Consider the following 54,166-nt stretch of genomic DNA (forward strand, 5'->3'; position numbering starts at 1 on the left):
CTCGCCGGCATTGGCGGTGATCGTCGAGGCGCTGCGGCACCGGAGCTGAGGGGCAGGAGCGCTTGTTGGCCAAATCAGCCGCTGCCCGCCGTCGATGGTCTCGCCGGTCATGAACTCGCGCGGTCGACCCTTTCGGGTCATTGCCGCTCAGATCCGCGAGCGCACTTCGCCAGGGGACAGGCCGGCGAGGGTCTCCGCCGGTCAGCCGTCGCGGGTCGCCATCAATGCAGAGGCGATCCGCCAAGGTGCGCGCGTTTCGGGACTGGCTGTTAGCGAGATAGCGCCGTAGCGGGAGCGGGGCCGCGGCGATCGGCAGGATATCCGGCCGGAATTGTCGCATATGTCTCGGGCCGCGCTTTTGTTTGCGATTGCACCGCATCCGTGCAAGATTCACACCATGCCGGGAACGCAGACGGTCCCCGCTGGGTGATCCCCGGCCATGCATTTTTGACGGGCGACATGGCCAAAGAACCAAGCAAGAAGCCAGGCAGTTCGGGAAGCGGCACGCGGGCAAACCGAACGCACGCCGCCGAGGAAGACGGCATTGAACGCCGCCCGAACGACGCGATTCCCGTCGTCGGGATCGGCGCCTCGGCAGGCGGCATCGAGGCGCTGGGCAGCTTCTTCGATGCCATGTCGGCCGACAGTGGTTGCGCCTTCGTCGTGGTGCTGCATCTCGACCCAAAGCGCGAAAGCGAGATGGCCCGGATTTTGAGCGGCCGCACCAGGATGCCGGTGGTGCAGGTCGAGGACGGCATGGCGATCGCCCCCGACCATGTCTATGTGATCGCCCCCGATACCGACCTCAAACTGGTGAAGGGCGGTTTGAAGGTATCGAAGCCGTCGCAGCCTCGCGGCCAGCGGCATCCGGTCGATGTCTTGTTTGCCTCGATCGCCACCGAGCAGCGCGAGCGTTCGGTGGCGATCGTGCTTTCCGGCACCGGCAGCAATGGCACGGAAGGATTGAAGGAGATCCGGGCCGAAGGCGGCATGAGCCTGGTCCAGGCGCCGGAGACGGCCAAGTTCGACGGCATGCCACGCAGCGCGATCGCCGCCGGCCTTGCCGACCACGTGCTGGCCCCGGAAAAGATGCCGGCGACGCTGCTCGCCTATGTCCATCATGGCTATGTCTCCGCCCCGGCCGAGGTCGAGCCGGTCGTCCCGAGGGGCGAAGCAACGATCGAGGACGTTCTGGAGATCCTGCGCGCCCGCGACGGACACGATTTCAGCAGCTACAAGCGCAACACGCTCAGGCGGCGCGTCCATCGTCGCATGGGACTGCGGAACATCGAGAAACTTGCCGATTACCTCGACGACCTGCGAACCAGTTCGGAAGAGGTGACCATGGTGGTCGCCGATCTGATGATCAGCGTCACCGGCTTCTTCCGCGACGCCGAGGCATGGAAGGCGCTGGGCGAGCTGGTGATCGCGCCTCTCGTAGCTGAGCGGGCGAGTGGCGAGTCGGTGCGTGTCTGGGTGCCCGCCTGCGCTACGGGCGAGGAAGCCTATTCGGTAGCCATGCTGATTGCCGAGCATGCGGAAGCCGCCGGCAAGCGCTTCGACCTGAAGGTGTTCGCCACGGACGCCCAGGAAGGCAATTTGCGCAAGGCGCGCGACGGCATCTACCCGACGGCGGCGCTGGCGGGTTTTCCGCCAGAGCGGGTCCGCCGCTTCTTCGAAAGGCTCGAAGGGTCCTTTCAGGTCAGCAAGGACCTTCGCGACATGGTGGTGTTCGCCGCGCAGAACCTGCTGCGCGATCCGCCGTTCTCGCGATTGGACATCATTTCGTGCCGCAATTTCCTGATTTACCTGGAACCGGAGGCGCAGCAACGCGTCCTCGGCCAGTTTCATTTCGCCTTGCGTCCCGATGGGCACCTGTTTCTCGGCAATGCCGAGACAATCGGGCGGCATGACGATCTGTTCGAAACAGTTTCGAAGAAGTGGCGGATATACCGCCGGCTCGGGCCTACGCGGCACGACCTCATCGACTATCGGCTGCCGCGCGGAGCGATCGGAACCGGCGCAGGGGCCGCCGCGCCGCCGCCCATGCCAGCGGAAAATGCCTCCGCACCTGTCGTCGACATTGCGCGCCGCGCCTTGCTGGAACGCTACGCTCCGGCCTCGGTGCTGATCGACCAGAAGGGGCGTGTCGTCTACTTCCACGGAACGACGCGCGACTATCTGGAACAGCCATCCGGGGAGCCGACCAGGGACATTCTGGCCATGGCGCGGGACGGGCTGGCGATCAACCTTCGCAGCGCGATACGCGACGCCTTGAAGAGCGACAAGAGCGTCACCGTCCAGGGCCGCCTGCACAGGAGCGGGTCGACGGATGTCGCCATGACAGTGGTGCCGCTGGCGGCTCAACCGCATGGCGGCAGATTCGCCCTGGTGAGCTTCGAGCCGGCTGCGCCAGCTGGCGAGTCCAGGCAGCCGCCCGTTCGCGAAGATGCCAGCGAAACATCCTCCGGCGAGCGCGCGCTCCAGGAGGAGCTGGTTTCGATGCGCGCCGAGTTGCGCAACACCATCGAACATCTGGAGACCGCCAACGAGGAATTGAAGGCCTCGAACGAGGAAGCGACCTCGATGAACGAGGAGCTTCAGTCCACCAACGAAGAACTGGAAACCTCCAAGGAGGAGCTGCAGTCCTTCAACGAGGAACTGAACACCGTCAACAGCCAGCTCCAGCACAAGATCGCGGAGCTGGAGCGCAGTTCGAACGACCTCAACAATCTGCTGGCAGGGTCGGAGACGGCGACGTTGTTCCTCGACAACAAGCTGGCGATCAACTGGTTCGCGCCGGCGACAAAGGAACTTTTCGATCTGGTGACATCGGACGTCGGCCGGCCGATCGCCCACTTCGCCCGGAAATTCTCCGACGACAAGCTTTTGTCGGACGCCGAGACGGTGCTGAGGAAACTCACCACCATCGAGGCCGAGGTCCCGAGCGATGCGGGGCGCTGGTATCTGCGGCGCATGCTTCCCTACCGGACGCGCGACAATCACATCGCCGGCGTCGTGATCACCTTCAACGACATCACCGAACGCAGGGCAGCCGCCGAGGCGGTCAACGAGGCGAGGATCTATGCCGAGGCGATCGTCGGCACGGTGCGGCAGCCCTTGCTGGTCCTGAACGCCGAACTTCACGTCCAGTCGGCCAATGCGGCTTTCTATGAGCTGTTCAGGGTTGCGGCGAAGGACACCCTAGGCAGCCTGCTGTACGGTCTCGGCAATGGACAATGGGACATCCCCGCGCTGCGAACGCTTCTCGACGAGGTGCTGTCGAAAAATCAGGAGGTGACTGACTACGAGGTAGAGCATGAATTTCGCGATATCGGGCGGCGCTCCATGCTGCTCAATGCCCGCAAACTGTCCCAGGCAGCCGGACGCGAGGAGCTTATCCTGCTCGCCATCGAGGACATTACCGAGCGCAGGCAGTCGGAAAGACATCGCAAAACGCTCATGTCCGAACTCAACCACCGCGTCAAAAATACGCTGGCGGTGGTCCAGTCCATCGCTTCCCAGACCCTCGGCCACGCCTCGACGCTGGACGAAGCGCGGGAAGCGTTCGGCGCGCGGCTCATCAATCTCGCAAACGCGCAGAACATCTTGACGCGCGAAAACTGGCAGAGCGCGGATCTCGGCGACATCGTCTCCGATACGGTCAAGCCGCATGCGGGCGGAGAAAACCGCTTCCGGATCGAAGGTCCCCCCGTCCGGCTGGCGCCAGGCGCGGCGCTTGCAGTCTCCATGGCACTGCACGAACTCACCACCAACGCCGCCAAGTACGGCGCATTGTCGTCCGAGGAAGGCGATGTCGTGATCGTGTGGCAGGTAGAAGGCGAGAATGCCGATCGCCGGCTCGTCCTGCATTGGCAAGAGAGCGGCGGCCCTCCGGTTGCCAAACCGAAGAACAAGGGCTTCGGTTCGCGCCTGATAGAACGCGCCCTGGCGTCGGAACTCGGCGGCGAAGTGCGCGTTGACTACGCGTCGACTGGAATTGTGTGTACAATGATTGCCCCGCTACCCGCCGGGCAGATGCTTGGAGCACAGGGTGACCGGGCAGGCGAAACGGGTTCTGATTCTCGAGGATGAATTCCTCGTCGCCATGCTTTTGGAAGATCTTCTGCTCGAAATGGGACACCAGGTGGTAGGATCGCTTGCCCAGGTGGGCGAGGCCATGACGTTCGCCGACCAGGCGGATATCGACCTGGCCATCCTCGACATAAACCTCGCCGGCACAAAGTCGTTTCCCGTGGCTGAAGTCCTGCGTCGGCGCGGCATCCCGTTCGTGTTCGCCACCGGCTACGGCTCCGACGGACTGACGGGCGATTTCGAAAACGAACTCACGCTCCAGAAGCCATACGACCCTGACGAGCTGATGCGGACGATCGAGGAAGCGTCAGCGCGGGCCGGACACCGGCAACACATCGAACCCTAGGGCCGTTCACCGTTTCACGGAAACGGCCGGCCAGTTGCCAGGTCAATCGCCCGCCAGGGGAAACTCATTGGCGATAGTGACATGGTGGTGGATGCGGCCCTCGAAATATCGCGACAGCACCGCTTCGGTCGCGGCGCGCGATTCGGCGCGGGCGGGGCTGGCGAGGGCCGCGTCGACCGCCGCCATGTCGCGGTAGTTGATCGCCAGGATCATCGGGTATTCCGGCGCGCCGTCGTCGCGCTTCTCGGCGAAGGAGACGCGGACATCGAGCGCGCCCGGGAAGGCTTTCCATTTGGGCAGGACGGTCTCGATCACGTCCCTGCGGAACGCTTCCGTCTGGCCGTCCTTCACCTTGCCTTCGAACAGTGCGTAGCGCGTGATCATTTGCCGTCCTCTTTGCGTTGGAAGAATTCCATCAGTGCGGCCTGGTCCTCGCCGCCCAGTCCGGCGGCGGTCAGCAGCCGGTGCACCTCGGCGCAGAGCGCCGTCAGCGGCATCGCCGTATGCGTGCGCCGCGCCAAGTCCTGGGCGGCGTTGAGGTCTTTGACCATGTTGTCGATGCGGCCGGTGCGGCGGTAGTCGCGGGTGGCGAAGCGCGGCAGGTATTCCTGCAGGATGGCGCTGTCGGCGCGACCGCCCTTGAGCGCTTGCGGGATCTTGAGCGCATCCACGCCGGCGTCGAGCGCCAGCCGGGTCGCCTCCGCCACAGCCATGAAATTCAGCGCGCACAGCACCTGGTTGATGAGCTTGGTCGTCTGGCCGGCGCCGGCTGGGCCCATATGCGTGTAATTGGCAGCGACGTCGCGCAGCACGGTATGGGCATCCGCGACATCCTTCTCCTCGCCGCCGGCCATCAGCGTCAATGCGCCGATCAGCGCCTTCGGCGCACCGCCGGAGAGTGGGCTGTCGACCCAGCGCAGACCTCTATCGCTGGCGTCGGCGGCGAGCTGGCGCGTCGCGTCGGGATCGATTGACGACATGTCGATGATCAGCGTGCCGGGCTTCGCGCCGGCGGCCACACCGGCATCGCCGAACACGGCGCGGCGCACGATCGCCGCTGAATTGAGGCTGAGGATGACGTAGTCGGCGGCGCCGGCAGCCTCGGCCGCGCTCGCCATCGCGGTCGCGCCCTTGGCGACCAGCACTTCCACCTTGGTCTTGTCGAGGTCGAACACGGCGAGGCGATTGCCGGTGGCGAGCAGGCGCTCGCCGATCGCTCCACCCATGGCGCCGGCGCCAATCAGTGCCACTTTGTTGGTCATGTCGGTCCTCCCGCGAACCTGGCTGCTATGTCGGCGACGATCTCATCGAGCTCCGCGTCGATTGTCACCGCGATCGCATTCTCGTCCTTGCCCGGCACCTCCAACGTCGCGAACTGGCTGTCGAGCAGGCTGGTGGGCATGAAGTGGCCGGTACGCTCATGCATGCGCTGCGAGATCAGCGCGCGCGACCCGTCGAGATAGATGAACAGCACCGGCGCGCCCGCCTGCTCGGTGATGAAATCGCGATAGGCGCGTTTCAGCGCCGAGCAGCCGACAATGACCGGCGTGGGCCGTTGCCGCAGCGTTGCGCCGACCTTGGCCAACCAGGGCCACCTGTCGGCATCGTCGAGCGGAATGCCGGCGCTCATCTTGGCGATGTTGGCCTGCGGGTGCAGCTTGTCGCCATCCACATATGTCGCCGAGATCGCATCGGCGAGCGCCTCGCCGACCGTCGTCTTGCCGGAACCGGTGACGCCCATGACCACCATGCGCGGTGGGGGATCAGATCGAAGCCGTGATGCCGCCATCGACATAGAGAATGTGTCCGTTGACAAAGGATGACGCCTCGGAGGCCAGGAAGACGCAGGCGCCGACCAGTTCCTCGACCTTGCCCCAGCGGCCGGCCGGCGTGCGTTTTTCGAGCCAGGCGCTGAATGCCGGGTCGGCGACGAGGGCTGCATTGAGCGGCGTGTCGAAATAGCCGGGCGCAATGGCATTGCATTGCAACCCGTGCTTGGCCCAGTCGGTCGCCATGCCCTTGGTCAAATTGCCGACCGCGCCCTTGGTCGCGGTGTAGGGCGCGATGCCGGGGCGGGCGAGCGCGGTCTGGACGCTGGCGATGTTGATGATCTTGCCGCGGCCGCGCCCGATCATGTGCCGCGCCACGGCCTGGCCGACATGGAAGACGCTGGCGACATTGGTCTGCAGCAGGCGCTCGAAGGCGTCGGCGGGAAAGTCCTCGAGCGGCGTGCGGAACTGCATGCCGGCATTGTTGACCAGGATGTCGATCGACCCGCCGGCAAGCTCGAAAGCGTCGATGGCGGCACGGACCGCATCATGGTCGGTCGCGTCGAAGGCGAGCGTCGCGGCGCCCGGAATGTCCGCTGCCGCGGCACGCAGCTTAGCTTCGTCGCGGCCATTGAGGACCACTTTGGCGCCAGCTTCGGCGAGGCCCTTGGCCAAGGCAAAGCCGATGCCTTGCGACGAGCCGGTTACGAGCGCGGTGCGCCCGCTGAGATCGAACAGTTTGGACGACATTTTCCTGATTGCCTCTCGTCGCTGAGCGTCTTATGTTATCGATAACATCATCTGTCAAGTCAAGTGGAGCGAATACGATGCAGCGGCCTCACATCCTTCAGGTTGGACCCTATCCCGCATGGGACGAGGAGCCGCTCAACGAAGCCTTCACGGTGCACCGCTATTTCGCGGCCGACGACAAGCCGGCCTTTCTCGCCGAGGTCGGACCGCTCGTGCGCGGCATTGCCACGCGCGGCGAGCTTGGCGCCAACCGCGCCATGATCGAGGCCTGCCCGTCGCTCGAACTCGTTTCCGTCTATGGCGTCGGTTTCGACGCGGTCGATCTCGTGGCCTGCCGGGAGCGCGGCGTGCGCGTCACCAACACGCCGGACGTGCTGACCAATGACGTCGCCGATCTCGGCATCGCCATGATGCTGTGCCTGTCGCGCGGCATGATCGGCGCGGAGCGCTGGGTGCGCGACGGCAGCTGGGCGGCGAAGGGGCTCTATCCGCTCAAGCGCCGGGTCTGGGGACGGCGGGCCGGCGTGCTCGGCCTCGGCCGCATCGGCTATGAGGTGGCCAAGCGCCTTGCCGGCTTCGGCATGGAGATCGCCTACAGCGACGTGGCGCCAAAGGACTTTGCCGCCGATTGGGAGTTCCTCGCCGATCCCGTCGCGCTGGCCAGGCGTTCGGACTTCCTGTTCGTGACGCTTGCCGCTTCCGCCGCGACGCGCCACATCGTGAACAGCGAGGTGATCGCGGCGCTCGGCGAGGAAGGCATGCTGATCAACATCTCGCGCGCCTCCAACATCGACGAGGACGCGCTGCTCGACGCGCTCGAGAAGAAGGGGCTCGGCTCGGCCGCGCTCGACGTCTTCGAAGGCGAGCCGAAGCTCAATCCACGCTTCCTGGAGCTCGACAACGTGCTTTTGCAGCCGCACCATGCCTCGGGCACGGTCGAAACGCGCAAGGCGATGGGCAGACTGGTGCGCGACAACCTCGCCGCTCATTTCGCCGGCCAGCCACTCATCTCGCCGGTGCTTTAGCTTACGCAATCCCGGACGGAAAACCGTCATCCACTTTTCCTGGTATTGCTCGAGGAGTTCGCCCACCATGAAGTCGATCGTCATCCACGCCGCCAAGGACCTGCGCATCGAGGACCGTCCCGTCGAGGAGCCGGGACCGGGCCAGGTGCTGTTGCGTCTTGCCGCCGGCGGTATCTGCGGCAGCGACCTGCACTACTACAATCATGGCGGCTTCGGAACGGTGCGTCTGAAGGAGCCGATGATCCTCGGCCACGAGGTCTCCGGCGTGATCGAGAAGCTTGGTCCCGGCGTCAGCGGGCTGGAGCCTGGCCAACTGGTCGCTGTCTCGCCGTCGCGGCCCTGCTACAGCTGCCGCTACTGCCGCGAGGGGATGCACAACCAGTGCCTCAACATGCGATTCTACGGCAGCGCCATGCCGTTCCCGCACATCCAGGGCGCGTTCCGCGAAATGCTGGTGGCCGACGCGCCGCAATGCGTGCCGGCCGACGGCTTGAGCGCCGGCGAAGCGGCGATGGCCGAACCGCTGGCGGTCTGCCTCCACGCCACGCGCCGGGCCGGCGAGATGCTGGGCAAGCGCGTGCTGGTGACCGGCTGCGGGCCGATCGGCCTGTTGTCGATCCTCAGTGCCCGGCGCGCGGGCGCGGCCGAGATCGTCGCCGTCGACCTCGCCGATTTCACCCTGTCGATGGCGCTGCGCGCCGGCGCCGACAAAGCGATCAACACGCGGACAGATCCGGAGGGGCTGGCGCCCTATCTCGCCGACAAGGGGACGTTCGACATCCTCTACGAATGCTCGGGCGCGGCGGCGGCGCTGGCGCAAGGCATCGCGGCGACGCGTCCGCGCGGCACGATCGTGCAGCTCGGCCTCGGCGGCGCCGAGATGGCGCTGCCGATGTCGACGGTCACCGCCAAGGAACTGTCGATCAACGGCTCGTTCCGCTTCCATCCGGAATTCGCCGTCGGCGTCGGCCTGATGCGCAAGAGGCTGATCGACGTCAAGCCGCTGATCACCCACACGGTGGCCTTCGACGAGGCGCTTGCCGGCTTCGAGCTTGCCAACGACCGAAGCCGGGCGATGAAGGTCCAGATCGCCTTTGCATAAGCGTCGGCGGCGCGTTGCATTCCGTTGTGATATCGATAACGTACGGCCATGCAGTCCTCGCCCAAACGCCCGACCATGGCCGATGTCGCGCATCGCGCCAACGTCTCGACGATGACCGTCTCGCGCGCCTTCAAGCGCGACGCCTCGGTCAGCGCCGACACGCGAGACCGCATCCTGCAGGCGGCCGAAGAGCTCGGCTATGTCTTCGACAGCATCGCCGCCAACCTTTCCTCGCGGCGCTCCGGCTTCGTCGCGGTGACGATACCATCGATCAACAATGCCAACTTCGCCGACACGGTGCGCGGCATGACCGAGGGCCTGCGCGACAGCGGGCTGGAAATCCTGCTCGGCTTCACCGACTACAATGTCCAGGAGGAAGAGCGCCTGGTCGGGCAGTTGCTGCAGCGGCGGCCGGAAGCGATCATCGTCACCGGCGGCAGGCACACGCCGCGCTGCCGCAAGATGCTGGCCAATGCCGGCGTGCCGGTGGTGGAGACCTGGGATCTGCCGAGCGATCCGATCGGCCACGTCGTCGGCTTCTCCAACGCCGAGGCCGGGCGGCTGATGGTCGATCATCTCGTCGCGCGCGGTTATTCGCGGCTCGGCTTCATCGGCGGCGACACTTCGCGCGACACGCGCGGCCTCGACCGCCGGCGCGGCTTCGTGGCGGCGCTGCAGGACCGCGGCCTCGACGCCTCGCGCGTCATCGCCTCCGGCGTGCCGCCGATCTCGATGCGCGAGGGCGCTGCCGCCATGGTCGAGATGATCTCGCGCTGGCCGGACACCCAGGCGGTGATGTGCGTGTCGGACCTTTCCGCCTTCGGCGCGCTGATGGAATGCCTGCGGCGCGGCATCCGCGTTCCCGACGACGTCGCAATCGCCGGCTTCGGCGCCTATGACCTTGCCGAGCAGTCGGTGCCGTCGATCACCACGATCGACGTCGGCGCGCATGAGATCGGCATCCGCGTCGCGGAACTGGTGCTTGACCTGCTCAATGGGCGGCGGGAACCCGACGACCGGGTCGTGGTCGGCACGACGCCCAAGGTGATCGCACGCCACACGGCTTGATTGGAAAGAGCAACGGCCGGCGGGATCCCGCCGGCCGTTGGCTTTTCCGACAGAGATGCTGGCGAAGCTTATTTGCCCCAGATCTTCTTGTATTCGTCGCGGTAGCCGTTGCCGGGGTCGAAGCGGTTGTCCGGACCGCCGTCGAACTCGACATTGTCCGAGGTCACCACATGCAGCGGCGAGATGTAACCCGACCATTTCTCGCCGGCCATGGCGCGGTTGAGCTCGTCCACCAGCTGCCAGCCCTGCAGGTTCAGCGGCTCGGCCACCGTCACCTTCTGGAACTGGCTGGAGCGGATGCGCTGATAGGCCGATTCCGAGCCATCGCCGGCCGCGACGTTGATCGGCGCGTCGGTGCCCGACTTGCCTGCGGCCGCCAGCGACGGACCCATGAAGTCGAAATAGAGATCGTTGATGGCCAGCGAATGGGTCCAGGCGTCGCCGTATTTCTGCAGCAGCGAGGTGGTGAGCTGCGGCATGCGCTGCGAGGTCTCGGCGATCGGCGTGTCGACATATTCGAGCACCTTGCCGCCGAGATCCTCGATCTCCTTCTTCATCCGATCCGCCTTGGCAATGGCGATCTGGTAGGTGGAATCGGTGAAGATGATGACGCCGGGCTTGCCCTTGGCGTCGACGAAGGCCCAGTCGGCGGCCGCCTTCGACACTTCCATCGGATCGGTCGAGACGTTGGCGATGATGCCGAGGTCGTCGATCGGGCCTACCGTCGGTGCCGCGTGCCATGCCGCCATCGGGATCTTGGCCGCCTTGGCCTGCTCCATCGCCGGCTTCTGCTCGACGGCGTCAAAGCCGTTGATGATGATGCCGTCCGGGTTGAGCGCCAGCGCCTGGCCGAAGGCGGCGGTGCGGCCGCCGATGGAGCCGGCGCCGTCAAGCGTCTTGACCGTCCAGCCGAGCGCCGCCGCAGCCTCTTCGACGCCCTTGGTGACGCCGAGAATGCCGCCGTTCTTCATGTCGGCGCCGAGCACGACGATGGTCTTGCCCGCGGCCCCCTTCGGCCCCGACGTCGGTCCGTCCCATTTCTCGACCTTGCTGGCGTATTTGTCGACGACCGCCTTGGCGTCGGCCATCGGATCGGCGAGCGCGGTCGAGGCGATGCCGAGCGCCAGGCAGGCGACGCCAAGCTGAAGGACTGTTCTGCGATGCATATTGTTTCTCCCATTAAGCATTGTTGGTTGTCTTTGTTGGTTGGCTGGTGGCTGGTTGATTGGTGGCGGGCGGCACGACCGCGCCGCGGCGCCGCTGCGCGTAGCCGGCAATGCCGATCGCGACGAGCAGGGTGACGCCGTTGAACAGCGGCTCGACCCAGAACGAGCCGCCGAACTGCTGGATGCCTGAAATGCCGACAGCGAGGATGACGACGCCGATGATGGTGCCCCACACATTGACGCGGCCGGGCTTGATGGTGGTCGATCCGAGGAAGGCGCCGACCAGCGCCGGCAGCAGATATTCGAGGCCGACGCTGGCCTGGCCGATGCGGAGCTTCGAGGCGAGCAGCACCCCGCCCAGCGCGGTCAGCGCACCGGAGGCGACGAAGGCGCCCATGACGAATTTCTGCACCGGGATGCCGTTGAGCGCAGCGGCCTTCGGATTGGCGCCGATGGCGTAGAGGTAGCGGCCGATCGGCAGGTATTCGAGCACGAGCCACATCGCCAGCGCCAGGACGACCACGTAGTAGCCGGTGATCGGCAAGCCGAACAGCATCGTGCCGTTGAGGGAGAGGAAGCCCTCGGGCAGCACGCCGACGACCTGGCGGCCGCCGGTGTACCACATGGCCAAAGCGTACAGCACGGTGCCGGTGCCGAGCGTGGCGATGAAGGAATCGATGCGCGCCACCTCGACCAGCCAGCCATTGATGAAGCCGGTAAGCACGCCGAGCAGGATGACGATCAGCACCGCGATCGGCCACGGGATGCCGAAGGCCGTCTGCAGGCTGATGGCCAGGATGTGCCACAGCACGATGCCGTAGCCCACCGTCAGGTCGATGCGGCCCGAGGCCATCGGGATCATCGCCGCCAGCGACAGCATCGCGATGATCGCCTTGTCGGAGATGATCGAGCGCAAATTGAGCAGCGTCGGGAACGTCCGCGGCAACAGCAGCGAGAACAGCAGGATGAGCAGCAGCGTCAGGATCGGCAGGCCGTAGACCGGCAGGTAGCGCGAAGCCTTCTGGCCGAGGCTCAGCCCGGAAAGTTCCGACCGGGTCGGCTCAAGCGCCGTCGATTTGATCGAATTCATGGGGTCCTCCTAGAGCATGATGCCGAAAAGTGTGAGGCGGATTTCGGACGACATCATGCTCTATCTCTTTGATTTAGAACCGGATTCAGATTTCAGGTCGATTCGACCTGAAATCATCCGGCTCTAGGCGGCTTCGGACACGGAGGCGGCACGAATGAGCGCAGCCGTCGTCAAGGCATCGCCGGCCAGCTCGCGCACGATGCGGTTATGCGAGAAGACGAGGGCGCGATGGCAGATATGGGCGACCTCCTCGAAATCGGTGGAGACGACGATGACCGCCAGCCCTGCCTCGACGGCCGCCGCGATCAGCCGGTAGATCTCGGCCTTGGCGCCGACATCGACGCCGGCCGTCGGGTCCTCGGCGATCAGAAGCTTGCGGCCCGTCGCCAGCCAGCGGCCGACGACCACCTTCTGCTGGTTGCCGCCTGAAAGCGCTTCGATCGGCAGATGCGGATCGTTGGGCCTCAGCCCCAGCCGCGCGCCGAGTTCCTGCGTGAGCTCGCTCTCGTGCGCCGGCTTCATGAAGGAGAACAGCCCGCGACCGACCGCCGACGGATTGAGATACATGTTCTCGCGCACGGAAAGCGACAGCGCGACCGATTCCTCGGTGCGGTCGCGCGCGATGAGGCCGACGCCGGCGGCAAGGGCGGCGCCGACCGATGACAGGTCGAGGCGCTTGCCGTCGAGCGAGACCGTTCCCTCGAAACGCTCGGCGCCGAACAGCGCGCGGCCTACAGCCTCCTGTCCGGCGCCGCGCAGGCCGACCAGCCCGAGCAATTCGCCGGAGCGCGCCTCGAAGGTGACTGGGCCGACGTTGCCGCAAGTGAGGTTTTCGACCTTGAGCCGCTCCGGCCCGTCCTGCCATTGCGACTTGGCGAACATCTGGTGCGCCGGCCGGCCGACGATCAGGTCGACCAGTTCCTGCGGCGTGGTCTCGACCACCGGCTTCACCGCGACCATGCGGCCGTCGCGCATGACGGCGACGCGATCGGCGATGCGGAACACCTCGTCCAGCCGGTGCGAGACATAGATCATGCCGACGCCGCGCTCGCGCAACGGCCGCAGCGCCTCGAACAGGCGCTCGACCTCGTCCGCCGGCAGGCTCGCCGTCGGCTCGTCGAGCACCAGCACGTCGGCCTCAGTCGCCAGCGCGCGGGCGATCGCCACCAGCGACTTTTCGGTGCGGGAAAGATCCTGGACGCGCGTCGCCGGATCGAAGGCGCAGCCGACCAGCGCCAGCGCGCGCTCGGCGCGGCGCTCGGTGTCGCGCCAGTCGATCAGGCCGGAGCGGCGCGAAAAACCTTGCGCCATGCCGACATTCTCGGCCACCGTCATCCATTCGATGAGGCCGAGGTCCTGATGGATGAAGGCGACCTTCTGCGGCTGGTTGGGACGCGGCGGGCGGTGGTGGTAGTCCTCGCCGCGAAAGCGGATCGTGCCTTGGTCGCGCTTGTGGATGCCGGCGAGCGTCTTGATGAGCGTCGACTTGCCGGCGCCGTTCTCGCCGAGCAGGGCGACGATCTCGCCCTCGTGGATGTCGAGCGACACCGACTTCAGCGCCAGGGTGCCGCCGAAGCGCTTGGAGATGTCGATGAATTCGATGAGCTTGGGCCGCATCTATGGCCCTCCCAAGCCAAGCAAACGGACTGAATTGGCACCGATGTTATCGCTAACATTTTTGCAGGTCAAGTCTTGAAAACAGCTCGCCGCGAAGGCTATCGATAACCCGTTTTCGCGGAGGAAGAAGCATGTTCGGAGACATAGAGGGCGCCGGCTTCGAGGTCCTCGACGAGCGGTTCGAAAGCTGCTTCGTCGGCCATGTGGCGGTCGAGCGGCTGTGGACCGGCGGGCGCTGGCTGGAAGGCCCGGCATGGTTCGCGGCCGGGCGCTATCTGGTCTTCTCCGACATCCCCAACGACCGCATCATGCGCTACGACGAGACCAATGGCGTGGTTTCGGTGTTCCGGGCGCCGGCAAACAATGCCAACGGCAACACGGTCGATACAGAGGGACGGCTGGTCACCTGCGAGCATCGGGCGCGCCGCGTCACGCGCACCGAGCATGACGGATCGATCACGGTGATCGCCGACCGTTTCGACGGCAAGCGCCTGAATTCGCCTAACGACGTCGTGGTGCGCTCGGATGGCACAGTGTGGTTTTCCGATCCGCCCTACGGCATCGCGACCGACTATGAGGGCGACCGCGCCGAACAGGAGATCGAGGGCTGCCACGTCTACCGCGCCGATCCCGCGACCGGCGCGGTGGCGCGGGTCGTCTCGACGATGGCGAAGCCCAACGGTCTCGCCTTCTCGCCGGACGAGAGCGTCCTCTATGTCGGCGACACCGGCATCACGCATCAGAAGGACGGGCCGCGGCACATCCGCAAGTTTGCCGTCGAAGGCAATTCGCTGGGGGAAATCGGCGTTTTCGCAACCTGCACGGCCGGCCTGTTCGACGGCTTCAGGGTGGATACGGCCGGCCGTGTCTGGGCAGGCGCCGGCGACGGCGTGCATTGCTTCGACCCCGACGGCACGCTGATCGGCAAGATCCGCATCCCTGAAACGGTGGCGAACCTCACCTTCGGCGGCGCCAAGCGCAACCGCCTGTTCATCACGGCGCGGCAGTCGCTCTATGCGGTGTTCGTGGTCGCCAACGCGGCCGCAAGAGGCTGAGGTCCGACTTGCATTGCTCGAAAGGCGAGCCGCTCGACAAGCGGCCCGCCTTGTCCATGTCAGGCACCATCCTTTGCCCGATAGGCATCGGGAAGGACGAAGACTTCATCGGCGCGGCCGTAGCCTCCATCAGGAACTTCTTCGATCAGCACCATGGTGTAGGGGCGCACACCCTCGCCGAAATAGTCGACGAACATCTGCGTGGTCTTGTGGACGAGGTCTTCCTTCTGCGCTTTTGTGAGGGCGGCCTCGGGCATCTTGAAGTTGGCAAAGGGCATTTGCAGGTTCCTTTCGGTGGATTCATGGCGTTGCTTGGCGAGGCTGATGACGACGGTCGCGCCGTCATCGGGCGGATATAGATTGCCGCAGAAGTCGGATAATCACCCCGCTGCTGGCAGCACTATTCGGAAAGAGCGAACAATCGAAGCCGACGTCGGCGCCCTATCCGCAGCTCGCTCAGCAGTGCGCGCTTTGCTGGAATGGCATCCAGCATTTCGCGCTGGCAGGGTTGTGAAGATCGGACTGGTGGCGAGCCGGCGTCGTCCGCCTGTGCAACAGGTCAGCTGTTGCGCGTCGCCACGAATGTCGCCGCTTCCTTCAGCAAGGCCGCGCGCTCGCCATAGGGATCCAGCAGCGCATGCGCTTGGCCGACGAGGCCGCTGAGCTGCTTGCGCGCCCAGTCGGCGCCGTGCAGGGCGACCAGCGTCGCCTTGCCGGCGGCGGCGTCCTTGCCGGTCGCCTTGCCCATCTGGTGCGCATCCGCCGTCAGGTCGAGCAAGTCGTCGGCAAGCTGGAAGGCGAGCCCGATCGCCGAGCCGAATTCGGCCAGCCGCTCGCGGTCTTCCGGCGGCGCGCCGGCGACGATGGCGCCGGCCTCGCAGGCAAAGCGGATCAAGGCGCCGGTCTTCATCGCCTGCAGCCGGATGATGCCGGCCTCGTCCGGTGGATTGCGGCCGGCATCGAGATCGAGCATCTGCCCGCCGACCATGCCGCCAACGCCGGCGGCGCGGGCAAGTGCCAGCACCAGCGCTGCCCGGCGTTCCACGGGCAGCACGGTCGCCTCGTCGGCGAGGATGTCGAAGGCAAGCGTCAGCAGCGCGTCGCCGGCGAGGATGGCGGTGGCATCGTCGAAGGCCCGGTGCACGGTCGGCTGGCCGCGGCGCAGATCGTCATTGTCCATGGCCGGCAGATCGTCATGGATCAGCGAATAGCAATGCACGCATTCGAGCGCCGCCGCGACGCGCGATGCCGCCTCGCCATCGGCGGAAAAGAGCGCCGCGCTTTCCATGACCAGAAACGGACGCAGGCGCTTGCCGCCGTTCAACACGCCATGGCGCATGGCCGCCATCAGCCGCTTCGGCCGGGCGATCTCGCCGGACAGCGCGCGCTGGTCGAGAAGCCGCCTGAGCAGCGCCTCGATTGCCGCTGCGCGCATCAGAAGTGCGGTTTCGAACGCGATTTCTTCGTCTTTCGCCATGGCCGGGAGCGGTAGCCGACACTCAGACATTGCGCAAGAAGCCGCGCGCCATTATGCCGGTTGAGCTGATGGCACGGGTGGGGCGGCTTGACGGAACCGATCGTCGATCATGAAATCGAAGGACTGGACATGGCGCGGCCGAGGCGCCTGAACCGCGCCGGCCTCAAGCGCCTGGGCCGGCGCTCCCTGGTCGTTGCCGCCATCCTGGCGGTGATACCGGTGGTGCTGACCTTCCTCTATCTGCCGTCCTTCGTGCATCCGGTGTCGACGCTGATGCTGAAGGACCTCGCGACCTTCTCCGGCTACGACCGGCGCTGGGTTTCCATCGACGACGTGTCACCGGTGTTGGCGCATTCGGTGGTCATGTCGGAGGATGGGCAGTTCTGCTTCCACCGCGGCGTCGATCTCGGCGAATTGCGCGGCGTCGTCGACGACGCGCTGGCCGGCGAGGCAACGCGCGGCGCCTCGACCATCACCATGCAGACGGTGAAGAATCTCTTCCTCTGGTCGCGGCCGCTGGGCACGGTGCGCAAGGTGGTCGAACTGCCGCTCGCCGTCTATTTCGACGCGGTGATGTCGAAGCGGCGGATCATGGAGATCTACCTCAACATCGCCGAATGGGGGCCGGGCATCTATGGCATCGAGGCCGCCGCCCAGCATCATTTCGGCGTCTCGGCAAAGCAGCTGTCGCGTCGGCAGGCGGCGCTGCTTGCCGTCACGCTGCCCAACCCGATCGCCCGCAATCCCGCCAAGCCGGGGCCTGGCCTGCGACGGCTGGCGGCGCTGATCGAGCGACGCGCTGGCAGATCGGGCGCCTATATAGGCTGCCTGGACTGAAGTGCAGCTTCATGCTGCTTTCCTGCTCCGGCAAAAAAATTTGCCGCGGTGCTGGCCAAAACGGCGCAGGGCGTGTATAGGCACCCGACTTTCTCAGATTATGGCCCCAGACATGGCCCTTTCACGAGGGTTGCCGGGGCATTTTGACCATGTAGTGGAGCATATCCGTGGCCGTTCCGAAACGAAAAACCTCTCCGTCGAAGCGCGGCATGCGCCGCTCGGCCGACGCCCTCAAGGCCCCGACCTATGTCGAGGACAAGAATTCCGGCGAAATGCGCCGCCCGCACCATATCGACCTGAAGACCGGCATGTATCGTGGCCGCCAGGTTCTGGAGCCGAAGGAAAGCTGAGAAGCTTCCGGCGGTTTGCGACTTCCAAAAGACCGGCCATTGGCCGGTCTTTTTGCGTTTGGCCTCGCCAATCGCTCCAGCGTCGCGGTTCGATACCGACTCTGCCGACGGACCCTGCGCGCCGGTCTTTGTGGCCTGACAGGCGCGGGAGGAACCCCCGCTAGGGCGGTTCAGCGTTTCATGGAATCGCCGAACCGCCCCAAGTTTTTGTTTTGACGCAATTCCGGACGGAAAACCGCTGCGCACTTTTCCTGGAATTGCTCTGACATGCTTGTTTCGCGCGGTCTTCGAGCGTGTTAGCGGCGACGCATGAAACTTCTTGACGAGGAAGGCCGGCGGGCTGCAACTGAAGGAAGCTCAATCGGAGTCGCCAGATGTTCGGTGCCATCCCCCTGCTGATCGTGCCCTTCGTGCTCTACAATCTCGGGCTGCTCGGGATATTCGGCAGCGGCGACGATCCCTGGGCCAACGAGATGTTCTCGTTCCGCATGATGTCCGGTGGCGTGTTCTCGATGACGCTCGGCGACCTGATGGTGCTGATCGGCCTGTTCTTCCTGTTCGTCGAGATCTCAAAATCGGTGCGCACCACCAACGCCTCGATCCTCGACCATCTGTTGTCGACGCTGGTCTTCATCGCCTTCCTGGTCGAGTTCCTGCTGGTGAAGGGCGCGGCGCATTCGGTCTTCTTCACCCTGATGGTCATCGCGCTGTTCGACGTGCTCGCCGGCTTCTCGGTGTCGATGCGGTCGGCAAGCCGGGATATCAACCTGAACTAGGATGTGCCGATATTCAGTTGAGACCGGTGTGCAAATGCAGGTTTCCTGCGCTTCCGGTGCTCACGTACGCTCCGCTCCGGTTCTCGGAACCAACATTTTCGACTCGGCCTGACTTGAATCTCGACACATCCTCCCGCTGATCCGTCTCAGCCCGGATCGGCAGCGAAGCCGGCGGCTTCGATGCCGGCGATCGCGGCGGCCTCGTCATTGTCCGACGTGTCGCCGGAGATGCCGACCGCGCCGATGACGGCGCCGGCATGATCGCGGATCAGCACGCCGCCGACGACAGGCAGGACACGACCGCCGGAGACGTCGGAGATGCCGGCCATCAGATGCGGCCGTTCCTTGGCGAAGGCTTCGACGCGGCGCGAGCCCATGCCGATGGCGAGCGCGCCATAGGCCTTGCCGGCCGACATTTGCGGACGCAGGAACGAGGCGCCGTCCTGGCGCTGGAAGGCGACTAGGTGGGCGCCGGCATCGAGCACCGATACGCCCAGCGGCCTGAGCTTCAGCTCTGCACCCCTGGCGAAGGCGGCGTCGATGATTTGCTTGGCTTTCTCGAGCGTCAGCGCGGTCATGGCAGTCTCCTGTTGAAAGGCCGCGATCATCGTCGACGAGACGCAGGATACAATCCCGGCGGCGGTTGAAACTGATTTTCAGGAAGTGGCGAAACGCCGCGCCCTGTCTAGCCGGCGGCAGCCTCAGCCTTGCGGGCGACCACTGCCTCGTAGCCGGCCTGCAGGGTTGCCCGAACGGTTGGCCCCTCCTGGTCGATCGCCGCGCCGAGGTGTTCATGGCGCAATTCGTCCATGAAGCGCTCCCATAAGGGTGGGCCGCCGTTTTCCAAAAGCTCGGCGCGGATCGAGAGCTCCTCGCTGACCGGCAGCCAGACACGGCCCCAGGCGCCGAGATGCGCCATGATCGGCACCAGGGTGATGGCCATCTCGGTCAGGCTGTAGATCGCCTTCTGCTTGTGGGAGGGATCGTCGGCCTTTGTCAGCATGCCCAGCTCCATCAGCCGCTTCAGCCGGTCGGCAAGGATGTTGGACGCGATGCCCTCGATCGATCCGTTGAGCATTTCGCGAAAATGGCGCCGGCCGCCGAAGATCATGTCGCGCAGGATGATCAGGCTCCAGCGATCGCCGAACACTTCGAGCGACAGATTGATCGGGCAGCCGGAACGGTGATCGGTGTTCATGTGCAAAGTCTCCAGAAAAACCGGTTGCATTATCGTATCAGTCTGATTATCGTGCAACTGATTGCAAAATGCAATCGGATTGCAGAGGAGGAAGCGACCATGAAGACGAAAGAGCAGCCCCGGATCGTTTCCGAAACTTTCGGCAGTCCCGCCGATCCCGCGGTTCTGCTGATCATGGGCGCCATGGCGTCGATGCTGTGGTGGCCGGAAGCGTTCTGCCGGAAGCTGGCCGGCGAGGGTCTGTTCGTGATCCGCTACGACAATCGCGATACCGGCCACTCGAGCAAATACGTGCCGGGCGAGCCGCCCTACACATTCGATGACATGGCCGACGATGCCATCCGCGTGCTCGACGATCATGAGGTCGTGAGGGCGCATGTGGTCGGCATGTCGATGGGCGGCATGATCGCGCAGCTGGTGGCGCTGAAACACCCGTCGCGCGTCACGGCGCTGACCGGGATCAGCACGTCGCCAGTCGGCATCGACACCTCGCATCTGCCGGGAATGTCCGAGAGCTACAAAGAGCACGCGGCGGCAGGCGAGAAGGTCGATTGGTCGGATCGCGAGCAGGTGATCGACTTCATCGTTAGCGAGGCCCGCGTCATCGCGAGCACCGTGCATCCGTTCGACGAGAAGCTGACAAGGGCGTTCGTCGAGCGGGACTATGACCGGTCGGGAGGCCTGCTCAGCGCGACCAACCACTTCCTGCTCAAGAGCGGCGGAGACTGGAATGACCGTCTTCGGAAGATGCGGATTGCGCTGCTCGTCATCCACGGCACGACGGATCCGATCTTTCCGGTCGAGCATGGCGCAGCGCTCGCCGAGGCGGTTGCCGGTGCGAAGCTGGTGCGTATCGAGGGTGGCGGCCACGAACTGCATCCGGACGACTGGGGCGTCATGATCGCCGCCATCGCGGCGCATGACCGGGCAGCGCGGGCCGCCTGACCCGCCGTCTGCCGTGACATCGCCGCACGGAATGCGCCACTATCGAAATCGGGCCAATCCACGCCGAACGGAAGCGAGCACCCAATGTCCCTGACCATGCACCTCCACCCCCTGGCATCCTTCTGCTGGAAGCCGCTGATCGCGCTCTATGAGAACGGCACGCCTTTCGATGTCGTCATCGTCGATCTCGGCAACGAGCAGTCGCGCGCGGCGTTCCTGAGACTGTCGCCGGCGGGCAAGATGCCGGTGCTGCGCGACGAGGCGCGCGGGCAGACGGTGCCGGAATCGACCATCGTGATCGAGTATCTGGCCGTCCACTATCCTGGCCCGACCGCGCTGATTCCGGACGATGCCGACCTCGCCCGCCAGGTCCGGACCGCCGATCGCTTCTACGATTTCTATGTGCAGGAGCCGATGCAGAAGATCGTCGGCGACCGGCTGCGGCCGCAGGGCCAGACCGATCCGTTCGGTGTCGAGCAGGCGCGGGCGCAGTTGCGTGCCTCCTACGCCATCGTCGAAACCGAAATGCAGTCGAGGATTTGGGCGGTTGGCGAAACCTTCACCATGGCCGACTGCGCGGCGGCGCCGGCGCTGTTCTACGCCAACAAGGTCGAGCCGTTCGGCGACAGGTTCCCCGCGGTCAGGCGTTATCACGATCGACTGGTCGAACGACCGTCCTTCGCCCGCGTGATCGAGGAAGCCCAGCCCTACTTCAAATTCTTCCCCTACAACGACGGCTGACATCAGTACTTAGCGATCGGAGGCGAGCGGTCCTGCTCACCTGGCCTTGCATCGCTGCTATGGCTCGATCACCTTCTTGCGGCCTTCCGGTTCCACCATCTCGAGCCGGGTTTCGGGACCATCCGCCTCGAGCAAAATGTAGCTTGCATCGTCGCCGCCGACGAAACTCAGGCCGGCGCTTGCGGTCGAGGCGCTGATCTTGACCGAAGGCTGGCCATTCTCCGCGATGAGGCGGAACAGAACGGTTTCGGCCTCGCCGGCCGTCGCCGGCAGCACGGAGATGCTGGAGCGCACCCGGCCCTGACTATCGACAATCTGAAGCCCGCTTCCGCGCAGCATGCCTGTGCCGTCCTGCGCCTTCGCCGGCAGGATCTGCATCAGCCCCATGCCAGCGAGCAGAACCAGATTGATCGCCGTCAGAGCGCCAAGTACCGCTTCGCGTCCCATGGGTTCCTCCTCCACAGCCAGAAAAAGCGCAGAACGGAATCGCATGAAGCAAGTGCCGGACCGGTCATGCCGCCCAGAGGTCACTCGCCGGGCAATGCTTCCCAGAACTGGTCGAGCCAGATGTTCAACCGCAGGAAGCCGGCACTGCTGACCGTGTAGACACGCCGCGTGCCTTCCGCCTTGGCGTTGACCAGGCCGGCCTCGAGCAGAACCTTCAGGTGCTGCGAGACGGCTGGGCGTGAAACTGGCAGTCCGGCCGCCAGTTCGTTGACGGTCTTCGGGCCGCGCCGGAGCTCTTCGAGAAGATAGCGCCGGTTGGGATCGGCAATCGCCACAAAGGCATCAGAAAACATCATGCGTCATTTTAGAGGCAAAGTTTCCCAAATCTCAACCATTGGTTTCAGCCTTTCTGCGCGGATCGAGCCGCAAGGCTTCCGGCGTCACCGAACGGTCGGCCGGCTGGGTCTTGAAGGCGTCGCGGTTTTCGATCGGCACCGGGGCGCGGCGGCTGATGCGCAGCAGGGTGTAGCCCGCCAGGCAAAGATGGGCGAGCGCGGTGGCCAGGAACAGGCCCTCGGGACGCAGCGAACCCATCAGGCCGGCAGCGAGCAGGGGCCCGATCATGGTGCCGAAGCCGTAGAGCAGCAGAAGGCCGCCCGAAACCTTGACGAAATCCTCCGCCCGCGCGTGGTCGTTGGCATGCGCCACTGCGATCGAATAGAGCGTGTAGGCGAAGGCGCCATAGGAGGCGGTCAGGACAAGGACGAAGACGCCGGAGCGCGGCTCGAACAGGAAGACGACGATGGCGAACAAGGCCGCGCCGAAGGCGGCGCCCGCCAGCACGAAACGGCGGTCGGTCTTGTCCGAGAGGCGCCCGGCCGGAAGCTGCATGGCCGCGCCGGCGACCACCACCAGGCTCATCATCAGCGCGATCTCGGCCGTGGAAATGCCGATGCGGGCGCCATAGACGGCGCCGAGCGTGCCCCAGGCGCCGTTGGCGATGCCGATCAGCAGGCAGGCAACAGCGGACACCGGCGAATTGGCGTAGAGCCCTTTGACATCCAGCTTGACGTCCTGCAGCGGCTTCGGATGCGACTGCGTCGAGACGGCGGTCGGGAGCAGCGACAGGCAGAACAGGATGCCGGTGATCATGAACAGCGAAGCCGACTTCACGTCGCCGCCGGCGACGATCATCTGGCCGCCCATGATCGATGCATAGGTGACCATCATGTAGAGGCCGAAGACGGTGCCGCGATTCTCGTTGGTCGCCTTCTCGTTCAGCCAGCTTTCGATGACCATGAAGGCGCCGGCCATGGTGAAGCCGGTAAAGGCGCGCAGCAGGATCCAGACATACTCATCGATGATGAGGCCGGTGAGCAAGGCGACGATGGCGCCCGACGCGGCAAAGGCGCCGAAGGCCCGGACATGGCCGGCGCGGCGAACCAGGCGGGGCGCAAAGAAGCAGCCGGTGACGAAGCCGCCCGCCCAGGCCGTGCCCATCAGGCCGAGCGATGCCGTGGAAAAGCCCTCCAACTGGCCACGCAACGGCAAAAGCAGCCCGTGCAGGCCGGACGCCGCGAGCAGGAAGGCGGTGCCGCGAAGCAAGGAGAGGATCGGTCGGTAGGTTGCAAACATTGTCTGATCCGGCTTGGGGTTCGTGGCGCCGGTCTGACAGGCGCATTCGGGCTTTTCGGCGGCAAGCGTTGCCGTCGTCAACGCTAGCCGCGGCGGAACAGCGCCTCGGCTGCCGATTTGGTCGCGCCCTTGGCCTTGAGCTCGGCTTCCAGCCGGGCGATCTCGTCGCGCAGCATGCCGATCCGCTCGGACAATTCGTCGGCCGAAAGCAGGGCCAGATCCTGCCCGATCTCATGCGGGCGCGCTTTCTTTACGGGTTCGTCGTCGAAGCTCGCCATCGTCGCTCCTCCCTGATTTGCCATTTGCCGGATTCGACAATGAGCATACATAGGGCAGGGGCGCTGATGCAAATTGCCGGCCAGACCGGCCGAAGGAGGACGGGACAGTTCATGGCGAGCGGACAGAAGATTCCGGCGAAGATGACGGCGATCGCGATCTCGGAGCCCGGCGGGCCGCGGGTGCTGAAGCCAGAAACGCGCGACGTGCCCGTGCCGGGACCGGGCGAGGTGCTGATCCGGGTGCGTGCCGCCGGCGTCAACCGGCCGGATGTGCTGCAGCGCAAGGGCGCCTATCCGCCGCCGCCCGGCGCGTCCGACCTGCCGGGTCTCGAAGTCTCGGGCGAGGTCGCGGCACTGGGCGACCAGATATCGCGCTGGCGCATCGGCGACCGGGTCTGCGCGCTCACCCCCGGCGGCGGCTATGCCGAATATGTCAAGGTGCATGCCGGCAGCGTGCTGCCGCTGCCGGCCGGCTTCACCCACACCGAAGCGGCGGCGGTGCCGGAAACCTATTTCACCGTCTGGCACAATGTATTCGAGCGCGGCGGCTTGAAGAGCGGCGAAACACTGCTGGTGCATGGCGGCTCGTCCGGCATCGGCACCACGGCGATCCAGCTGGCGGCGGCCTTCGGCGCTTATGTCGTCACCACCGCCGGCAGCAAGGAGAAATGCGACGCCTGCCTGAAGCTCGGCGCCGACCGCGCGATCAACTATCGCGAGGAGGACTTCGTCGCCGCGGTCAAGGACGCGACCGCCGGCCGGGGCGCCAACGTCATCCTCGACATGGTCGCCGGAGACTATGTGACGCGCAATTACGAGGCCGCGGCGGTGGAAGGCCGCATCGTGCAGATCGCCGTGCAGGGCGGGGCGGCGGCGAGTGTCGATTTCTCCAAGCTGATGGTCAAGCGGCTCACCCATACCGGCTCGACGCTGAGGCCGCGCACGGTCGAGTTCAAGGCGGCGATCGCGGCAGCGCTCGAGGCGCAGGTTTGGCCGCTGCTCGGCAGCCGCAAGATTGCGCCGGTGATGGACACGATCCTGCCGCTCAGCGAAGCCTGGCGGGCGCATGAGCGGATGGAGGATGGGGAGCATATCGGCAAGATCGTGCTCGACGTCGGCTAGGATATTCAGGTGAGGCCGGCCTGCAAACCTGCGCTTCCGGGGCTCACGTAGTTTCCTTGCTGCCGCATGTCCTTGTCGGAAAACCGGGAGCACTTTTCCGGGACATGCGGAGGTGCGCTCCGCGCCGGTTCTCGGAAACCACCGTTTTGGTCGCTCCGCGCCCGTCTTCGACTCCGGCTTGGCCTGACCTGAATCTCGACGCGCCCTGGTGCGTAAATCGCCTGCGGAAAACCTGAACGAGAGCTTAATGCTGCAATGCACAAAACGCATTGCCGCCATGCAAAAGCGTCCGTTCAATTCTTAGGCGGCGGTGCCTATTTACACGGCATCGAACAAATCAACCAACGACTGGAGAACCACCATGAACCCGATCCGCGCTTTCCGTAACTGGCGCATGTACAATGAGACCGTGCGCGAGCTGAACAAGCTCAACGCCCGTCAGCTGAGCGACCTCGGCATCAACCGCGCCGACATCGAGCGTATCGCCCGCCAGGCTCTTTGATTGCAAACGCGACCCGGCCGAAAGGCCGGGGCCGCGTCAAGAAGCCAGAGCCGTCGTAGACGCTTGCTCGTCTCCGGTTCCAAACCCGCTGGACCCAGTCCGGCGGGTTTTGTCTTTCCAAGCCGCGCTTGTGCCCGGCCTCTCCCTTCGGGGCCTTCCAAAAACATTGCGAAATGGTGACGGAGCGGTTATACAGACCGCGAATTTCCCATTTTGGTGGCTCTAAAACCACCGCCCGCGCGGGAACGCGGGCGAACGAGAAGGATTTTTGGAAATGGCCAATACGCTGCTGATGCCCAAGGCGACCGCCGTGTGGCTGGTCGACAACACCGCGCTCTCCTTCGAGCAGATCGCGCAGTTCTGCGGGCTGCATCCGCTCGAGGTCAAGGCGATCGCCGACGGCGAATCGGCGCAAGGCATCAAGGGCATGGACCCGATCATGACCGGCCAGCTGACCCGCGACGAGATCGCGCGCGCCGAGAAGGACCAGAACCATCGGCTGAAGCTGTCCGACCCCAAGGTGAGGGTGCCGGAATCCAAGCGCAAGGGCCCGCGCTACACGCCGCTGTCGAAGCGTCAGGACCGGCCGAATGCCATCCTCTGGCTGGTACGCAACCATCCCGAACTGAAGGACGCGCAGATTGCCCGTCTTGTAGGCACCACCAAGTCGACGATCGAGCAGATCCGCGAGCGCAAGCATTGGAATTCGGCCAATCTGCAGCCGATGGATCCGGTGACGCTGGGCCTCGCCTCGCAGATCGACCTCGACCTGGAAGTCAACCGCGCCTCGCGCGGCCGCGAGCAGGCGCCGCCGGTCGGCGACACACTGCTGCCGGCGGCGCTGACGGAACGGCTGGTCCCGGCGCCGGAAAAGCCGAAGGACGAGGACGCCGAGCTCGACGCCAACGCCGTCTTCGCCAAGCTCTCGGCGCTGAAGTCGAAGGACAAGGACACGGACGACGAGGAGTAGAATTCTCGGCATGCCAATAAAAAAGCCCGCTTCGAGCGGGCTTTTTTATTGGCTTTCGAGGCTTCAGTTGCGCGCCGCCCGGTCCGGCGTCATGCCATAGTCCTCGCTGCGCTCCACCGCGCGGTAGAAATCGGCGAGCTGCTTGCCGCGCTCCGGCTTGTAGACGCGGCCGGCGATCACCACCGAGGCAATGCGGTCGATGCGGAAGGCGCGGAAATCGTCGCGCATCTCGCACCAGGCGACCAGTGTCCACACCTTGCCCCAGAACCACAGGCCGAGCGGCCGGATGTCGCGCGCGGTGCCGCGCCCGGCCTCGTCCGAATAGTCGATGGTCAGGACCTGGCGTTTCTCGATCGCGCGCTCGATCAGGTCGATCGCCTCGCGCGCGGCATCGCTCACCACCCACATCGGCGTGTGGATCTCGGTGCGGGCGATGCGGTCCTTCTCGGTATCGGGCAGCACGGCGCCGATCTTGACCAGCGCCTCGTCCGCGGCCCGCGCCATGGCGGCGCCGCCAAAGGCGCGCACCATGCGGGCGCCGGCGACCAGCGCCACGATCTCGTCACGCGTGAACATCAGCGGCGGAAGGTCGAAACCCTCCCTCATCATGTAGCCGACGCCCGCCTCGCCGTCGATCGGCACGCCGGTCGACTGCAGGTCGGCGATGTCGCGATAGATCGTGCGCTCGGAAACCTCGAGCCACGTACCCAGCTTCTGGGCGGTGACCAGACGGCCGCCGCGCAAATGCTGCACGATCTGGAAGAGCCTGTCGGCACGACGCATCGTATGGTTCCTCGATGTTGTTTCTATGCATGTCGTGGCCCCAAAACCGGTTGCCACTTCTGGGCGACATGCACGTTGTTTCTACGCATGTCGTGGTTCCCAAAACCGGTTCCCACTTTTGGGCGACATGCACTATGGCTTCAGCCCTTCGCGCTTGCGCTGCACGGCGACGAACTCCGTGCCGAAGGACGGTTTCCTCGTTGTCGGCGTCCTGGCGTCCAGCACCCGCCAGAACGGCGCGATCTCGCTCAGCGCCATGCCGTGCTCGAGATCCTCGCCGGCCGCCTCGGCCACGGTGCGCAAATGATAGCCGATGGCGACCGGGCATGTCACTTCAGCCCCGTGCTCGATGGCCAGCGCGCTGCGCAGCGCGCGGACGTCCATCTCGACGCCTTCCGGGATCGAGCGGATGAAATCATCGACCTGGCGCGCCGTCGGCACCAGCATCGGCTGGCCTTCGACGACGTCGGCAAAGCTCCGCGGCGACGGCTTGATGCCATTGACGCCCGGCGTGTTCAGCCTGTCGTTCCAGCTCCTCACCATGCGAAGCTCACTCTCTACTCCTGCCACACCATGACACGACCCTCCTGACAGCATACTGTCAGGAGGGTTCAGCATATCCGCCGACGCTTCTAGATCTGGGCACCGCGGTGTCCGCATCCAAGCGCGGCACGCAAAAAAAGCTCATTGGTCGATGTGGCGGCCGTTGGCGTACATATCCGGCCAGCCGATGTCCTTGCGAATGTCCGCCGGCAAGCCATTCATGAAACGCTGGGTGCGGATCTCGTTGCGCATCGTGCGGATCTTGCCGACATAGTGCTGCACACCGCGCAGTATCTGGTAACCGGTCACGGCTAGTCTCCTCTTCTTTGATGAGGACACTATCGCACACCCCTGCTGACAGCAGTCTGTCAGGAGGATGGCAGCCTTTCGAAGGAGATTGCGGTCAGTCTGGCCGGCACACGGAGAAGCGGCTGTCCTGCCCGGTTCCGCCCGGCTTCAAAGCAACGATACCGGCTTTGACAGCCGGCCGCGATGCTGCTCAAAAGCGGCATGTCGAAACTCCTCGCGCTCGTCATCATTGGCATCATGGTCATCCAGCTGATCAAGCCGCTCGGCTGGCCGGGGCTGAGGCGGCGCAGCGATTTCTGGAAGCTGGCGCTGCTTGCCATGGCGGCGATCTCGCTCACCGCGGTGCTCGGGCACTGGGGCTAGAGCCGCGACGTCACCCCATCGGGTGCCTAAGCCTGGGGCTGCTCGCCCAGAACGGGAGCAAGCAGATGCTCCGCCCAGGCGCGGTAGCCGGCTTCCGAGGCATGGAATCCGTCAACGGCAAAGCCGGCCTGCGGATCGAGGATCGGCAGCCGCGACGCAGGCACCGCGCCGCGCTCCAGGCAGAGGCGCTTGCCCATCCGATTCATCTCGGCAGCCCTGATCTCGAGGATCCTGCCAAGCAGGGAGGGCATCGCCGGCGCCCGGGTGAACTCCAGCACCGGCGACCACACCACACGCGCCTCCGGCCATTTGGCGCGCAGTGCGTAAAGCAGGCCGCCGAACTCCTTCTTGAAGCGTGGCACCGAGTGGAAGTTCTTGGTGTCGTTGGTGCCGATGGCGAGCACGATATGCGTCCACGGATCGGCAGACAAATTGGGCAGGACATGGTCGCGCACCTGGCCGGAGGTCGCCGAATTGAAGCCGGCCGCCCGCCAGCGCACGGAGCTGCCCGTTCGCTCTGAAATCAGGATGGCAAGCTGCGCCGCGAGCCCGTTCTCGGAATGGCCGATGCCGACCGAGGCGGCGGAGGAATCGCCCAGCACCAGCAGCGTGATCGCCGGCGCCTTGCCCGGCATCTCATGGATGACCGGACCGCGCGCCGGCAGCATGCGGCTGGTGCGACGGCGCACGCCGAGCCCCTGCCAGACGTAGACGGGAAAGGCGAGCCAGGTGAGGAGGGCGAGCAGGCGCTGCATGGCTCATGCCCTTAGCGCATATTGTTGTGCGGGTGAACGATCTAACTAAAGCGCGTCGCGCCTGAACGGCCTCATGCGACGCGCTTTAGCTCATTGTTTTATGCATGTCGTTTTCCCAAAACCGGGGCCACTTTTGGGCGACATGCATTAGCCGCCGGTTCAGTCGCAACAGGCCGGCGGCGGCTCGGGGCCGTCCTCGTACTCGTCATGCAGCCGCACCCAGTCCATCAGGCCGCCATAGGGGCCGGTCTCGTTGCGGCCCTTCGGCGTCATGTCGAGATAGTGATAGGCGCCGATCAGCGGATCGCCGCCGCGGGCGCGCGACGTGAAGGTGAGGAAGATGTCGCCGGCCCCGTCGCGGTAGAACACGCTGATGCCGGGCAGGTCCTTCGACGTGCGCGCGCGCCTTTCGAAGTTGTAGGTGGTGTCGCCGGCGGCGATCTGCTTGTCGGTGAAGGAAACCTGCATGTCGAAGTTGAAGTCGGACGCATAGGACGACACCCAGTCGAACCGCCAGCCCATGCGCTGCTTGTAGGGCAACAGCTCGGCCAGCGGCGCGCGCGCCACCACGACCAGCGACACGTCGTGGTGCTGGAGATGCAGATTGGCGCCGTCGATATGGTCGGCAAGGAAGGAGCAGCCCTCGCAGCGATGGTTCGAGCCGGGCGCCAGCATGAAGTGATAGACGATCAGCTGGCTGTTTTCGCCAAAGAGCCCGGCCAGCCGCTTCGGGCCTTGCTCGCTCTCGAAGACGTAGTCCTTGCGGATCTTCAGCCAGGGCAATTCGCGGCGCTCGGCGGCGATCTTGTCGCGCAGCCGCGTCAGTTCCTTCTCGCGATCGAGGTGCCTTTTGTGCGCCTCGAACCAGTCTTCCCGCGAAACGACGGCATTGCGATGCATGACGATCTCCTGTCCTCTCCTGCCAAGGACGTTCGATATCGGCGCGATCCGACATGGCCGACGCGCTTTTCCGCGCAGTCCCAGAAGTGGGGATGCCGCCGGCGAAAAACAAAACCCGGGCAGTGAGCCCGGGTTTTTCGTCGCGTCTGAAGAAACGTGTCAGGCGGCCTTTTCCAGCGCCGGCTGCCATTTGCCGAGCGCCGCCAGATGGTTCATGTGGGCGCGATGGACAAAGGCGGCCTGGCCGGCGGCGACGTTCGCCGCCTTGCCGCTCCAGGCCTTCTGCGCGGCGGCCTGCAGGGCACGGCCGTAGGAGAAGGTCAGCTTCCACGGATGCGGGCCGATGGCGTTGATGGCATTGAGGTTGGCGGTCGCCTCCTCGTCCGATTGGCCGCCGGAGAGGAAGGCAATGCCCGCAACCGCCGCCGGCACCGTCTCGCGGAACAGTTTGATCGTCTTTTCGGCGACGATCTCTGGACTATCCAGCTTGCCGGATTTCTTGCCCGATATGACCATGTTCGGCTTCAGGATGGTGCCTTCGAGCACGACGCGCGCGGCATAGAGCTCGTCATAGAGCTTGAGCAGCGTCGCCTTGCTGATCTCGTAGCAGGTGTCGATGCCGTGGGCGCCGTCCATCAGCACCTCCGGCTCGACGATCGGCACGATGCCGGCCTCCTGGCAGAGCGCGGCGTAGCGGGCGAGCGCGTGTGCGTTCGAGCCGATCGAGGTCTGAGACGGCACGCCCTTGGCGATGTCGATATCGATCACCGCGCGCCATTTGGCGAAGCGGGCGCCGAGCTTGTAGTAGTCGGCAAGCCGCTCGCGCAGGCCGTCGAGGCCCTCGGTGACGGTGTCGCCGGGAAAGCCGGCCAGCGGCTTGGCGCCGGCGTCGACCTTGATGCCGGGGATGGCGCCGGATGCCTTGATGATGTCGACCAGCGGCGTGCCGTCAGCAGCCTTCTGGCGGATGGTCTCGTCATAGAGGATGACGCCGGAGATGTAGCGCGTCATCGCGTCCTTGGCGCGGAACATCATCTCGCGATAGTCGCGGCGGCTGTCGGCAGTCGATTCGACGCCGATGACGTCGAAGCGCTTCTTGATGGTGCCGGAGCTTTCATCGGCGGCCAGCAGGCCCTTGCCGTCGGCCACGATCGCGGCGGCAATGTCTTCGAGACGTTCGCTCATTGTGCTTCCTCCTGACAGTGGTTTTCCGCGGTTCACGGAACTCTACCGCCAAAGGAATGATGCCGGAAAGCGCGAAATCGATTGAAAGTCGCGCCGCGGGGCCGGCTCGCCGAGTCTTGATCGGGTCAATCGCTCCGGTCGCATTTCCGCAACGCCAAGCATCGCCGCCTGGATGCAAATGCTTTGCTCCGCCCAGTTCCAGGAATACCGCTGCACGGTTTTCCTGGAATTGCTTCAGCGCTTCAGCACCTCGACGCCGGGCAGCGGCTTGCCTTCCATCCACTCCAGGAAGGCGCCGCCGGCGGTCGAGACATAGGTGAAGTCGTCGGCGACGCCGGCGTGATTGAGCGCGGCCACCGTATCGCCGCCGCCGGCCACCGAGACCAGCTTGCCGGCCTTGGTGCGTTCGGCGGCGTGCTTTGCAGCCGCCACCGTGGCGCGGTCGAAAGGCTCGATCTCGAAGGCGCCGAGCGGGCCGTTCCAGACCAACGTGGCGGCGCGGTCGATCCAGTCGCCGACGGCCTTCACGGTCTTTTCGCCGACGTCGAGGATCATGCCGTCGGCCGGCACGTCCGATATGGCGACGGTCCCGCTGGCGGCGCCGGCCTTGAACTCCTTCGCCACGACGCCGTCGGCCGGCAGGATGATGGCGCAGCCGGCTTCGGCCGCCTCGATCATGATCTGCTTGGCAGTGGCGGCAAGATCATGCTCGCAGAGCGACTTGCCGACGGCGGTGCCGCGCGCGGCCAGGAAGGTGTTGGCCATGCCGCCGCCGATGACCAGCGCGTCGACCTTCTTCACCAGGTTCATCAAGAGGTCGATCTTGGTCGAGACCTTGGCGCCGCCGACGATGGCGACGACCGGGCGGACGGGATTGCCGAGGCCCTTTTCCAGCGCATCGAGCTCGGCCTGCATGGTGCGGCCGGCGAAGGCCGGCAACAGATGCGCCAGGCCTTCGGTCGAGGAATGGGCGCGGTGCGCGGCGGAAAAGGCGTCGTTGACGAAGATGTCGCCGTTGGCGGCGAGCTTCTCGGTGAAGGCCGGGTCGTTCTTCTCCTCGGCCTTGTAGAAGCGGGTGTTTTCCAAAAGCAGCACATCGCCCTTGTCCATGGCGGCGACGGCGCTGCCCGCTACGTCGCCGATGCAGTCGGCGGCGAAGCCGACGGGCCGGCCGAGCACGTGCGCCGTGGCGCCGGCGATCGGCTCCAGCGAGAATTCGGGCGTGGGTCCGTCCTTGGGACGGCCGAAATGGGCAAGCAGGATGACCTTGGCGCCCTTGCCGGACAGTTCGGCGATGGTCGGCGCGATGCGCTCGATGCGGGTGACGTCGGTGACCTTGCCGTCGGCGACGGGAACGTTGAGGTCGACGCGCACCAGCACGCGCTTGCCGGAGATGTTGCCGATGTCGTCCAGTGTCTTGAAGCCGGCCATGCTGGTCCCTTTCCGCGAAAATCGCGGGGACCTTACCCGCCAACGGCGACGATGCAAGGCCCGCGTGGAAGCGCGCGCGCAAAATGATGTAGGCGCGTAAGATCAGCTTTCGCTTGTTGCCTTTTGCGCAGCCGGTTCGGGCGTCGAGGGCTGTTCGGGCGGCGCTTCGACGGCAGGCGCCTGCGCCGGCTTGCGCCAGCCGCGGACGAAGGCGGCGATGCGGTCGCGGATCTCGCCGGCGCTCAGGAACACCGGTACGCGCGCCACCGGCGCGGTCGGCTCGAAGGACAGGCCGAGGCCGATGATCCGCCCCTTGTCGTCGACGTCGCGCACGATGAGCTCGATCGGTCCGATCAGCACCCGGTCGGCATATTCGGGATGGCCGCCGAGCCGCTCCGTCACCAGGGCGCCGACGGTCAGCTTGCGCTCGGCCTCGGTCAGGCCCGGCCCATAGGCAGCCTCCAGTTCCTCGGCCAAGCGCGTCGGATCGAGCGCGAAGGCGCCGAAGAAGTCCGCGTCCTCCGGATCGACCACGGCGCGGCTGGCGAACAGCTTGTCGAGCAGGCGCGGATAGCGGTCCGGCACGAAGATGTAGACCTGGTCGCCGGCGGCCAGCCGGCCCATGTCCTGGAAGCGCATCGAGCGGCCGTCGCGCAGCACCAGCGAGGGCCGCGCCCAGCGCGGGATGCGCTCGCCGCGCGCCACCGGGCTGCCCGGCGCCACGCGATAGGCGAGCAGCTCGTGATGGGCCGAGCCCGGCAGTTCGAGCTCGACCTTGTCGAGCGGCCCGAGCCGCGCCGGCACGATGAGGCCGAGGCGGCGCGCCAGCGGCCCGACGGTCCAGCCCTGCACGACCAGCGATACCAGCACGATGATGAAGGCGGTGTTGAAGATGACGCGGCCGTTTTCCAGGCCGCCGAGCAGCGGCGTGATGGCAAGCAGGATAGAGACCGCGCCGCGCAGTCCGACCCAGGAGACGAAAGCCACCTCGGGCCGCGGCAGGCGGAACGGGACAAGGCAAAGCCAGACGGCGACCGGCCGCGCCACGAAGATCAGGAACAGGCCGAGCAGGACCGCCGGCACCAGGATCGCCGGAAACTGCGAGGGCGTGGCGAACAGGCCGAGGATCAGGAACATGATGATCTGCGCCAGCCATGACATGCCGTCCTGGAAGCGCTTGAGGATGGTGACGGCGCGGATGTCGGAATTGCCCGCTATCAGGCCGGCGAGGTAGACCGCCAGGAAACCGGAGCCGCCAATGGCGCCGGCGGCGGCGAACACCATCAGCGACAGCGTCAGCACGAAGATCGGCAGCAGGCCGTGGTCGAGGTTCAGCCGCTCGACAAGGCGCACGATGGCGAGGCCGCCGAGAATGCCGACGACGGCGCCGACACCCATGTTGAGCAAGAAGCCGAGCGCGAGGTTGGTGACCAGCACATTGGCCTCGGGATTGGCGTGGGCGGCGATGATCTCGACCAGGGTGATGGTGAGGAAGATGGCGATCGGGTCATTGGTGCCCGATTCCACCTCGAGCGTCGCGCGCACGCGCTCGCGCAAATTGATCTCGCCGGCGCGCAGCAGAAAGAACACCGCAGCCGCATCGGTCGAGGCGACGGCGGCGCCGAGCAGGAAGGATTCCAGCCAGGTGAGGTCGAGCAGGTAATAGGCGGCGGCGCCGAACAGGCCGGTGGTCAGGATGACGCCGACGGTCGCCAGCGACAGCGCCGGCCCGGCTGCCTGGCGCAGCGCATTGAGCGGCGTGCCGAAACCGGAATCGAACAGGATGACGGCCAGCGCCAGTGAGCCGGCAAAATAGGCCAGCCTTGCGTTGTCGAATTCGATGCCGAGGCCGTCGGTTCCGGTCGCCAGACCGATGCAGAGGAAGAGAAGCAGGAGGGGAGCGCCGAAGCGAAAGGCGATCAGGCTCGAAAACGCGGCGGCAACGACAAGGGCGGTGCCGACCAGCGTTACAAGATAGATCGCATGCTCCATCCGGAATTGCCCCTCAAATCCGCCTCCCTCCCCGCTTTACGGCAGAGTGGGGCGAAGACATGACCAGTGCAAGGCGGCAGCGTGGTTTTTTGCTCCTATGGGGCTGATTTCCGGAGCTTTTGCCGCTTGGGGCGCCAGCCCGGCCCGCAAACGAAAAACGCCCGGCCGAAGCCGGGCGTCTGGTCTGGAAAGATCGAAGTCCGCCGCGATCAGGCGATGGTCTTGCCGAAGGCGACCGCGGTGTCGCCCATGCGGTTGGAGAAGCCCCATTCATTGTCGTACCAGGAGAGCACCGACACGAAGTTGCCGTCCATGACCTTGGTCTGGTCGAGGGCGACGATCGAGGAATGCGGATCGTGGTTGAAGTCGATCGAGACATTCGGGTGATGGGTAACGGCGAGCACGCCCTTCAGCTTGCCCTTGGAGGCGGCGCTCACCGCTTCGTTGATCTCCTGCGCGGTGGTCGAGCGCTTGGCGATGAACTTGAAGTCGACGACCGAGACGTTCGGGGTCGGCACGCGGATCGAGATGCCGTCGAGCTTGCCCTTGAGGTCGGGCAGCACCAGGCCGATCGCCTTGGCTGCACCGGTCGAGGTCGGGATCTGCGACAGCGCCGCCGCGCGGGCGCGGTAGAGGTCCTTGTGCATGGTGTCCAGCGTCGGCTGGTCGCCGGTGTAGGAGTGGATCGTCGTCATCATGCCCTTCTCGATGCCGACGGTCTCGTGCAGCACGGCGGCGAGCGGCGCCAGGCAGTTGGTGGTGCAGGACGCGTTCGAGATGACGATGTGGTCCTTGGTCAGCTTGTCGTGGTTGATGCCGTAGACGACGGTGAGGTCGGCGCCTTCGGCCGGCGCCGAGACGATGACACGCTTGGCGCCGGCGGTGAGATGCGCCGCCGCCTTGTCGCGGGCGGTGAAGATGCCCGTGCACTCGAGCGCGATGTCGACGCCGAGTTCCTTCCACGGCAGCTGGGTCGGGTCCTTGATGGCGGTGACCTTGAACTTCTCCGAGCCGACCGAGATCTGATCGCCGTCGACCGTCACTTCATGCGGGAAGCGGCCATGCACGCTGTCGTAGCGCAAGAGATGCGCATTGGTCTCGACCGGGCCGAGGTCGTTGACGGCGACGACGTCGATGTCCTTGCGGCCGGATTCATGGATGGCTCGCAGGATGTTGCGGCCGATACGGCCGAATCCGTTGATGGCAACTCTGACGGTCATGTTTCTCTCCCTGGGAGCTGGAAGGCGATTGGGTCCGCAGCTTCATAGCGGCGGACGGGCGAAGAATCCAGCCTTGGAAGGCTTGGATTTAAATCGATTAGGTTGGGCCAGCCCGCCAAGGCGGCCATGCTTGGTTTTGACGGGCTCGCTTGGCTCAACCCTTACTTGCCGTGCAGGCGGGCTTCCGCCGCTTTCGCCGCCGCTTCGGCGGTGATGCCGAAATGCGGATAGAGCTGCTCGATGGTGCCCGAGGCACCGAAGCCGGTCATGCCGACAAAGATGCCATCGCTGCCGATAATATGGTCCCAGCCCTGGCGGATGCCGGCTTCGATTGCGACCTTCACCTTCGCATTGCCGATCGTCTTCCTGCGGTAGTCGTCGCTCTGCTGGTCGAACAGTTCGAAGCAGGGCACCGAGACGACGCGGGTCGGGTGGCCGTGCTGCTGCAGCAACTCACGCGCGCCGAGCGCGACCTCGACCTCGGAGCCGGTGGCGAAGATGGTCACCGCCGCCTCGCCGTTCGCCGCGGCGAGCTCATAGGCGCCGGACGCGCTGAGGTTCTTCTCGCTGTGCTCGGTGCGAACGGTCGGCAGGTTCTGGCGGGTCAGCGCCAGCGTCGACGGCGTCTTTTCGGATTCGAGCGCCAGCTGCCAGCACTCCGCCGTCTCGACCGCGTCGGCCGGGCGAAAGACGTTGTGGTTGGGGATGGCGCGAAGCGCTGCCACATGCTCGACCGGCTGGTGCGTCGGACCGTCCTCGCCGAGGCCGATCGAGTCATGGGTCATGACGAAGATCGAGCGGATGCCCATCAGCGAGGCGAGGCGCATCGAGGGACGGGCATAGTCGGAGAAGCACAGGAACGTGCCGCCATAGGCGATCAGGCCGCCATGCAGCGTCAGGCCGTTGATCGCCGCCGCCATGCCATGCTCGCGGATGCCGTAGTGGACATAGCGCTGGCCATAGTCGTCAGGGGTGATGTTCTTGGTCTGGCTGGTCTTGGTGTTGTTGGAGCCGGTCAGGTCGGCCGAGCCGCCGATGGTTTCCGGCACCGCGCCGTTGATGACTTCCAGCGCCATTTCCGAGGACTTGCGGGTGGCGACCTTGGGCTTGTCGGCCGAGAGCTTCTTCTTGTAGTCGGCAATGACGCTGTCGAAGTTCGACGGCAGCTTGCCGGAGATGCGGCGCTCGAACTCGCCCTTCAGCGTGGCGTCCGCCTTGGCGAGACGGCCCTCCCAATCGGCGCGGGCCTTGGCGCCGGCCTGGCCGGCGGCGCGCCAGGCGTCGAGGATGTCGGCGGGAACCTCTAAGGGCGGCGAATCCCAGCCGAAGAATTTGCGCGCGCCGGCGATTTCCTCGGCGCCGAGCGGCGAGCCGTGCGCCTTGTTGGTGCCGGCCTTGGTCGGAGCGCCGAAACCGATGGTGGTCTTGCAGGCAATCATCGTCGGCTTGTCGGAATGGCGCGCCGCCTCGATGGCGTAGGCGATGGCTTCCGGATCGAAGCCGTCGATGTGGGTGGCGTTCCAGCCGGAGGCCTGGAAGCGGGCGACCTGGTCGGTGTTGTCGGCGAGCGACACCGGGCCGTCGATCGAGATGTTGTTGTTGTCCCACAGCACGATCAGCTTGTTGAGCTTGAGATGCCCGGCGAGCGCGATGGCCTCCTGGGAGACGCCCTCCATCAGGCAGCCGTCGCCGGCCAGCACATAGGTATAATGGTCGACGAGGTCCTTGCCGAAGGCGGCGTTCATGATGCGCTCGCCGAGCGCGAAGCCGACCGAGTTGGCGAGGCCCTGGCCGAGCGGGCCGGTCGTCGTCTCGATGCCGGCGGCATGGCCATATTCGGGGTGACCGGCGGTCTTCGATCCGAGCTGGCGGAAATTCATGATCTGGTCGAGGGTCATGTCCTCGTAGCCGGTCAGATAGAGCAGCGAATAGAGCAGCATCGAGCCGTGGCCGGCCGACAGGATGAAACGGTCGCGGTCGGCCCAGTGCGGGGCCTTGGCGTCGAATTTCAGGAAGCGGGTGAACAGCACCGTGGCGATGTCGGCGCAGCCCATGGGCAGGCCCGGGTGGCCGGAATTCGCCTTCTCGACGGCGTCCATGGAAAGGAAACGGATCGCATTGGCCATCCGGTCATGTTGTTCACGCGAGGTCATGCTTCCTCCGGGGTGGGGGTTTGAGGCCCTGGGAAAGGCCTGGAAAGGGTGCGCGACACATAGCAGGCGCGGCCCTTGAGTCAACAAATCGGTGCGTTTTTGCCGGGCTTGTGATGGCCCCGGCAGACCTACATTAGCGTTAGCGGGGGACAGTCGCGAGAGCTTTATTGACGTTGCCTTCACACGGCGCCTAATGTTTCCTGGATAACGCGTTCTGAACGCGAACGATTCGGTGATGGGCAGGGTGCAGGACGAGCCATGACCGGGGAAACGACGCTCAAGGAAGTCATCGCCAGGCTGGGCAAAGCCATTGAAGGCCTGGAAAACGCCGTCGCGGCCAAGCTCGAGCACGAGCGCGACTATTCGGAGGCCGAGGCGGAGGTGCAGCGCATGAACGCCGACCGCTCAAGGCTGGCGCAGGAACTCGACAATTCCGAAGCGCGCGCCGAGCGGCTGGAAGACGCCAACAAGGAAGTATCGCGCCGGCTGGTGACCGCCATGGAAACCATCCGCGCGGTGTTGGACAGGTAGGCCAATGGCACAGGTCACGGTTTCCATCGACGGCAAGCAGTACCGCATGGCTTGCGACGAGGGCCAGGAAGAGCACCTGATCGACTTGGCCGAGCGCTTCGACCGCTATGTCGCGCATCTCAAGGACTCGTTCGGCGAGATCGGCGACCAGCGGCTGACGGTGATGGCCGGCATCATGGTCATGGACGAGCTTTCGGAGCTGCAGAAGCGCGTCAAGGGCATGGAAAGCGAAGTGCTGACGCTGCGCAAGACGCGCGACGACGCGCTGGCCAAGGCCGGCAAGAGCGACGGCGTGCTGACCGACGCGCTGGGCGCGCTGGCCCAGCGCATGGAAGACCTGGCGACGACGCTGGCGGTCAAGAAGGCCTGAGCCCCGAGGCGGCAGAAATTCCTGCCGGATTTGCCGAGAAAAGATGAAAATTTTTCATCGCCGACGCCATTCCCGGCGGCCTGCGCCGTATGAAGCCTGCCTTTGGAGTGGTAGAGATTGCGAGCGGTGCCGGCGCGGCATGCCGGCGGCAGTCAAAGGGTAGGGACATGTCATGAGTCTTCGGATCAACGATATCGCGCCGGATTTCACGGCCGAAACCACGCAAGGGACGATCAGCTTCCATCAATGGATCGGCGACGGCTGGGCGGTGCTGTTCAGCCACCCGAAGAACTTCACTCCGGTCTGCACGACCGAGCTCGGCACCATGGCCGGGCTGGAGGGTGAGTTCAAAAAGCGCAACGTCAAGATCATCGGCATTTCCGTCGACCCGGTCGCCAGCCACGACAAGTGGCAGGCCGACATCAAGACGGCGACCGGCCAGGAGGTGAAATACCCGCTGATCGGCGACAAGGACCTCGCGGTCGCCAAGCTCTACGAGATGCTGCCGGCCGGCGCCGGCGAGAGCTCGGAAGGCCGCACGCCGGCCGACAACGCCACGGTGCGTTCGGTCTATGTCATCGGGCCGGACAAGAAGATCAAGCTGGGGCTGACCTATCCGATGACCACGGGCCGCAACTTCGACGAGATCCTGCGCGTCATCGATTCCATCCAGCTGACGGCCAAGCACCAGGTGGCGACGCCGGCGAACTGGAAGCAGGGCGAGGATGTCATCATCACCGCCGCGGTTTCCAACGAGGACGCGATCAAGCGCTTCGGCGCCTTCGATACGATCCTGCCGTATCTGAGGAAGACCAAGCAGCCTTCGGCGTGAGCCCTTTTCCTTCTCCCCGTGAACGGGGAGAAGGTGCCCGAAGGGCGGATGAGGGGCGGCGCTGCGTTCGGCTGTGATTGCGCCGAAACCTTCGTAGGTCGTTCTGAAAGGAAAACCTCGCGGCGTGGGCGCTGCCCCTCATTGTCCTGCCGGACATTTCTCCCCGTATAGTGACGGGGAGAAAGGGCTGGACCGCCGCTTTGGCCAAACAAAAGGCGGCGCCGGAGCGCCGCCTTTTTTTATTTCTGCCTTGAGCCTATCACGCGGCCGGCTGCGCCTCGATGGTGCGCAGCGCCTGGGTCTGGCGCTTGGCCGCGGCCTTGACCGCGTCCTGCACCTTCTCGAAGGCGCGCACCTCGATCTGGCGCACGCGCTCGCGGCTGATGTCGAACTCGGCCGACAGCTCTTCCAGCGTCAGCGGCTCGTCGGCGAGGCGGCGCGCCTCGAAGATGCGCCGTTCGCGCTCGTTGAGCACGGAAAGGGCGCCCGACAGCATGGAGCGCCGGTTTTCCAGCTCGTCCTGCTCGATCAGCATCTCTTCCTGGCTTTCGTGGTCGTCGACCAGCCAGTCCTGCCATTCGCCGGACTCGCCCTCGCTGGCGCGGATCGGGGCATTGAGCGAAGCGTCGCCCGAGAGGCGGCGGTTCATCGACACCACTTCCGCCTCGGAGACGTTGAGGCGCGTGGCGATCTCGGCGATCTGCTCGGGCTTCAGGTCGCCATCGTCGAGCGCCTGGATCTTGCCCTTCACCTTGCGCAGATTGAAGAACAGGCGCTTCTGGTTGGCGGTGGTGCCCATCTTGACCAGGCTCCACGAGCGCAGGATGTACTCCTGGATCGAGGCCTTGATCCACCACATGGCATAGGTGGCGAGCCGGAAGCCGCGCTCCGGTTCGAATTTCTTGACGGCCTGCATCAGGCCGACATTGCCTTCCGAGATCACCTCGCCGATCGGCAGGCCGTAGCCGCGATAGCCCATGGCGATCTTGGCGACGAGCCGCAAATGGCTGGTGACGAGCTTGTGCGCGGCCGTGGTGTCCTCATGCTCGGCGTAACGCTTGGCGAGCATGTACTCTTCCTGCGGCTGAAGCATCGGAAAGCGACGGATTTCTTCCAGGTAGCGGCTGAGGCCGCCTTCGCCGGAAACGATACTGGGTAGTGACTGGGCCATGATAGCGCCCCCTCTCTATTGGAGTGATGCCCCCGAAACGCGGCGGGCATGTGACGCGAATGCCAATCGGCTCATCCGCGGCAACTGGTGTATATAGGAACAAAACCAGAAAAGACAGGCATTTGTTCAACACGAAACAGTGTGTCACGCTGAAGTGAACAACGCCAGTCAGGTTTTTTGATGGTTGGCTTGAAGCGTCTTGATGGCGGGCTCAGAGATTGCGAAAGCCGCCGACGAGTTCCTCCATGTCCCTCGGTATCGGTGCCTCGAACCTCATCGTTAGATGGGTAGCCGGGTGTCGGAATTCAAGCAGCCAGGCGTGCAGGGCTTGCCGCGGAAAGGCATTGACCGCGCCTTTCAGCGGTTCGGGCAACCGGTTTGCCTTGGTGCGGAAGGCCTGGCCGTAATCGGGATCGCCGACGACGGGATGCCCGATATGAGCCATGTGGACGCGGATCTGGTGGGTGCGGCCGGTCTCCAGCCGGCATTCTACCAGGCTTGCGGTGGCGAGGTCCTTCTGCCGCTCGCCGAAGCGCTCGATCACGCTAAAGTGCGTGACAGCGTGCCGGGCGTCGTCGCGGCCTAGCGGCACCACGGCGCGGCGCACGCGGTCGGCGGCGCGGCCGAGCGGCGCATCGACCGTGCCGGTCGGTCTCGACGGAATGCCCCAGACCAGCGCCAGATAGGCGCGTTCGAGGTCGCCGGTGCGGCCGTGATCGGCAAAGGCCTCCGACAGCGCCTTGTGGGCGCGGTCGGTCTTGGCGACGACCATGACGCCGCTGGTCTCCTTGTCGAGACGATGAACGATGCCGGGCCGCCTGACGCCGCCAATGCCGGACAGGCTGTCGCCGCAATGGTGGATGAGCGCATTGACCAGCGTTCCGGTCCAGTTGCCGGCGCCGGGGTGCACGACCAGTCCCGCCGGCTTGTTGATGACGATCAGCTCGTCGTCCTCATGGAGGATGTCGAGGGCGATCGCCTCGCCGCGGGGCTCGGCCGGCTCGGGCTCCGGCATCTCGACCGCTACCCGCTCGCCGGCGGACATCTTGCGCTTGGCCTCCTCGACGACCTTGCCGCCGATGCTGACCGCGCCCTGCCTGATCAGCATCTGCACGCGGCTGCGCGACATGTCAGGGCCGAGTTGGCCGACCAGCCATTGGTCGAGGCGCTGGCCGACGGCATCGGCCCCTGCCTGCAGCACGATCGGGGCTGCCTCTATGAATTGCTGGGTCTCTTCGCTATGAGCGCTCATCGAAAGAAGGTTCCGGAATTTTTGCCATGGTCAGGCCGATTGCCGACGAAGACGAAGAAAAGCCGCTCGATCCCGGGGTCGAAAGCGTGCGGAAGAAACTCTTGCGCTTCATGGCCATCAATCTCGGCCTTTTGTTGCTTGCCCTTATGGTGGTGATCGGAGCGCTTGTCTACAAAGCGCGCAACGCGCCGCCCGCCGGCGCCCCGGTTGCCAGCGATATCCAGGTGCCGGCCGGCGAACCGTTGAGCGCCGACATCGTGCTGCCCGTCGGCGCCAAGGTGGTCAGCCAGTCGCTGTCCGGCAACCGCATCTCGATCGATGCCGAGCTTGCCGACGGCAGCCGCGCCATCTTCGTCTACGACATTGCCGCGCGCCGCCTCGTTGGCCGTTTTGCCATTCGCAATAAATGACGGGCTTTGCCGACAACCGCCGGGTGGCCACGGTGGCGATCGTGGTCAGGGACTATGACGAGGCGATTGCCTGGTATGTCGAGCGGGCGGGCTTCGTGCTCACCGACGATGTCGACCTCGGCGGCGGCAAGCACTGGGTCACCGTTGCGCCGGCGAACGGAAACGGCGCGCGGCTGCTGCTGGCCGAAGCATCCGACGCCGAGCAGGCAAGCCGCATCGGCGACCAGACCGGCGGCCGGGTCTTCCTGTTCCTCGAAACCGACGACTTTGCCCGCGACCATCAGGCGATGCTCGCAAACGGCGTCGAGTTCCGCGAAGCGCCCCGCTTCGAGGCCTATGGCACGGTGGCGGTGTTCGCCGATCTCCACGGCAATCTCTGGGACCTGATCGAGCCGAAACGACAGGGCTGAGCTCGACAGTTTTGGAATGTCAGCGAACGCGCCGAAACCCCAGTTGCTTTTTCCCAGCCGCCAGCCTATGTAGCCGGTTCTTGAGCGCGCCCATCGTCTAGCGGTCAGGACACCGCCCTCTCACGGCGGGAACAGGGGTTCGATTCCCCTTGGGCGTACCAAGCTTTTCAACGGGATAGCCGCTCAGGTCCGTATATCGTCTAATAACGGTCGAATAAGCCATTCACGCGCTCGGCCCTTTAGGCCTACCAGATCACCAGCTTTACATTTTTGCAGGTGTTGCAGAGGTCTTTCTCGCGATGGAACCCGCTTAGGTGGTCGCCGGCCAGTTCACGCGTCTTATGGTTTGGGGCAAGAAGGCGATCAAGCATGGGACCCTATCGCGTGGCGATCTATCCGGGAGTCGCAGCGCCACTGAGCATCGTCATGAATCCGGCTATGATGGTCAAGATGAGGCCAAAGACAAAGATAAATCCTGCTATCACAATGACCTTCGACGCCCGCCGGCTCAAAGAAAGCGCGTTCGATTTTGTCGCGTCATTCGGTTTGCCCCACAGCATACGGCGCGCGGCGGTCCACGCCATCGCCATCGCTAGGCAGCACCCGATGATTGAGACCATGAAGCACAACCACGATGAGACCAGAATGTGCTTGTAGTAAACCGGGGCGCTCTCCGCCTTCACCAGCTTGTCAGAAAAGTTGACCGAGAATAACAATATGCCGCTGAGCAGCGCGATAAACTGCTCGCACATATCTTTGATTTCCTTGTATTGGTAGTGCAGGAACTCTTCGACCGGACTAGAGCCGGTGGTGCCACTCTCGCGCTCGGTCATACCGGGTCGCCTTTCATCGACACCTGAATTGCCAGCGGACGGCTAAGCACGGAAGCGTCGTTAGGCGAGCGCCAGAAATTTCTACACAGGAAACGCTCTTCTGCAGGCTCATGCCTTGAGAAGCCGCGAGGCGCCAAATCCCCGCGGCTCCGGCCGAAGTGTAGCCGACGAATTCGAACCCGCGCGATCATCAGCCGGACTGCGAGGCGAGGCCGAGGGACACGTCGTTACGATGCTCGCGCAGCCTGAAGCTCAGCACGAGCAGCGCGACGCCGAAGGCGATGGCGTAAGCGCCGATCCACCAGGTCAAGACCAACGCGCCGATCAGCGGCGCCACTACCAGCAATGCCCCGAAAATGACAGAGATGATCCCGCCTGCCACCAGCCACCAGCGGCCGTGATCCCGCCTAAGTTGGTAGGCGGCCGCCCACATCAGCCCGCCCGACACGACGGCCCAGGCGGCGATGACGAGCACGAAAGCAAGGAGCGTGATCGCCGGCCATAGGAACGCGATGACGCCCGCCGCGATGTCGGCGACGCCCTCCAGCAGGAGCAGGCCCCAACGTTCGTTTGCACGCGCCGCGCGCAGGGCGGCGGCGATTGCGAACGCGCCGTCCACCAGCATGTAGGCCGAGAAGAAGAGGACCAGCGAGAGCATAGTCGGCCCGGTGAGTAAAAGCGCGAAAAGGCCGAAGATGATGGCGACCACGCCGCGCAGCGCGATGAGCCACCAGTTGCGGGCGAGGACGGCGTTCATTGCTTCCTTCTGCGGGAGCGATGGCTCGCCCGGCGCGCGCGCCCTGACATCGGTATTGGTCACGATTTTCTCCTGTCTCCTGGCCCGGGGTGCCGCCGATCGTGACGGCCGTCCAGGCTGGCGGATCGCTCGCCGGTAAGGACTCGGTGGCTGCCTCCTCCAGGACGAGGAGCCAACCATCTGCGACTAGGCGGTCAGCTGTCGTAAGGCTCTGCTAAGCCGCCTTCCCGTGGCTCTGCTTACCGCGTTTGGACGTATTCTTCCGAGACTCGGCCGGCTTCACATCTCGCACAGCCTCAAACCTGACCTTCTGCTCGCCGCTATCCCAGCGGGCGAGCACGCGGTCGCCCTCGTGTACCTCGTCTGCGAGCATGGCCCGGGCAAGCTCAGTCTCCAGTTCCGAGCGGATTAGGCGCCGCAACTCCCGCGCCCCAAATTCTGGCCTGAACCCCGCGGCGGCGATCTGCTCCATCAGCGAATCGTCGAACTCAAGATCGACGCCCTGCCCGTGGGCGGTTCGCTTCACGCGCTCGAGCTGCAGATCGACGATGTTGCGGATCTGCTTCCGGTCGAGCGCATGGAAGACAATGATCTCATCAATGCGATTCAGGAATTCCGGCCGGAAGTGCATGCGCAGCACGTCCATCAGCTCGCGCCGCAGCTTGTCCGTCTCGTCGGAGGCCGCGCCTTGAACCCGCAAATGCCCCTGAATGATGTCGGCGCCGAGGTTACTGGTCGCAATGATGATGGTGTTGGTGAAGTCCACGACCCGGCCCTTCCCGTCCGTGAGACGGCCATCGTCGAATACTTGCAGCAGCACGTTGTAAACGTCGGAGTGCGCCTTCTCGATCTCGTCGAGCAGGACCACACTGTAGGGCCGCCGCCGCACGCGCTCTGTGAGCTGGCCGCCCTCCTCGTAGCCGACATAGCCAGGGGGAGCACCGATCAGCCGGGCGACGGTGTGACGCTCCATGTATTCTGACATGTCTAGGCGGACCAGGGCAGCCTCGTCTCCGTAAACGGCTTCCGCGAGCGCCTTGGCGAGCTCTGTCTTGCCAACGCCGGTCGGTCCGAGGAAAAGGAACGTGGCGGTCGGCCTCCGGCCCTCGCGGAGGCCCGCGCGGGCGAGCCGCACGGCATCGCTTACCGCCTTCACCGCTTCGTCCTGCCCGATGACGCGCTGGTGCAGGCGTTCCTCTAGCTTGATCAGGCGCTGGCGCTCTTCAGTCGTAAGCTCGGTAACGGGAATGCCGGTCAGCTTTGAGACGACTTCAGCGATATGTGCGCTCTGCACTTCCGCGCTGCCTGACCCAAGGTTCCGTCGCCACCGCTCTGTCGCCTGCCGCAACTCATTGTTCTTTGCGTCGTGCTGGGCTTGGAACTCGGAGGCGCGGTCGAATTGCTTGCGCGAGCTCGCATAATCCTGCTCGCGCTTTAGCTGCCGCGTCTCCGCTTCCAACTCCTGCACGTCGACGGGCCGGCCAGTCGCCGAAATTTTCACGCGCGCCGCCGCTTGGTCGATCAAGTCGATCGCCTTGTCGGGCAGGAACCGGCCGGTGATGTAGCGGTCGGAAAGCTCCGCCGCGGCGACCACCGCCTCGTCGGTGATCGTCACCTTGTGATGCGCCTCCAAGGTATCGCGCAGTCCTCGGAGAATCATGATCGTCTGCGCAACCGACGGCTCCGGCACGAACACCGGCTGGAAGCGCCGCTCAAGCGCCGCATCCTTTTCGATGTGTTTTTGGTATTCGTTCAGCGTCGTCGCGCCCACGAGGTTCAGTTCGCCGCGCGCCAGCGCCGGCTTGAAGACGTTTGCAATGTCCAATCCTCCTTCGCCGCCGCCCTGACCGGCGCCGACGATGGTGTGGATCTCGTCGATGAAGAGGATTTGCTTGTCCTTCTGGTTGGTGACTTCCTTCAGCACCTGCTGCACCCGCTCTTCGAACTCGCCACGATATTTGGAGCCGGCGACTAGCGAATTGATGCCAAGCTCGACGAGGCGTTTGTCGCGCAGGCTTTCAGGAACCTCCCCGGCTACGATGCGCTGTGCCAAGCCCTCGACGATCGCCGTCTTGCCGACGCCGGGCTCGCCAATTAATACCGGATTGTTCTTCTTGCGGCGGGCGAGCACCTCGATTGTCGTTTCGATCTCGCGTGCGCGTCCGATCACCGGATCAAGCTTGCCTTCGCGCGCTAGTTTGGTGAGATCACGCGAATATTTGTCGAGGTTCGGCGTGTTGGTCGGCGTTTCGACCTGTCCGGCCTCGGCGCCGCGGCCGACCACCTTTACCACCTGTTGGCGGATGGCCTGCGGGGTGAGCCCATAGCGCCGTAGAAGCTCGCCGGCGATGCCCTCCTCCTCCTCGGCCAGCCCGATCAGGAGATGCTCCGGGCCAACATAAGAATGGCCAAGCTCGTGTGAGGCAGTGAAGGCGTGGCCAAGGGCGCTCTTCATGCGCGGCGTGACGCCGATCTCGCCGCTCTCGTCCGGCTTTGTATCGCCGCGCGGGGCCGCTTCATCAAGCTCGCGGCGGAGGTCATCTAGGGAAACCTTGAACTGTCCGAGAATGGTGCGGACTACATCGCTTTCAGTCAACGCTAGGAGGAGGTGCTCCGTGTCAACCTCGCCGCGCCGATGCTCAGAGGCCTGGCGCGCCGCGGCCTGCAGAAGCTCCTTGGCGTGCTCGCTGAGCCGCTCCGCCGCTTCCCCGCTCCGCTGGGCCCGATCGAGCGATCGCGGTGCCGTGCTCTCATTCAACCCGCGCTCACCAAAGGGTGACGCTCCAAGGAATTCATCGCCGAAGAATTCATCGAAGAGGCCGCCGCGTCTTCCGAACAGCGACTCCAAGGGCGAGCTTTGGCGCTGCTGCCGCGCCAAGCGACGATAATCCGTTTCACAAAGATCGAGCGTTCGCGTGTCGCCGTTCGCGGTCGTGATACGCGCCCGCACAGTTGCGGGGCGGGTCTTACAGATGTCGCAAAGCTTTGCCATATGAGCCTCCTAACGGTCGAGCTTCCCGTCCATCATGCGTGGCGGGTGGGACCGTGGACGCTCTGGCCAATGAACCGTCGGCCGGTGGAACGCAAAGGGTCGCAGTGAGCTCAACGCCGGGGTGGACAGTTGGTCGGGATTCTGGCGCTTAGTTAGGCAAACGCACGCGAGCAAGGTTGGTTGCGCGGTGCCTGAATATTCGCTTCCTGCATCTCGTGCGCACTGTGCGCCTTCGGTCCGCAAACTCCGCTTCAGGTCAAACTCGAACGGCTGGCTGGCCAACATCGGGCAAGCCCTTCAAAACGCGGTGGCCAGCGCGTCGCGGACCCTTCCCTTTGCCCTCGAAGCGAGAACCGATCGGTCTGTTGGCTTGTTTGACCTCGCGCCGGTGCCCAAAATCGCTGCTATCATTTCCAGAGGCAAAGGCTCAGAGGGTCAGGTGTATCGGCCACTGGCGGATCGCCCCTGTTAGGTGGCCGGGGCAATTTTCGCGATGCTGGGGAGGCAGCGGTGCAATGTCGAAAGTGAGCAGATGGTTTCGAGACAAAAAGATTTTCCTGGGCAGGCACCGATTGCCTGAACATGTCCGGGTCGGACGATACTCTCACAACCTAAGCAGCAATTCCTTCCTCTATTGCACGGAGAAATCGCCGGTGATTATTGGCGCTTTCTCCGCGATAGCGCCGGGCGTGCTGTTTGTTTGCCAGGCAGATCATCCGACCGAGACTGCATCCAATTTCGGTTTGCAGAATCAGGTCCTGATGACGAAAACGATAGACCAGTATCTTCAGACGAAGGGGCCGATAGTCGTTGGCAATGACGTCTGGATTGGAGCCCGCGCCATAATCCTGTCAGGGGTCACCATCGGGAACGGCGCCGTTGTTGCGGCGGGGAGTGTGGTAACCAAGGATGTTCCGCCCTATGCAATTGCAGCCGGCAACCCGGCCAGGCTGATTAGATACCGTTTCTCGGACGAAACCATCGACGCGATGCAACGAATTCGGTGGTGGGACTGGCCGCTGGAAAAGCTGAAGCAAGAAAAGGCAGCCTTCGATCTGCCGGCTGAGCGGTTTGTCGAGCGCTTTGGTTAGTTGGCAGTGTGGCCAAAGAACTGCCGGCGATACTTTTTCCACCTCCATTCAATGCGTTTCCACCAGAGAGGCCTCTGCTTGCCGCCCTCGATCGACGTCGTGAACCGGCCGTTGTGCGTGCCCTGTTCTACGATAGGGCGCTCGAACCACAGTATGTCCGTACCGGTGGCCTTGTCGCAGTCATTTACCGCAATATCGATTGGAAGATTAAGTTCGTTTCGGTCGAACCAGTTGCATCGCGCTTGCGCGGCGGAGCGAGTCAAGATGTAGGAATCCGTGCAGCGACTATGGTTCGCAGGATAGAGCGATCTGCCCTTTGTCAGCTTGGACCTTGGCGTGTAGTAGTTGCCGCCATTGCCCAGATAAACGACCGCCTGTCTGCCGGCCGCAAGCTCCTGAAGCGCGTCCTCGAGGCGTGCCACGAAGTTGCGAGCGAGAAACACGTCATCCTCAAACACCAGGCAATACGGCAAGTCGGTGTTGAGGAATTCTCTCCAGATGCCAATGTGCTTGCGCGCCAGGGACAGCTGCGCGGGTTTGAGAGCTGCCTGTCGATCCTCTGCGGAGAGATCGGCGATGTCGTGGTCCAGATACCAGTGAACCGGGACACCGCGACGAGCAAACTCGCTGCGAATGTGCAACTCCCGCTCCTCATATCCGGTTTTTACGTGACAGATGCGGCAAAAGATCTGGTTGGGAAACATCGATACCCCCGGGCATACGAAAACGGCGACTAACATTAGTGATTGCCCATCGACAAGTCACCGCGCTCGCACCCTTTCCAACGTGCACGATCGGCGTTTCTTATCTGGCGCGCGGAACCGCCTTCGCTTCTGGCGCGCAGGGCCCGATTGAATTAGCATCGTGTGATGGAACTTTGGCTATCGCTCGCCGCGGCGGTGCAAAAGGCCGGGCGTAGATCCGGCGGGTGCCGATGCCAGGGTTCCGGGGAGGGAGACCGATGCAGAAACTGCAGTCGCAGGGGTCCATCACATCACGCTGGTCGGCGCCGGGCGCCAGGTAACCAACGAGGAACGTAGTTTTCACGCGCCGGCGGCGTCAAAGGAAGCGGTGCGGTACCTGAAGATCAAGCGGCGTCGGCAACGCGCTACTCCCTACGACATGCATCCCGCCTTTTGCGGCAGCGTTCAGGATGAGGGAGGGGGAACCATGGACGAAACGGGCGTTCTGGATGCCGTGGTTGTGGGTGCCGGATGGGCCGGCCTCGGTGTCAGCTATATGCTTGCCCGATCCGATATGCGGCATTGCGTCCTTGAACGCAGGCAAATCGGGGAAACGTGGCGGACCCAGCGTTGGGACTCGTTCCACTTCAATCTTCCCAACATTTACAGCGTGATGCCCGGCGATCGTTACGGCGGCCTAGAGCCGGAAGGGTTTATGTCGCAGATGGAGTTCGTTGCGCTGCTCGAAGACTATGCGCAACGCAACAGACTTCCGGTTCGCACCGGCGTCTCGGTCACAAAACTGGAAGCAAGTAACGGGCTCTTTCGCGTCGTGACGCCCGAGCGGACGTGGCTGGCGAAAAACGTGGTTGTCGCCAGCGGCAGCTTGAACCGCCCGCGTCGGCCGCCTTCGGCGTCCGCGTTGACGGGCGGGCCAGTGCAGCTCGATGCCTCCGACTACCGTAAGGCCGGCGACCTACCCGTCGGAGCCGTCCTTGTCGTCGGCAGCGCACAGTCGGGCTGCCAGATCGCCGAAGATCTGATCCTGGCGGGCAGGGAGACTTATCTTGCGACGGGCCATATTGGCCGTCTGCCACGACGCTATCGCGGGCGCGACATTGTCGTGTGGATGGTGAAGAGCGGATTGTTTGACGTGCCCCGCAAGGATTTCGTCGATCCGTCCGGCCGCGTTGCCGCTCGGCCCATGCTTGGCGCGTTGCACACGATAAGCCTGCAGTCTCTCAGCGCGCAGGGCGTTGTGCTGCTGGGACGATTTGTCGGAGTGGATAACAGTCGCCTCATCTTCGCCAACGACGTTCTCGAAAACATTCGGTTTGGCGACGAGATTTCCGCGCAATTCAAAAACCGTATCGATGAATTTATCAAATGTAATGGTCTCAGCGCTCCTGCGCCCGTTGAGGATGAGGCGGAGGCGGTCGCTCCGCGTCTGCCCCAGCATCCCATTCTGTCGCTCGATCTCGTCGAGCGGAATATTTCAGCGATTGTCTGGTGTACGGGCTTTGACGGCGATTTCAGCTGGATCGATGTACCCGGTGTTCTCGACGAGCGACGCCAGCCGGTCCACGAAAATGGCATCGCCTCGGTTCCGGGCGTCTATTTTGCGGGGCTCGACTTCGCGTCCACGCGTAGGTCAGGCACCGTCATGGCGGTTGACGATGAGGCACGTCGGTTTGTCGCCCGGATACAGGCTCGGGCTGATCGAGCCGTGACTTGATACGGAATAGAGTAGGCATATTCCGTGATCGGTAAGCTCTGCGCTGTGCTGGCTGTGTCCGCACCGTAGTGGGATCGATCTCGGACTCTATGCCGCTTGGCGCCGTTGCGAGCTTCTGGCGCAGTGCTGCGGATTGAATTAGCATCGCGTCTTGGTTTTTGCGCCATAGGCGCAAGGCGCCGTCGCAGGAAGCATCAAGGCGCGGCGGATGCGGATCAGAACTCGCCCGATACAGAGGCGAAGGATCGCAGAGAGGGAGACCGATGCAGAAACTGCAGTCGCAGGGCGTCCATCACATCACGCTGGTCGGCGCCGGGCGCCAGACCTCGATCGATTTCTGGGAAGGCGTGCTCGGCATGCCCTTCGTCTTCGAGCAGCCCAATCTCGACAAGGCGAGCGAGAGCCATCTCTATTTCGATCCGGGCGACGGGCGGCTGATCACCGTCTTCACCGATGAGAGCCGCGCGGCGGTGGCCAGGCGCACGCCAACCGATACGGGCTGCGTCCACCACATCGCCTTTTCGGTGTCGCGCGTCACCTTCCTGCAGGCGGTCGCCCGGCTCGACGAGCGCGGCATCAAGCATAGCGGCGTCAAGGACCGCGGCTTCATGGATTCGATCTATTTCGAGGATCCGCTTGGCCTGCTGATCGAGCTCGCCTCGTATCGCTTCGAGCCGCCGACGGGCTTCACCCATGCCGACGTGCTGATGCAGGCGCACAAGATCCGTGTCGCGCGCGGCGATTACAACATCGCGGAAGTGCATCTCGCCGACGCGATCCAGACGCTGGTCGAATGGTCGCGCGCGACCTTGTCGGACGATCGGGGGCCGAAAAATCCATACGCACGAGACTGACAAGCCTGAGGGAGGAACAGATGGCGAAGGCAGCAACAAAGAGCACAGGCAAACCGGCAACCAAGCCGGCAACAAAGACCGCCAAGCCGGCGGCGAAAGCGGCTGCGAAGCCGGCAACAAAGGCAAAGGCAAAAGCAGCAGCCAAGCCAGCCGCGAGGGCGACGGCCAAGGCCGCGCCTAGGGCGAAACCGGCGAAGAAGCCGGGGCTGAAGCTCAGCATGCTGAAGCCGAGCGTCAACAACATGACCGTTCGGGTGTTCGCGCGCGCGGCCGGCTTCGACCATGCCGAGACCGACGCCTGGGGGCTTACGCGCTCGCCGGAATTCCTGGCGCGCAACCCGGCCCATCTGACGCCGATGATCGAGGACAAGGGCCTGCCGCGGGGCGTGCTGTGGGAAAGCTGCGCCATCATGCAGTATCTCGCCAACAAGCACGGGCTGGAGAAGTTCTACCCCAAGGCGCCGGCCAAGCGGGCCATGATCGACAGCGCCATGTTCTACCTGGTCGGCACGCTCTACCCTTACGTGGCACGCGCCACTTATCCGGCGCTCGGCTTCCCGCAATATGCCGGCGAGGTCGGCCACAGCGACGCCCATCCCGACAGGAAATCGGAGGCCCAGAAGGCTGCCGCCTCCGCAATCGCCGAGCCGCTGGAGGTCTTCCACAGCTTCTTCCGCAACGGCAAGCCGTTCATCGGCGGCAGCAACCCGTCGATCGCCGACATAAGGCTGGCAGCGACGCTCGAGTTCCTGGCGGTCATCGACTATGCGCTGCCGCAGTGGGCGAAGGACTATATGGCGGCGATGGAGAAGAAGCTCGGCAACGCCTATGCCGAGCCGGCCGGCGACGTGCGCGGCTACATTGCCTATGTGCGGTCGCAGGCCAAGGCGTGAGCGCCGCCAGGTAGCGTCGCTGAGCCTGGCGACCGGTCGGGGTTAGGGATTGGTTAACCAAAGACCTGTCTACTGGCCGCTGGTTCACCTCAGGCGCGCGACCACGGATGTACTGGCGCGGATGCCGAGGCGAAAGGAAAGGTCGGCCTTGCGCCGGCCTTTTGCTTTTCGCCGGCTGCCCGACCCTGGCGAAGGCGCCTGGCTATCCGTGCAAAACCTGTTGTCATCTTCGGCTTTGACCGTAGCATGAAGGTGGCGGCGGAGCGGGAGAGAGGAGGATCCCCGGCAATGAAAGGCACTGCACTCTCGGCATGCTTCGTCGCACTGCTGGCAGCCATGCCCTGTCAGTCGAATGCCGCCTCGCTCAACACCATGAACGATGTCGGAGCGGCGCTGCAGGCGTGCTGGACCCCGCCGGCCAATTCGGAGAACTCGTCGGTGACCTTGAGCTTCAGCTTCAGGCGGGACGGCACGCTGATCGGCCCACCCAAGCCGACGGCGATCAAGGTGAACGGCGACGCGAAGGCGAGGCAGGCCTATGTCGACGCCGCGACCGCGGCGCTGCAGCAGTGCCTGCCGCTGAGCTTCTCGCCGGCGCTGGCGCAGGGCATTGCCGGCAACATCTTCACGCTGCGGTTCAATTCGCCCAAGCAATAAAGACATATGGGCGCGGACGGCTGAAAGCTGGTCGGTCTGGGGATCAATGCCGCGCGCGCCTCGCATCGACATGGCGCTGCAATTCCGGTGCCTCGAAGACGTAGTCGCTCCAGGCCGACTCCGGAATCTGGCCCGCCAGATAGCATTCCAACAGCAGGTTCTGCTCTTGTGTCAGGGGTCTCGGCGCCCGCTCATGATCCAGTCCAAGTGAATGGATGAGGTTCCTGGTCAGGCCAGAGACGGTGAAGTGAATCGACATCCTCTGTCTCCTTTGCCCTAGAACGCCGATTGTGCGCCAAAGGTTTCACCGAGGCCATTCGACACTTTGAGCTAGGCCCCGCGTTGGCGGCTGAGGACGCCGTCGGATCGAGCCGCCGGCCTTCTTTCCGGCCAACTGACCTTGCCGCCGCTATTCGCAGACCACGCGGTAGCGCTTGCCGGGCTCGCTGACGTTCCGGCAGGCGAGCGGCTGCTTCGGCTCGGACGACAGCGAGGGAGGGCTCGCCACCTGCCCTGCCGGCGCTGGCGGGGGGCCGAGCCTGCGGCCAGCCAACCGCCTTGGCGCCTGCGGCGCCACCGGAAAGGGGCCTGCCTGCATTCGCGGCGGTCCGGCCTGCGGCTGCGGCGGGGGCCTGTCCCAGATACGCCTGACGTCGAGCGGCTTCGGGATCATCACGGTGCCATCGTCGCTGCGCGCGCA

The 54,166-nt window shown here is 64.6% G+C and carries 59 protein-coding genes and 1 tRNA gene (2 of these 60 only partly in view); 27 read left to right on the top strand and 33 right to left on the bottom strand.

What is annotated here, in order from left to right:
- The 3 genes from EN846_RS22475 to EN846_RS22485 all read left to right on the top strand — a co-directional run.
- Positions 1–49: the final stretch of a LysR family transcriptional regulator gene (locus EN846_RS22475; protein ID WP_127283435.1), read on the top strand. The gene continues 845 nt to the left of window position 1, outside the view; the window shows 49 of its 894 coding nt (coding positions 846–894); the start codon falls outside the window, past its left edge; the stop codon is at positions 47–49.
- Positions 50–459: 410 nt separating this feature from the next.
- Positions 460–4,095 (top strand): chemotaxis protein CheB, encoded by a 3,636-nt coding sequence (locus tag EN846_RS22480; RefSeq protein ID WP_127391577.1) that lies wholly within the window; start codon positions 460–462, stop codon positions 4,093–4,095.
- On the top strand, positions 4,055–4,441 hold the full coding sequence (locus tag EN846_RS22485) for a response regulator (protein WP_127391578.1): 387 nt from the start codon (positions 4,055–4,057) through the stop codon (positions 4,439–4,441). The genes EN846_RS22480 and EN846_RS22485 overlap by 41 nt, the downstream gene beginning before the upstream one ends.
- A 42-nt stretch (positions 4,442–4,483) precedes the next feature.
- On the opposite strand, the gene EN846_RS22490 is transcribed toward EN846_RS22485, so the two are convergent.
- From EN846_RS22490 to EN846_RS22505, 4 genes are read right to left on the bottom strand one after another with little or no spacing between them, the layout of a single operon-like run.
- Positions 4,484–4,825 carry a hypothetical protein gene (locus EN846_RS22490; RefSeq protein WP_127391579.1) on the bottom strand — a complete coding sequence of 114 codons (342 nt, stop codon included), beginning with the start codon at positions 4,823–4,825 and terminating at the stop codon, positions 4,484–4,486.
- Positions 4,822–5,703, bottom strand: coding sequence for an NAD(P)-dependent oxidoreductase (locus tag EN846_RS22495; protein ID WP_127391580.1), 882 nt, complete (start codon positions 5,701–5,703; stop codon positions 4,822–4,824). Before EN846_RS22495 ends, EN846_RS22490 begins: the two co-directional genes overlap by 4 nt.
- A complete protein-coding gene (locus EN846_RS22500; protein ID WP_245493435.1) occupies positions 5,700–6,191 on the bottom strand; it encodes a gluconokinase in 492 nt (163 codons plus the stop codon). Before EN846_RS22500 ends, EN846_RS22495 begins: the two co-directional genes overlap by 4 nt.
- Positions 6,192–6,204: 13 nt before the next feature.
- Positions 6,205–6,960, bottom strand: coding sequence for an SDR family oxidoreductase (locus tag EN846_RS22505; protein WP_127283429.1), 756 nt, complete (start codon positions 6,958–6,960; stop codon positions 6,205–6,207).
- 77 nt (positions 6,961–7,037) lie between these two features.
- On the opposite strand from EN846_RS22505, the gene EN846_RS22510 reads away from it, so the two are divergent.
- The 3 genes from EN846_RS22510 to EN846_RS22520 all read left to right on the top strand — a co-directional run bounded on the left by EN846_RS22510 (position 7,038) and on the right by EN846_RS22520 (position 10,155).
- A complete protein-coding gene (locus tag EN846_RS22510) occupies positions 7,038–7,985 on the top strand; it encodes a 2-hydroxyacid dehydrogenase (RefSeq protein WP_127393359.1) in 948 nt (315 codons plus the stop codon).
- Positions 7,986–8,052: 67 nt separating this feature from the next.
- The gene (locus EN846_RS22515; protein ID WP_127393360.1) at positions 8,053–9,087 is read left to right on the top strand and encodes an L-idonate 5-dehydrogenase; all 1,035 of its coding nucleotides are present in this window, start codon (positions 8,053–8,055) and stop codon (positions 9,085–9,087) included.
- 48 nt (positions 9,088–9,135) lie between these two features.
- Complete coding sequence (locus EN846_RS22520; RefSeq protein ID WP_189379715.1) at positions 9,136–10,155, top strand: LacI family DNA-binding transcriptional regulator; 1,020 nt, start codon at positions 9,136–9,138, stop codon at positions 10,153–10,155.
- Between the two features lie 68 nt (positions 10,156–10,223).
- Here the strand turns inward: EN846_RS22520 and EN846_RS22525 are convergent, their stop codons facing one another.
- The 3 genes from EN846_RS22525 to EN846_RS22535 all read right to left on the bottom strand — a co-directional run bounded on the left by EN846_RS22525 (position 10,224) and on the right by EN846_RS22535 (position 14,028).
- Positions 10,224–11,321 (bottom strand): substrate-binding domain-containing protein, encoded by a 1,098-nt coding sequence (locus EN846_RS22525; protein WP_127393361.1) that lies wholly within the window; start codon positions 11,319–11,321, stop codon positions 10,224–10,226.
- 13 nt (positions 11,322–11,334) lie between these two features.
- Positions 11,335–12,411 (bottom strand): ABC transporter permease, encoded by a 1,077-nt coding sequence (locus EN846_RS22530; RefSeq protein WP_127393362.1) that lies wholly within the window; start codon positions 12,409–12,411, stop codon positions 11,335–11,337.
- A 123-nt stretch (positions 12,412–12,534) separates the two neighbouring features.
- Positions 12,535–14,028, bottom strand: coding sequence for a sugar ABC transporter ATP-binding protein (locus EN846_RS22535; protein WP_127393877.1), 1,494 nt, complete (start codon positions 14,026–14,028; stop codon positions 12,535–12,537).
- Between the two features lie 131 nt (positions 14,029–14,159).
- Between EN846_RS22535 and EN846_RS22540 the strand changes: the two genes are divergently transcribed.
- The gene (locus EN846_RS22540) at positions 14,160–15,083 is read left to right on the top strand and encodes an SMP-30/gluconolactonase/LRE family protein (RefSeq protein ID WP_127311377.1); all 924 of its coding nucleotides are present in this window, start codon (positions 14,160–14,162) and stop codon (positions 15,081–15,083) included.
- Between the two features lie 59 nt (positions 15,084–15,142).
- Here the strand turns inward: EN846_RS22540 and EN846_RS22545 are convergent, their stop codons facing one another.
- The gene (locus tag EN846_RS22545) at positions 15,143–15,361 is read right to left on the bottom strand and encodes a 4-oxalocrotonate tautomerase family protein (RefSeq protein ID WP_127393878.1); all 219 of its coding nucleotides are present in this window, start codon (positions 15,359–15,361) and stop codon (positions 15,143–15,145) included.
- A 281-nt stretch (positions 15,362–15,642) separates the two neighbouring features.
- The gene (locus EN846_RS22550; RefSeq protein ID WP_127393879.1) at positions 15,643–16,560 is read right to left on the bottom strand and encodes a polyprenyl synthetase family protein; all 918 of its coding nucleotides are present in this window, start codon (positions 16,558–16,560) and stop codon (positions 15,643–15,645) included.
- A 129-nt stretch (positions 16,561–16,689) separates the two neighbouring features.
- On the opposite strand from EN846_RS22550, the gene EN846_RS22555 reads away from it, so the two are divergent.
- The 3 genes from EN846_RS22555 to EN846_RS22565 all read left to right on the top strand — a co-directional run bounded on the left by EN846_RS22555 (position 16,690) and on the right by EN846_RS22565 (position 18,523).
- Positions 16,690–17,397, top strand: coding sequence for a transglycosylase domain-containing protein (locus EN846_RS22555; RefSeq protein ID WP_127311378.1), 708 nt, complete (start codon positions 16,690–16,692; stop codon positions 17,395–17,397).
- 167 nt (positions 17,398–17,564) lie between these two features.
- On the top strand, positions 17,565–17,747 hold the full coding sequence (rpmF, locus tag EN846_RS22560; RefSeq protein ID WP_006203806.1) for a 50S ribosomal protein L32: 183 nt from the start codon (positions 17,565–17,567) through the stop codon (positions 17,745–17,747).
- 374 nt (positions 17,748–18,121) lie between these two features.
- Complete coding sequence (locus tag EN846_RS22565) at positions 18,122–18,523, top strand: hypothetical protein (protein WP_127311374.1); 402 nt, start codon at positions 18,122–18,124, stop codon at positions 18,521–18,523.
- Between the two features lie 146 nt (positions 18,524–18,669).
- Here the strand turns inward: EN846_RS22565 and EN846_RS22570 are convergent, their stop codons facing one another.
- Together EN846_RS22570 and EN846_RS22575 are read right to left on the bottom strand one after the other, a co-directional pair.
- Positions 18,670–19,101: a heme-binding protein gene (locus EN846_RS22570; RefSeq protein ID WP_127393798.1), complete on the bottom strand. Its 432-nt coding sequence runs from the start codon at positions 19,099–19,101 to the stop codon at positions 18,670–18,672.
- A gap of 107 nt (positions 19,102–19,208) precedes the next feature.
- Positions 19,209–19,721 carry a helix-turn-helix domain-containing protein gene (locus tag EN846_RS22575; RefSeq protein WP_127311372.1) on the bottom strand — a complete coding sequence of 171 codons (513 nt, stop codon included), beginning with the start codon at positions 19,719–19,721 and terminating at the stop codon, positions 19,209–19,211.
- A gap of 99 nt (positions 19,722–19,820) precedes the next feature.
- Here EN846_RS22575 and EN846_RS22580 point away from each other — a divergent pair, with 99 nt between their 5' ends.
- Both EN846_RS22580 and EN846_RS22585 read left to right on the top strand, forming a co-directional pair.
- Complete coding sequence (locus EN846_RS22580; protein WP_127393797.1) at positions 19,821–20,666, top strand: alpha/beta hydrolase; 846 nt, start codon at positions 19,821–19,823, stop codon at positions 20,664–20,666.
- A gap of 84 nt (positions 20,667–20,750) precedes the next feature.
- Complete coding sequence (locus EN846_RS22585; RefSeq protein WP_127311741.1) at positions 20,751–21,407, top strand: glutathione S-transferase family protein; 657 nt, start codon at positions 20,751–20,753, stop codon at positions 21,405–21,407.
- A 57-nt stretch (positions 21,408–21,464) separates the two neighbouring features.
- Here the strand turns inward: EN846_RS22585 and EN846_RS22590 are convergent, their stop codons facing one another.
- From EN846_RS22590 to EN846_RS22605, 4 genes are all read right to left on the bottom strand, one after another.
- The gene (locus EN846_RS22590) at positions 21,465–21,854 is read right to left on the bottom strand and encodes a hypothetical protein (RefSeq protein WP_127285982.1); all 390 of its coding nucleotides are present in this window, start codon (positions 21,852–21,854) and stop codon (positions 21,465–21,467) included.
- A gap of 80 nt (positions 21,855–21,934) precedes the next feature.
- Positions 21,935–22,210 carry a metalloregulator ArsR/SmtB family transcription factor gene (locus EN846_RS22595; RefSeq protein ID WP_126057959.1) on the bottom strand — a complete coding sequence of 92 codons (276 nt, stop codon included), beginning with the start codon at positions 22,208–22,210 and terminating at the stop codon, positions 21,935–21,937.
- Positions 22,211–22,241: 31 nt separating this feature from the next.
- A complete protein-coding gene (locus tag EN846_RS22600; RefSeq protein ID WP_127285983.1) occupies positions 22,242–23,489 on the bottom strand; it encodes an MFS transporter in 1,248 nt (415 codons plus the stop codon).
- Between the two features lie 83 nt (positions 23,490–23,572).
- Positions 23,573–23,767 carry a DUF1192 domain-containing protein gene (locus tag EN846_RS22605; protein ID WP_127285984.1) on the bottom strand — a complete coding sequence of 65 codons (195 nt, stop codon included), beginning with the start codon at positions 23,765–23,767 and terminating at the stop codon, positions 23,573–23,575.
- A 111-nt stretch (positions 23,768–23,878) separates the two neighbouring features.
- Between EN846_RS22605 and EN846_RS22610 the strand changes: the two genes are divergently transcribed.
- The 3 genes from EN846_RS22610 (at position 23,879) to EN846_RS22620 (ending at position 26,361) form a co-directional block, all read left to right on the top strand.
- Positions 23,879–24,889 carry an NAD(P)H-quinone oxidoreductase gene (locus EN846_RS22610; protein ID WP_127285988.1) on the top strand — a complete coding sequence of 337 codons (1,011 nt, stop codon included), beginning with the start codon at positions 23,879–23,881 and terminating at the stop codon, positions 24,887–24,889.
- 361 nt (positions 24,890–25,250) lie between these two features.
- Positions 25,251–25,391 (top strand): DUF1127 domain-containing protein, encoded by a 141-nt coding sequence (locus EN846_RS22615; RefSeq protein WP_127285985.1) that lies wholly within the window; start codon positions 25,251–25,253, stop codon positions 25,389–25,391.
- A gap of 274 nt (positions 25,392–25,665) precedes the next feature.
- Positions 25,666–26,361: a DUF1013 domain-containing protein gene (locus EN846_RS22620; RefSeq protein ID WP_127392383.1), complete on the top strand. Its 696-nt coding sequence runs from the start codon at positions 25,666–25,668 to the stop codon at positions 26,359–26,361.
- 63 nt (positions 26,362–26,424) lie between these two features.
- Here EN846_RS22620 and EN846_RS22625 read toward each other — a convergent pair whose 3' ends face one another.
- The 3 genes from EN846_RS22625 to EN846_RS22635 all read right to left on the bottom strand — a co-directional run bounded on the left by EN846_RS22625 (position 26,425) and on the right by EN846_RS22635 (position 27,996).
- Positions 26,425–27,144, bottom strand: coding sequence for a YafY family protein (locus tag EN846_RS22625; RefSeq protein WP_126057965.1), 720 nt, complete (start codon positions 27,142–27,144; stop codon positions 26,425–26,427).
- Positions 27,145–27,276: 132 nt separating this feature from the next.
- Entirely contained in the window at positions 27,277–27,687 is a 411-nt protein-coding gene (locus EN846_RS22630; RefSeq protein WP_189379757.1) for a hypothetical protein, read from the bottom strand.
- A 141-nt stretch (positions 27,688–27,828) separates the two neighbouring features.
- Positions 27,829–27,996, bottom strand: coding sequence for a hypothetical protein (locus EN846_RS22635; RefSeq protein ID WP_127282773.1), 168 nt, complete (start codon positions 27,994–27,996; stop codon positions 27,829–27,831).
- A 201-nt stretch (positions 27,997–28,197) separates the two neighbouring features.
- Between EN846_RS22635 and EN846_RS22640 the strand changes: the two genes are divergently transcribed.
- On the top strand, positions 28,198–28,359 hold the full coding sequence (locus EN846_RS22640; protein ID WP_127310283.1) for a hypothetical protein: 162 nt from the start codon (positions 28,198–28,200) through the stop codon (positions 28,357–28,359).
- A 26-nt stretch (positions 28,360–28,385) separates the two neighbouring features.
- Here EN846_RS22640 and EN846_RS22645 read toward each other — a convergent pair whose 3' ends face one another.
- From EN846_RS22645 to tkt, 7 genes are all read right to left on the bottom strand, one after another.
- Complete coding sequence (locus EN846_RS22645; RefSeq protein ID WP_127310281.1) at positions 28,386–29,114, bottom strand: SGNH/GDSL hydrolase family protein; 729 nt, start codon at positions 29,112–29,114, stop codon at positions 28,386–28,388.
- A 159-nt stretch (positions 29,115–29,273) separates the two neighbouring features.
- Positions 29,274–30,014 carry a thioredoxin family protein gene (locus tag EN846_RS22650; protein WP_127392384.1) on the bottom strand — a complete coding sequence of 247 codons (741 nt, stop codon included), beginning with the start codon at positions 30,012–30,014 and terminating at the stop codon, positions 29,274–29,276.
- A 159-nt stretch (positions 30,015–30,173) separates the two neighbouring features.
- Complete coding sequence (locus EN846_RS22655; RefSeq protein ID WP_127310280.1) at positions 30,174–31,199, bottom strand: class I fructose-bisphosphate aldolase; 1,026 nt, start codon at positions 31,197–31,199, stop codon at positions 30,174–30,176.
- Positions 31,200–31,433: 234 nt separating this feature from the next.
- Positions 31,434–32,630: a phosphoglycerate kinase gene (locus tag EN846_RS22660; RefSeq protein ID WP_127392385.1), complete on the bottom strand. Its 1,197-nt coding sequence runs from the start codon at positions 32,628–32,630 to the stop codon at positions 31,434–31,436.
- 102 nt (positions 32,631–32,732) lie between these two features.
- Entirely contained in the window at positions 32,733–34,622 is a 1,890-nt protein-coding gene (locus EN846_RS22665; RefSeq protein ID WP_128346083.1) for a potassium/proton antiporter, read from the bottom strand.
- 209 nt (positions 34,623–34,831) lie between these two features.
- A complete protein-coding gene (gap, locus tag EN846_RS22670; protein WP_128346082.1) occupies positions 34,832–35,842 on the bottom strand; it encodes a type I glyceraldehyde-3-phosphate dehydrogenase in 1,011 nt (336 codons plus the stop codon).
- A gap of 161 nt (positions 35,843–36,003) precedes the next feature.
- Positions 36,004–37,995, bottom strand: coding sequence for a transketolase (gene tkt / locus EN846_RS22675; protein WP_135913958.1), 1,992 nt, complete (start codon positions 37,993–37,995; stop codon positions 36,004–36,006).
- Between the two features lie 258 nt (positions 37,996–38,253).
- Here tkt and EN846_RS22680 point away from each other — a divergent pair, with 258 nt between their 5' ends.
- From EN846_RS22680 to EN846_RS22690, 3 genes are all read left to right on the top strand, one after another.
- Positions 38,254–38,526: a DUF4164 domain-containing protein gene (locus EN846_RS22680; protein WP_006200774.1), complete on the top strand. Its 273-nt coding sequence runs from the start codon at positions 38,254–38,256 to the stop codon at positions 38,524–38,526.
- A gap of 4 nt (positions 38,527–38,530) precedes the next feature.
- Positions 38,531–38,896, top strand: a complete 366-nt coding sequence (locus EN846_RS22685; RefSeq protein WP_127282781.1) for a cell division protein ZapA — start codon at positions 38,531–38,533, stop codon at positions 38,894–38,896.
- Between the two features lie 172 nt (positions 38,897–39,068).
- On the top strand, positions 39,069–39,728 hold the full coding sequence (locus EN846_RS22690; protein ID WP_127393553.1) for a peroxiredoxin: 660 nt from the start codon (positions 39,069–39,071) through the stop codon (positions 39,726–39,728).
- A 259-nt stretch (positions 39,729–39,987) separates the two neighbouring features.
- On the opposite strand, the gene rpoH is transcribed toward EN846_RS22690, so the two are convergent.
- Both rpoH and EN846_RS22700 read right to left on the bottom strand, forming a co-directional pair.
- Positions 39,988–40,899 (bottom strand): RNA polymerase sigma factor RpoH, encoded by a 912-nt coding sequence (rpoH, locus tag EN846_RS22695; RefSeq protein ID WP_127282783.1) that lies wholly within the window; start codon positions 40,897–40,899, stop codon positions 39,988–39,990.
- 211 nt (positions 40,900–41,110) lie between these two features.
- Complete coding sequence (locus EN846_RS22700) at positions 41,111–42,151, bottom strand: RluA family pseudouridine synthase (protein ID WP_127391075.1); 1,041 nt, start codon at positions 42,149–42,151, stop codon at positions 41,111–41,113.
- A gap of 26 nt (positions 42,152–42,177) precedes the next feature.
- Here EN846_RS22700 and EN846_RS22705 point away from each other — a divergent pair, with 26 nt between their 5' ends.
- From EN846_RS22705 to EN846_RS22715, 3 genes are all read left to right on the top strand, one after another.
- Complete coding sequence (locus EN846_RS22705; protein WP_127391074.1) at positions 42,178–42,561, top strand: fimbrial protein; 384 nt, start codon at positions 42,178–42,180, stop codon at positions 42,559–42,561.
- Positions 42,558–42,971 (top strand): VOC family protein, encoded by a 414-nt coding sequence (locus EN846_RS22710; RefSeq protein ID WP_127391073.1) that lies wholly within the window; start codon positions 42,558–42,560, stop codon positions 42,969–42,971. Before EN846_RS22705 ends, EN846_RS22710 begins: the two co-directional genes overlap by 4 nt.
- A gap of 86 nt (positions 42,972–43,057) precedes the next feature.
- A tRNA-Glu gene (locus tag EN846_RS22715) sits at positions 43,058–43,132 on the top strand.
- A 231-nt stretch (positions 43,133–43,363) separates the two neighbouring features.
- Here the strand turns inward: EN846_RS22715 and EN846_RS22720 are convergent.
- From EN846_RS22720 to EN846_RS22730, 3 genes are all read right to left on the bottom strand, one after another.
- Complete coding sequence (locus tag EN846_RS22720; protein ID WP_127391072.1) at positions 43,364–43,804, bottom strand: hypothetical protein; 441 nt, start codon at positions 43,802–43,804, stop codon at positions 43,364–43,366.
- 190 nt (positions 43,805–43,994) lie between these two features.
- Positions 43,995–44,561, bottom strand: a complete 567-nt coding sequence (locus EN846_RS22725; RefSeq protein WP_127391078.1) for an HdeD family acid-resistance protein — start codon at positions 44,559–44,561, stop codon at positions 43,995–43,997.
- 214 nt (positions 44,562–44,775) lie between these two features.
- Positions 44,776–47,553 carry an ATP-dependent Clp protease ATP-binding subunit gene (locus EN846_RS22730; protein ID WP_135898992.1) on the bottom strand — a complete coding sequence of 926 codons (2,778 nt, stop codon included), beginning with the start codon at positions 47,551–47,553 and terminating at the stop codon, positions 44,776–44,778.
- Positions 47,554–48,068: 515 nt separating this feature from the next.
- On the opposite strand from EN846_RS22730, the gene EN846_RS35600 reads away from it, so the two are divergent.
- Positions 48,069–48,644: a CatB-related O-acetyltransferase gene (locus EN846_RS35600; RefSeq protein ID WP_210213982.1), complete on the top strand. Its 576-nt coding sequence runs from the start codon at positions 48,069–48,071 to the stop codon at positions 48,642–48,644.
- On the opposite strand, the gene EN846_RS22740 is transcribed toward EN846_RS35600, so the two are convergent.
- On the bottom strand, positions 48,641–49,348 hold the full coding sequence (locus EN846_RS22740; protein WP_245493288.1) for a glycosyltransferase family 25 protein: 708 nt from the start codon (positions 49,346–49,348) through the stop codon (positions 48,641–48,643). The two genes, EN846_RS35600 and EN846_RS22740, sit on opposite strands and share 4 nt — an antisense overlap.
- A gap of 466 nt (positions 49,349–49,814) precedes the next feature.
- Between EN846_RS22740 and EN846_RS22745 the strand changes: the two genes are divergently transcribed.
- From EN846_RS22745 to EN846_RS22760, 4 genes are all read left to right on the top strand, one after another.
- Positions 49,815–51,062 (top strand): NAD(P)/FAD-dependent oxidoreductase, encoded by a 1,248-nt coding sequence (locus EN846_RS22745; protein ID WP_127391070.1) that lies wholly within the window; start codon positions 49,815–49,817, stop codon positions 51,060–51,062.
- Positions 51,063–51,325: 263 nt separating this feature from the next.
- Complete coding sequence (locus tag EN846_RS22750) at positions 51,326–51,916, top strand: VOC family protein (protein WP_127391069.1); 591 nt, start codon at positions 51,326–51,328, stop codon at positions 51,914–51,916.
- A 20-nt stretch (positions 51,917–51,936) separates the two neighbouring features.
- Complete coding sequence (locus EN846_RS22755; RefSeq protein ID WP_127391068.1) at positions 51,937–52,809, top strand: glutathione S-transferase family protein; 873 nt, start codon at positions 51,937–51,939, stop codon at positions 52,807–52,809.
- A 336-nt stretch (positions 52,810–53,145) separates the two neighbouring features.
- Positions 53,146–53,466: a hypothetical protein gene (locus EN846_RS22760; RefSeq protein WP_245493289.1), complete on the top strand. Its 321-nt coding sequence runs from the start codon at positions 53,146–53,148 to the stop codon at positions 53,464–53,466.
- A gap of 43 nt (positions 53,467–53,509) precedes the next feature.
- Here EN846_RS22760 and EN846_RS22765 read toward each other — a convergent pair whose 3' ends face one another.
- Both EN846_RS22765 and EN846_RS22770 read right to left on the bottom strand, forming a co-directional pair.
- Positions 53,510–53,725: a hypothetical protein gene (locus EN846_RS22765; protein WP_127282790.1), complete on the bottom strand. Its 216-nt coding sequence runs from the start codon at positions 53,723–53,725 to the stop codon at positions 53,510–53,512.
- Between the two features lie 150 nt (positions 53,726–53,875).
- On the bottom strand, positions 53,876–54,166 hold the 3' portion of the coding sequence (locus tag EN846_RS22770; protein WP_127391067.1) for a hypothetical protein. Its footprint extends 57 nt past the window's final position; 291 of the gene's 348 nt are visible here — the last part of the coding sequence; the start codon falls outside the window, past its right edge — the gene reads right to left on this strand; its stop codon occupies positions 53,876–53,878.

Origin of the sequence: Mesorhizobium sp. M4B.F.Ca.ET.203.01.1.1, from assembly GCF_004791025.1 — a bacterium.
Classification (GTDB): domain Bacteria; phylum Pseudomonadota; class Alphaproteobacteria; order Rhizobiales; family Rhizobiaceae; genus Mesorhizobium; species Mesorhizobium abyssinicae.

Coding starts and splice junctions, on each gene's coding strand:
- EN846_RS22480 (WP_127391577.1), top strand. CDS start 460: ATGGCCAAAGAACCAAGCAAGAAGCCAGGCAGTTCGGGAAGCGGCACG.
- EN846_RS22490 (WP_127391579.1), bottom strand. CDS start 4,825: ATGATCACGCGCTACGCACTGTTCGAAGGCAAGGTGAAGGACGGCCAG.
- EN846_RS22495 (WP_127391580.1), bottom strand. CDS start 5,703: ATGACCAACAAAGTGGCACTGATTGGCGCCGGCGCCATGGGTGGAGCG.
- EN846_RS22500 (WP_245493435.1), bottom strand. CDS start 6,191: ATGGTGGTCATGGGCGTCACCGGTTCCGGCAAGACGACGGTCGGCGAG.
- EN846_RS22505 (WP_127283429.1), bottom strand. CDS start 6,960: ATGTCGTCCAAACTGTTCGATCTCAGCGGGCGCACCGCGCTCGTAACC.
- EN846_RS22510 (WP_127393359.1), top strand. CDS start 7,038: ATGCAGCGGCCTCACATCCTTCAGGTTGGACCCTATCCCGCATGGGAC.
- EN846_RS22515 (WP_127393360.1), top strand. CDS start 8,053: ATGAAGTCGATCGTCATCCACGCCGCCAAGGACCTGCGCATCGAGGAC.
- EN846_RS22520 (WP_189379715.1), top strand. CDS start 9,136: ATGCAGTCCTCGCCCAAACGCCCGACCATGGCCGATGTCGCGCATCGC.
- EN846_RS22525 (WP_127393361.1), bottom strand. CDS start 11,321: ATGCATCGCAGAACAGTCCTTCAGCTTGGCGTCGCCTGCCTGGCGCTC.
- EN846_RS22530 (WP_127393362.1), bottom strand. CDS start 12,411: ATGAATTCGATCAAATCGACGGCGCTTGAGCCGACCCGGTCGGAACTT.
- EN846_RS22535 (WP_127393877.1), bottom strand. CDS start 14,028: ATGCGGCCCAAGCTCATCGAATTCATCGACATCTCCAAGCGCTTCGGC.
- EN846_RS22540 (WP_127311377.1), top strand. CDS start 14,160: ATGTTCGGAGACATAGAGGGCGCCGGCTTCGAGGTCCTCGACGAGCGG.
- EN846_RS22545 (WP_127393878.1), bottom strand. CDS start 15,361: ATGCCCTTTGCCAACTTCAAGATGCCCGAGGCCGCCCTCACAAAAGCG.
- EN846_RS22550 (WP_127393879.1), bottom strand. CDS start 16,560: ATGGCGAAAGACGAAGAAATCGCGTTCGAAACCGCACTTCTGATGCGC.
- EN846_RS22555 (WP_127311378.1), top strand. CDS start 16,690: ATGGCGCGGCCGAGGCGCCTGAACCGCGCCGGCCTCAAGCGCCTGGGC.
- EN846_RS22565 (WP_127311374.1), top strand. CDS start 18,122: ATGTTCGGTGCCATCCCCCTGCTGATCGTGCCCTTCGTGCTCTACAAT.
- EN846_RS22570 (WP_127393798.1), bottom strand. CDS start 19,101: ATGACCGCGCTGACGCTCGAGAAAGCCAAGCAAATCATCGACGCCGCC.
- EN846_RS22575 (WP_127311372.1), bottom strand. CDS start 19,721: ATGAACACCGATCACCGTTCCGGCTGCCCGATCAATCTGTCGCTCGAA.
- EN846_RS22580 (WP_127393797.1), top strand. CDS start 19,821: ATGAAGACGAAAGAGCAGCCCCGGATCGTTTCCGAAACTTTCGGCAGT.
- EN846_RS22585 (WP_127311741.1), top strand. CDS start 20,751: ATGTCCCTGACCATGCACCTCCACCCCCTGGCATCCTTCTGCTGGAAG.
- EN846_RS22590 (WP_127285982.1), bottom strand. CDS start 21,854: ATGGGACGCGAAGCGGTACTTGGCGCTCTGACGGCGATCAATCTGGTT.
- EN846_RS22595 (WP_126057959.1), bottom strand. CDS start 22,210: ATGATGTTTTCTGATGCCTTTGTGGCGATTGCCGATCCCAACCGGCGC.
- EN846_RS22600 (WP_127285983.1), bottom strand. CDS start 23,489: ATGTTTGCAACCTACCGACCGATCCTCTCCTTGCTTCGCGGCACCGCC.
- EN846_RS22605 (WP_127285984.1), bottom strand. CDS start 23,767: ATGGCGAGCTTCGACGACGAACCCGTAAAGAAAGCGCGCCCGCATGAG.
- EN846_RS22610 (WP_127285988.1), top strand. CDS start 23,879: ATGGCGAGCGGACAGAAGATTCCGGCGAAGATGACGGCGATCGCGATC.
- EN846_RS22615 (WP_127285985.1), top strand. CDS start 25,251: ATGAACCCGATCCGCGCTTTCCGTAACTGGCGCATGTACAATGAGACC.
- EN846_RS22620 (WP_127392383.1), top strand. CDS start 25,666: ATGGCCAATACGCTGCTGATGCCCAAGGCGACCGCCGTGTGGCTGGTC.
- EN846_RS22625 (WP_126057965.1), bottom strand. CDS start 27,144: ATGCGTCGTGCCGACAGGCTCTTCCAGATCGTGCAGCATTTGCGCGGC.
- EN846_RS22630 (WP_189379757.1), bottom strand. CDS start 27,687: ATGGTGAGGAGCTGGAACGACAGGCTGAACACGCCGGGCGTCAATGGC.
- EN846_RS22640 (WP_127310283.1), top strand. CDS start 28,198: ATGTCGAAACTCCTCGCGCTCGTCATCATTGGCATCATGGTCATCCAG.
- EN846_RS22645 (WP_127310281.1), bottom strand. CDS start 29,114: ATGCAGCGCCTGCTCGCCCTCCTCACCTGGCTCGCCTTTCCCGTCTAC.
- EN846_RS22650 (WP_127392384.1), bottom strand. CDS start 30,014: ATGCATCGCAATGCCGTCGTTTCGCGGGAAGACTGGTTCGAGGCGCAC.
- EN846_RS22655 (WP_127310280.1), bottom strand. CDS start 31,199: ATGAGCGAACGTCTCGAAGACATTGCCGCCGCGATCGTGGCCGACGGC.
- EN846_RS22660 (WP_127392385.1), bottom strand. CDS start 32,630: ATGGCCGGCTTCAAGACACTGGACGACATCGGCAACATCTCCGGCAAG.
- EN846_RS22665 (WP_128346083.1), bottom strand. CDS start 34,622: ATGGAGCATGCGATCTATCTTGTAACGCTGGTCGGCACCGCCCTTGTC.
- gap (WP_128346082.1), bottom strand. CDS start 35,842: ATGACCGTCAGAGTTGCCATCAACGGATTCGGCCGTATCGGCCGCAAC.
- tkt (WP_135913958.1), bottom strand. CDS start 37,995: ATGACCTCGCGTGAACAACATGACCGGATGGCCAATGCGATCCGTTTC.
- EN846_RS22680 (WP_006200774.1), top strand. CDS start 38,254: ATGACCGGGGAAACGACGCTCAAGGAAGTCATCGCCAGGCTGGGCAAA.
- EN846_RS22685 (WP_127282781.1), top strand. CDS start 38,531: ATGGCACAGGTCACGGTTTCCATCGACGGCAAGCAGTACCGCATGGCT.
- EN846_RS22690 (WP_127393553.1), top strand. CDS start 39,069: ATGAGTCTTCGGATCAACGATATCGCGCCGGATTTCACGGCCGAAACC.
- rpoH (WP_127282783.1), bottom strand. CDS start 40,899: ATGGCCCAGTCACTACCCAGTATCGTTTCCGGCGAAGGCGGCCTCAGC.
- EN846_RS22700 (WP_127391075.1), bottom strand. CDS start 42,151: ATGAGCGCTCATAGCGAAGAGACCCAGCAATTCATAGAGGCAGCCCCG.
- EN846_RS22705 (WP_127391074.1), top strand. CDS start 42,178: ATGGTCAGGCCGATTGCCGACGAAGACGAAGAAAAGCCGCTCGATCCC.
- EN846_RS22710 (WP_127391073.1), top strand. CDS start 42,558: ATGACGGGCTTTGCCGACAACCGCCGGGTGGCCACGGTGGCGATCGTG.
- EN846_RS22720 (WP_127391072.1), bottom strand. CDS start 43,804: ATGACCGAGCGCGAGAGTGGCACCACCGGCTCTAGTCCGGTCGAAGAG.
- EN846_RS22725 (WP_127391078.1), bottom strand. CDS start 44,561: ATGAACGCCGTCCTCGCCCGCAACTGGTGGCTCATCGCGCTGCGCGGC.
- EN846_RS22730 (WP_135898992.1), bottom strand. CDS start 47,553: ATGGCAAAGCTTTGCGACATCTGTAAGACCCGCCCCGCAACTGTGCGG.
- EN846_RS35600 (WP_210213982.1), top strand. CDS start 48,069: ATGTCGAAAGTGAGCAGATGGTTTCGAGACAAAAAGATTTTCCTGGGC.
- EN846_RS22740 (WP_245493288.1), bottom strand. CDS start 49,348: ATGTTTCCCAACCAGATCTTTTGCCGCATCTGTCACGTAAAAACCGGA.
- EN846_RS22745 (WP_127391070.1), top strand. CDS start 49,815: ATGGACGAAACGGGCGTTCTGGATGCCGTGGTTGTGGGTGCCGGATGG.
- EN846_RS22750 (WP_127391069.1), top strand. CDS start 51,326: ATGCAGAAACTGCAGTCGCAGGGCGTCCATCACATCACGCTGGTCGGC.
- EN846_RS22755 (WP_127391068.1), top strand. CDS start 51,937: ATGGCGAAGGCAGCAACAAAGAGCACAGGCAAACCGGCAACCAAGCCG.
- EN846_RS22760 (WP_245493289.1), top strand. CDS start 53,146: ATGCCCTGTCAGTCGAATGCCGCCTCGCTCAACACCATGAACGATGTC.
- EN846_RS22765 (WP_127282790.1), bottom strand. CDS start 53,725: ATGTCGATTCACTTCACCGTCTCTGGCCTGACCAGGAACCTCATCCAT.